This is a genomic window from Enterobacter cloacae complex sp. 2024EL-00214, assembly GCF_043945575.1.
In the GTDB taxonomy this organism is placed as follows: domain Bacteria; phylum Pseudomonadota; class Gammaproteobacteria; order Enterobacterales; family Enterobacteriaceae; genus Enterobacter; species Enterobacter cloacae_P.
Map to the genome: position 1 here is coordinate 1 of NZ_JBIMRC010000014.1, position 57,671 is coordinate 57,671.

Annotated in this window: 46 protein-coding genes and 4 pseudogenes (1 of these 50 running past the window's edge); 21 read left to right on the forward strand and 29 right to left on the reverse strand. The window is 49.9% G+C overall.

From position 1 onward, the window contains the following. Window positions 1-1,467, reverse strand: a 1,467-nt coding sequence (locus tag ACHHZ6_RS15835) for an Ig-like domain-containing protein (RefSeq protein WP_395122641.1), incomplete at its 3' end; no start/stop codon positions are given. A gap of 290 nt (window positions 1,468-1,757) precedes the next feature. Between ACHHZ6_RS15835 and ACHHZ6_RS15840 the strand changes: the two genes are divergently transcribed. Genes ACHHZ6_RS15840 through ACHHZ6_RS15855 form a run of 4 tightly spaced genes read left to right on the forward strand, consistent with a single transcriptional unit; the run spans window position 1,758 to window position 7,488 of the window. Then, window positions 1,758-4,040 carry a type I secretion system permease/ATPase gene (locus ACHHZ6_RS15840; RefSeq protein WP_395122642.1) on the forward strand — a complete coding sequence of 761 codons (2,283 nt, stop codon included), beginning with the start codon at window positions 1,758-1,760 and terminating at the stop codon, window positions 4,038-4,040. After that, window positions 4,037-5,272: an HlyD family type I secretion periplasmic adaptor subunit gene (locus ACHHZ6_RS15845; protein ID WP_182918356.1), complete on the forward strand. Its 1,236-nt coding sequence runs from the start codon at window positions 4,037-4,039 to the stop codon at window positions 5,270-5,272. The genes ACHHZ6_RS15840 and ACHHZ6_RS15845 overlap by 4 nt, the downstream gene beginning before the upstream one ends. 6 nt (window positions 5,273-5,278) lie before the next feature. After that, window positions 5,279-6,739, forward strand: coding sequence for a TolC family protein (locus ACHHZ6_RS15850; RefSeq protein ID WP_395122644.1), 1,461 nt, complete (start codon window positions 5,279-5,281; stop codon window positions 6,737-6,739). 50 nt (window positions 6,740-6,789) lie between these two features. Continuing rightward, complete coding sequence (locus ACHHZ6_RS15855; protein WP_182918358.1) at window positions 6,790-7,488, forward strand: response regulator transcription factor; 699 nt, start codon at window positions 6,790-6,792, stop codon at window positions 7,486-7,488. A gap of 56 nt (window positions 7,489-7,544) precedes the next feature. Here the strand turns inward: ACHHZ6_RS15855 and ACHHZ6_RS15860 are convergent, their stop codons facing one another. Then, a complete protein-coding gene (locus ACHHZ6_RS15860; protein ID WP_395122645.1) occupies window positions 7,545-10,490 on the reverse strand; it encodes a transporter substrate-binding domain-containing protein in 2,946 nt (981 codons plus the stop codon). 468 nt (window positions 10,491-10,958) lie between these two features. Here ACHHZ6_RS15860 and ACHHZ6_RS15865 point away from each other — a divergent pair, with 468 nt between their 5' ends. The 4 genes and pseudogenes from ACHHZ6_RS15865 to ACHHZ6_RS15880 all read left to right on the forward strand — a co-directional run bounded on the left by ACHHZ6_RS15865 (window position 10,959) and on the right by ACHHZ6_RS15880 (window position 17,729). Beyond that, window positions 10,959-12,233, forward strand: a complete 1,275-nt coding sequence (locus tag ACHHZ6_RS15865; RefSeq protein WP_395122647.1) for a tetratricopeptide repeat protein — start codon at window positions 10,959-10,961, stop codon at window positions 12,231-12,233. 262 nt (window positions 12,234-12,495) lie between these two features. Further along, complete coding sequence (locus ACHHZ6_RS15870; RefSeq protein WP_395122648.1) at window positions 12,496-15,993, forward strand: response regulator; 3,498 nt, start codon at window positions 12,496-12,498, stop codon at window positions 15,991-15,993. Between the two features lie 126 nt (window positions 15,994-16,119). After that, window positions 16,120-16,271, forward strand: a pseudogene (locus ACHHZ6_RS15875) (LysE family translocator); the annotation flags it as partial. A gap of 378 nt (window positions 16,272-16,649) precedes the next feature. After that, window positions 16,650-17,729, forward strand: a complete 1,080-nt coding sequence (locus ACHHZ6_RS15880; RefSeq protein ID WP_196391310.1) for a YcjF family protein — start codon at window positions 16,650-16,652, stop codon at window positions 17,727-17,729. 61 nt (window positions 17,730-17,790) lie between these two features. Here ACHHZ6_RS15880 and arsC read toward each other — a convergent pair whose 3' ends face one another. The 6 genes from arsC to ACHHZ6_RS15910 all read right to left on the reverse strand — a co-directional run bounded on the left by arsC (window position 17,791) and on the right by ACHHZ6_RS15910 (window position 24,542). After that, entirely contained in the window at window positions 17,791-18,216 is a 426-nt protein-coding gene (gene arsC, locus ACHHZ6_RS15885) for a glutaredoxin-dependent arsenate reductase (protein WP_182271420.1), read from the reverse strand. Window positions 18,217-18,228: 12 nt separating this feature from the next. After that, a complete protein-coding gene (arsB, locus tag ACHHZ6_RS15890; RefSeq protein WP_182918362.1) occupies window positions 18,229-19,518 on the reverse strand; it encodes an arsenite efflux transporter membrane subunit ArsB in 1,290 nt (429 codons plus the stop codon). 47 nt (window positions 19,519-19,565) lie between these two features. Beyond that, complete coding sequence (gene arsA, locus ACHHZ6_RS15895; protein WP_182918363.1) at window positions 19,566-21,317, reverse strand: arsenite efflux transporter ATPase subunit ArsA; 1,752 nt, start codon at window positions 21,315-21,317, stop codon at window positions 19,566-19,568. Between the two features lie 17 nt (window positions 21,318-21,334). Next, complete coding sequence (gene arsD / locus ACHHZ6_RS15900) at window positions 21,335-21,697, reverse strand: arsenite efflux transporter metallochaperone ArsD (protein ID WP_182271423.1); 363 nt, start codon at window positions 21,695-21,697, stop codon at window positions 21,335-21,337. A gap of 48 nt (window positions 21,698-21,745) precedes the next feature. Continuing rightward, on the reverse strand, window positions 21,746-22,096 hold the full coding sequence (gene arsR, locus ACHHZ6_RS15905; protein ID WP_196391311.1) for an As(III)-sensing metalloregulatory transcriptional repressor ArsR: 351 nt from the start codon (window positions 22,094-22,096) through the stop codon (window positions 21,746-21,748). 148 nt (window positions 22,097-22,244) lie between these two features. Beyond that, the gene (locus tag ACHHZ6_RS15910; protein WP_196391312.1) at window positions 22,245-24,542 is read right to left on the reverse strand and encodes a heavy metal translocating P-type ATPase; all 2,298 of its coding nucleotides are present in this window, start codon (window positions 24,540-24,542) and stop codon (window positions 22,245-22,247) included. 181 nt (window positions 24,543-24,723) lie between these two features. Between ACHHZ6_RS15910 and ACHHZ6_RS15915 the strand changes: the two genes are divergently transcribed. Beyond that, entirely contained in the window at window positions 24,724-25,413 is a 690-nt protein-coding gene (locus ACHHZ6_RS15915) for a VIT1/CCC1 transporter family protein (protein WP_395122652.1), read from the forward strand. A gap of 822 nt (window positions 25,414-26,235) precedes the next feature. Here the strand turns inward: ACHHZ6_RS15915 and ACHHZ6_RS15920 are convergent. The 5 genes and pseudogenes from ACHHZ6_RS15920 to ACHHZ6_RS15940 all read right to left on the reverse strand — a co-directional run. Continuing rightward, window positions 26,236-26,822, reverse strand: a pseudogene (locus tag ACHHZ6_RS15920) (IS3 family transposase); the annotation flags it as partial. Window positions 26,823-26,935: 113 nt separating this feature from the next. Further along, window positions 26,936-27,484 (reverse strand): GNAT family N-acetyltransferase, encoded by a 549-nt coding sequence (locus tag ACHHZ6_RS15925; protein WP_395122653.1) that lies wholly within the window; start codon window positions 27,482-27,484, stop codon window positions 26,936-26,938. A 14-nt stretch (window positions 27,485-27,498) separates the two neighbouring features. Then, window positions 27,499-27,810, reverse strand: a pseudogene (locus ACHHZ6_RS15930) (helix-turn-helix domain-containing protein); the annotation flags it as partial. Between the two features lie 9 nt (window positions 27,811-27,819). Then, window positions 27,820-30,882: an efflux RND transporter permease subunit gene (locus ACHHZ6_RS15935; RefSeq protein ID WP_395122655.1), complete on the reverse strand. Its 3,063-nt coding sequence runs from the start codon at window positions 30,880-30,882 to the stop codon at window positions 27,820-27,822. Continuing rightward, a complete protein-coding gene (locus ACHHZ6_RS15940; RefSeq protein WP_395122656.1) occupies window positions 30,879-31,988 on the reverse strand; it encodes an efflux RND transporter periplasmic adaptor subunit in 1,110 nt (369 codons plus the stop codon). The genes ACHHZ6_RS15935 and ACHHZ6_RS15940 overlap by 4 nt, the downstream gene beginning before the upstream one ends. Window positions 31,989-32,216: 228 nt before the next feature. Here ACHHZ6_RS15940 and ACHHZ6_RS15945 point away from each other — a divergent pair, with 228 nt between their 5' ends. Together ACHHZ6_RS15945 and ACHHZ6_RS15950 are read left to right on the forward strand one after the other, a co-directional pair. Next, window positions 32,217-33,635 carry an efflux transporter outer membrane subunit gene (locus ACHHZ6_RS15945; protein ID WP_395122658.1) on the forward strand — a complete coding sequence of 473 codons (1,419 nt, stop codon included), beginning with the start codon at window positions 32,217-32,219 and terminating at the stop codon, window positions 33,633-33,635. A 27-nt stretch (window positions 33,636-33,662) separates the two neighbouring features. Then, window positions 33,663-34,553, forward strand: a complete 891-nt coding sequence (locus ACHHZ6_RS15950; protein WP_395122660.1) for a Mig-14 family protein — start codon at window positions 33,663-33,665, stop codon at window positions 34,551-34,553. An 11-nt stretch (window positions 34,554-34,564) separates the two neighbouring features. Here ACHHZ6_RS15950 and ACHHZ6_RS15955 read toward each other — a convergent pair whose 3' ends face one another. The 3 genes from ACHHZ6_RS15955 to ACHHZ6_RS15965 all read right to left on the reverse strand — a co-directional run bounded on the left by ACHHZ6_RS15955 (window position 34,565) and on the right by ACHHZ6_RS15965 (window position 36,687). Further along, a complete protein-coding gene (locus ACHHZ6_RS15955; RefSeq protein WP_395122662.1) occupies window positions 34,565-34,729 on the reverse strand; it encodes a hypothetical protein in 165 nt (54 codons plus the stop codon). A 72-nt stretch (window positions 34,730-34,801) separates the two neighbouring features. Further along, window positions 34,802-36,004, reverse strand: a complete 1,203-nt coding sequence (locus ACHHZ6_RS15960; RefSeq protein ID WP_395122664.1) for a sensor histidine kinase — start codon at window positions 36,002-36,004, stop codon at window positions 34,802-34,804. Then, complete coding sequence (locus ACHHZ6_RS15965) at window positions 36,001-36,687, reverse strand: response regulator (protein WP_395122666.1); 687 nt, start codon at window positions 36,685-36,687, stop codon at window positions 36,001-36,003. Before ACHHZ6_RS15965 ends, ACHHZ6_RS15960 begins: the two co-directional genes overlap by 4 nt. A 103-nt stretch (window positions 36,688-36,790) precedes the next feature. On the opposite strand from ACHHZ6_RS15965, the gene ACHHZ6_RS15970 reads away from it, so the two are divergent. Further along, complete coding sequence (locus ACHHZ6_RS15970; protein ID WP_395122667.1) at window positions 36,791-37,567, forward strand: MipA/OmpV family protein; 777 nt, start codon at window positions 36,791-36,793, stop codon at window positions 37,565-37,567. Window positions 37,568-38,170: 603 nt separating this feature from the next. Here ACHHZ6_RS15970 and ACHHZ6_RS15975 read toward each other — a convergent pair. Next, a pseudogene (locus tag ACHHZ6_RS15975) lies at window positions 38,171-38,392 on the reverse strand (IS3 family transposase); the annotation flags it as partial. Then, window positions 38,392-39,291: a LysR family transcriptional regulator gene (locus ACHHZ6_RS15980; protein ID WP_230857863.1), complete on the reverse strand. Its 900-nt coding sequence runs from the start codon at window positions 39,289-39,291 to the stop codon at window positions 38,392-38,394. The gene ACHHZ6_RS15980 and the pseudogene ACHHZ6_RS15975, both read right to left, overlap by 1 nt. 129 nt (window positions 39,292-39,420) lie before the next feature. On the opposite strand from ACHHZ6_RS15980, the gene ACHHZ6_RS15985 reads away from it, so the two are divergent. Together ACHHZ6_RS15985 and ACHHZ6_RS15990 are read left to right on the forward strand one after the other, a co-directional pair. Continuing rightward, window positions 39,421-40,968, forward strand: coding sequence for a BCCT family transporter (locus ACHHZ6_RS15985; protein WP_196391314.1), 1,548 nt, complete (start codon window positions 39,421-39,423; stop codon window positions 40,966-40,968). Then, complete coding sequence (locus ACHHZ6_RS15990; RefSeq protein ID WP_196391315.1) at window positions 40,965-42,095, forward strand: mandelate racemase/muconate lactonizing enzyme family protein; 1,131 nt, start codon at window positions 40,965-40,967, stop codon at window positions 42,093-42,095. The genes ACHHZ6_RS15985 and ACHHZ6_RS15990 overlap by 4 nt, the downstream gene beginning before the upstream one ends. Before the next feature lie 152 nt (window positions 42,096-42,247). On the opposite strand, the gene ACHHZ6_RS15995 is transcribed toward ACHHZ6_RS15990, so the two are convergent. Genes ACHHZ6_RS15995 through ACHHZ6_RS16015 form a run of 5 tightly spaced genes read right to left on the reverse strand, consistent with a single transcriptional unit; the run spans window position 42,248 to window position 46,375 of the window. Next, complete coding sequence (locus ACHHZ6_RS15995) at window positions 42,248-43,459, reverse strand: MFS transporter (protein WP_196391316.1); 1,212 nt, start codon at window positions 43,457-43,459, stop codon at window positions 42,248-42,250. A gap of 4 nt (window positions 43,460-43,463) precedes the next feature. Beyond that, window positions 43,464-44,471 (reverse strand): alcohol dehydrogenase catalytic domain-containing protein, encoded by a 1,008-nt coding sequence (locus tag ACHHZ6_RS16000; protein ID WP_196391377.1) that lies wholly within the window; start codon window positions 44,469-44,471, stop codon window positions 43,464-43,466. A gap of 42 nt (window positions 44,472-44,513) precedes the next feature. Then, the gene (locus ACHHZ6_RS16005) at window positions 44,514-45,032 is read right to left on the reverse strand and encodes a carboxymuconolactone decarboxylase family protein (RefSeq protein ID WP_395122670.1); all 519 of its coding nucleotides are present in this window, start codon (window positions 45,030-45,032) and stop codon (window positions 44,514-44,516) included. A gap of 38 nt (window positions 45,033-45,070) precedes the next feature. Next, entirely contained in the window at window positions 45,071-45,553 is a 483-nt protein-coding gene (locus ACHHZ6_RS16010; RefSeq protein ID WP_196391318.1) for an OsmC family protein, read from the reverse strand. 45 nt (window positions 45,554-45,598) lie between these two features. Then, on the reverse strand, window positions 45,599-46,375 hold the full coding sequence (locus tag ACHHZ6_RS16015) for an SDR family NAD(P)-dependent oxidoreductase (protein WP_196391319.1): 777 nt from the start codon (window positions 46,373-46,375) through the stop codon (window positions 45,599-45,601). 176 nt (window positions 46,376-46,551) lie between these two features. On the opposite strand from ACHHZ6_RS16015, the gene ACHHZ6_RS16020 reads away from it, so the two are divergent. The 5 genes from ACHHZ6_RS16020 to ACHHZ6_RS16040 all read left to right on the forward strand — a co-directional run bounded on the left by ACHHZ6_RS16020 (window position 46,552) and on the right by ACHHZ6_RS16040 (window position 50,120). Then, window positions 46,552-47,466, forward strand: coding sequence for a LysR substrate-binding domain-containing protein (locus ACHHZ6_RS16020; RefSeq protein ID WP_196391320.1), 915 nt, complete (start codon window positions 46,552-46,554; stop codon window positions 47,464-47,466). A 194-nt stretch (window positions 47,467-47,660) separates the two neighbouring features. After that, the gene (locus tag ACHHZ6_RS16025; protein WP_196391321.1) at window positions 47,661-47,942 is read left to right on the forward strand and encodes a hypothetical protein; all 282 of its coding nucleotides are present in this window, start codon (window positions 47,661-47,663) and stop codon (window positions 47,940-47,942) included. A 33-nt stretch (window positions 47,943-47,975) separates the two neighbouring features. Beyond that, a complete protein-coding gene (locus ACHHZ6_RS16030; protein ID WP_196391322.1) occupies window positions 47,976-48,320 on the forward strand; it encodes a carboxymuconolactone decarboxylase family protein in 345 nt (114 codons plus the stop codon). Between the two features lie 46 nt (window positions 48,321-48,366). After that, on the forward strand, window positions 48,367-49,047 hold the full coding sequence (locus tag ACHHZ6_RS16035) for a cupin domain-containing protein (protein WP_395122728.1): 681 nt from the start codon (window positions 48,367-48,369) through the stop codon (window positions 49,045-49,047). Beyond that, window positions 49,044-50,120, forward strand: a complete 1,077-nt coding sequence (locus ACHHZ6_RS16040; RefSeq protein WP_196391323.1) for an FAD-dependent oxidoreductase — start codon at window positions 49,044-49,046, stop codon at window positions 50,118-50,120. Before ACHHZ6_RS16035 ends, ACHHZ6_RS16040 begins: the two co-directional genes overlap by 4 nt. Window positions 50,121-50,213: 93 nt before the next feature. Here the strand turns inward: ACHHZ6_RS16040 and ACHHZ6_RS16045 are convergent, their stop codons facing one another. Further along, entirely contained in the window at window positions 50,214-50,336 is a 123-nt protein-coding gene (locus tag ACHHZ6_RS16045) for a hypothetical protein (RefSeq protein ID WP_395122730.1), read from the reverse strand. 142 nt (window positions 50,337-50,478) lie between these two features. Then, a complete protein-coding gene (locus ACHHZ6_RS16050; protein ID WP_395122674.1) occupies window positions 50,479-52,089 on the reverse strand; it encodes a mechanosensitive ion channel family protein in 1,611 nt (536 codons plus the stop codon). A gap of 234 nt (window positions 52,090-52,323) precedes the next feature. Between ACHHZ6_RS16050 and ACHHZ6_RS16055 the strand changes: the two genes are divergently transcribed. Both ACHHZ6_RS16055 and ACHHZ6_RS16060 read left to right on the forward strand, forming a co-directional pair. Continuing rightward, window positions 52,324-52,611 (forward strand): VF530 family DNA-binding protein, encoded by a 288-nt coding sequence (locus tag ACHHZ6_RS16055; RefSeq protein ID WP_182271452.1) that lies wholly within the window; start codon window positions 52,324-52,326, stop codon window positions 52,609-52,611. 7 nt (window positions 52,612-52,618) lie between these two features. Continuing rightward, window positions 52,619-53,911 carry a glycoside hydrolase family 10 protein gene (locus ACHHZ6_RS16060; RefSeq protein WP_395122676.1) on the forward strand — a complete coding sequence of 431 codons (1,293 nt, stop codon included), beginning with the start codon at window positions 52,619-52,621 and terminating at the stop codon, window positions 53,909-53,911. Between the two features lie 45 nt (window positions 53,912-53,956). Here ACHHZ6_RS16060 and dsbG read toward each other — a convergent pair whose 3' ends face one another. The 4 genes in view from dsbG to ACHHZ6_RS16080 are tightly spaced (at most 47 nt apart) and all read right to left on the reverse strand, a layout consistent with a single transcriptional unit that may run on beyond the window. Then, window positions 53,957-54,715, reverse strand: a complete 759-nt coding sequence (dsbG, locus tag ACHHZ6_RS16065; RefSeq protein WP_182918417.1) for a thiol:disulfide interchange protein DsbG — start codon at window positions 54,713-54,715, stop codon at window positions 53,957-53,959. Between the two features lie 41 nt (window positions 54,716-54,756). Next, entirely contained in the window at window positions 54,757-55,368 is a 612-nt protein-coding gene (locus ACHHZ6_RS16070) for a DsbA family protein (RefSeq protein WP_182918418.1), read from the reverse strand. A gap of 7 nt (window positions 55,369-55,375) precedes the next feature. Beyond that, a complete protein-coding gene (locus ACHHZ6_RS16075; protein WP_395122677.1) occupies window positions 55,376-57,397 on the reverse strand; it encodes a protein-disulfide reductase DsbD family protein in 2,022 nt (673 codons plus the stop codon). Between the two features lie 47 nt (window positions 57,398-57,444). Beyond that, window positions 57,445-57,671, reverse strand: the 3' portion of a protein-coding gene (locus ACHHZ6_RS16080) for a hypothetical protein (protein WP_182271457.1). It continues 145 nt past the right edge of the window; only the last 227 of its 372 coding nucleotides appear in the window; the start codon falls outside the window, past its right edge — the gene reads right to left on this strand; it ends in the stop codon at window positions 57,445-57,447.

Consider the following 57,671-nt stretch of genomic DNA (forward strand, 5'->3'; position numbering starts at 1 on the left):
GTCGTCGGTAATCTCAATAGCGCCAGGGGCATCGGGGGGAGTGATGTCGTAATCCACAGTGACAGGGTCACTTTTCGCACCCACATTACCCGCCGGATCGCGGAAGCCGACCTGCAGGTTATGATCGCCTTCCGACGGCAGGGTTATCTCTGCACGCCAGTTGCCGCTGGCATCCACCACCGTGGAGCCAGTCAGTTTATCGCCGTCATAGAGAAGTACCGTATCGCCCGGTTCACCTTTACCGCTCAGGTGCAACGGGTTGGTGTTGGTCACGCCACCAGCGGAGAGATCCCTGGCGTTGTCGTCGGTAATCTCAATAGCGCCAGGGGCATCGGGGGGAGTGATGTCGTAATCCACAGTGACAGGGTCACTTTTCGCACCCACATTACCCGCCGGATCGCGGAAGCCGACCTGCAGGTTATGATCGTCTTCCGACGGCAGGGTTATCTCTGCACGCCAGTTGCCGCTGGCATCCACCACCGTGGAGGCAGTCAGTTTATCGCCGTCATAGAGAAGTACCGTATCGCCCGGTTCACCTTTACCGCTCAGCTGTAGCGGATTGGTGTTGGTCACGCCACCAGCGGAGAGATCCTTATCGTTGCCGTCGGTAATGCTGATATTGACGGGTTTATCCGGCGGTGTCAGATCGACAGTAAAATTCAGTGAGGGGCTTTTGGCGCTCTGCTTACCTCTCGCCAGCGCTGCAAACTGGAAATCGTGTTTACCCTCTGGCAGTGCGACCTCAGGTTGCCAGTACCACTTTCCTTCGGAGTTAACCGTCGCGCTCCCGACCAGCCTGCCATTATCGTACACCTGGATCAGGCTTCCGGGGGTTCCACTGCCGTTGAGAACGGGGAGGGCATCATCTGTGCTCACACCGGGTACCAGCGCACCAGTAATGATCCCCACGTTGTCTGTCGCCTGTATATCTGAGGGAACTGTCGGTACAGGCGTGTTCTGACTACTGCTTCCTCCATTCAGCGCGGCAACAATACCCGTCAACAACCCCACCGCCGCAACGGCACCCGCGGCCATCATCCCGTGTGAAAGCTCGCTGGACGTGACGTCCGTCAGGGCCAGAGTTCCACTCTGACTGAGATGCAGTGCATCATTACCGCCTTCTTTCAGCAACAGGAAGGCTTCTTTGTCGGAGTCACTGCTCTCATAACGGTGATAACTGCCATCTTGCGCCATGCCGTACAGCATGCCCTGCTGTGTATAAAAGTCTTCAATGATAATTTCCGCAGTATCATCCTCCTCCTGCGTAAATATCATCAAATCGTCGCCATCGCGTTTTACAACAATATTTTCTGGTGCAGGTTCATTTGTGCCGCGAACCAGCAAAAATTTTCCGCCTTTAAGTGATTTTACCCGTACCGGTGCGCCCTCGGCCTGTACCGGGAGTTCCGCGATACGTACGATATTGTCGCCATCAATGACGAGTAAGTTGATTTTTGAAGTATCCATAATATGTCTCAGGTTCTGATTTGTTGCAGATATAGGCTTTTTCATCAGTAGCCATTATCAGTTGTGGGCTTCATTAATCTCCGAGACCTGTCTCGAATTACCCCCTGAGTTTCCCTTTGATTTCTTCCGTGAGATCAACCTGTTTCGTGACGAAAAATAACCCATCCCATTGAGACAGGTCTCATTAATTTAAGACCGTTCCGCGTGACAGAATATTCTTAATTTAAACCAATAAATCAATTTAATTCATTGATTTAAACGCAATTAACCAATCAAGGAAAACGCGAAGTATGGAATCCTCAACTGCACATTTACAGGAGGAACAGCTGCTCGCCGCCGCTCGCGATAACCGACAAAGTGATGACTCTCTGCTCAGAAGTATTGCCTGGGTGTGTGAGCATTACCGTCTCGGTAAAAGCGATGACGTTTTGCTGGCGGGTCTGCCTGTCGAACAACTCCTCACTCCCTCTTTAGCGCTTGATGCGCTTAAAAATGCCGGTATGACCGGAGGGCTCATCAGGCGTAATAGCGCAGAACTGCCGGAACAGATCTTCCCGGTGATTCTGTTGCGTAAGGGGGCTGGCGGGATGGTACTGCTGGCACGTGAGCGTCGTAAAAATGCCGAAGACAAATGGGATCTGTTCTATTCCCTGATCCTGCCAGATGTCTCCGATGAGCCGGTTGAACTTAACCATGAAGCGCTGAACGAGCTGTATGTTGGCTACGCGATCGCGGCTAAACCGACTGCGCGTATTGACAGCCGGGTTAGCGATATCGCGCCGCCACAGCCGAAAGGGCACTGGTTGTTCAGCACGCTGTGGCGCTATCGCCGCTACTATCGCAGCGCGGCGCTGGCGTCGGTGCTGGTGAACGTGCTCGCATTGGCAACCGTGTTCTTTACCATGAACGTTTATGACCGCGTTATCCCTAACCAGGCGTTTACCACGCTCTGGTCACTGGCGATTGGCGTACTGGTGGCGATGATTTTTGAAGCCATCACCCGTAGCGTACGTGCTCACCTGCTGGATACCGCAGGAAAAAAAGCGGATCTGATTGTGGGTAGCGTGCTGTTTCGTCAGGCGCTGGCCGTCAAAATGGAGCATAAGCCAGCCTCTTCAGGATCTTTTGCCAACCAGCTACGCGAATTCGAATCCGTGCGTGACTTCGTCTCGTCCGCTACGCTTGCGACCATTGCTGACCTGCCGTTCGTGCTGCTGTTTATCGGCATTATCTTTGCCATCGGCGGCCCGCTGGCCATTGTCCCGCTGCTGATGCTGCCGATGATCCTGCTGGTCAGTATGGCCATTCAATGGCCACTGGCGAAAGTGATGAAAGCCAGTTTGCAGGAAGCATCGCTGAAGCAGGGCGTGCTGATTGAATCCATCGAAGGGATGGAAACGCTGAAATCTGTGGGTGGCGAGGCCTGGATGCAGAGCCGGTGGCAGAAGTTCAGCGCCATGCAATCGTCCAGCTCGGCTGCGTCTAAGCACTACTCTACGCTGGCAATGAATTCGGTGAGTTTTCTGCAACAGCTGCAGACGGTAATGCTGATTGTCACCGGCGTGTATCTGATTGACGCCGGTAGTCTGACGCAAGGTGCGTTAATCGGTACGGTTATGCTGGCTGGACGCGTCACCGCGCCATTAAGCCAGGTCGTCGGTTTAGCCGTGCGTTATCAGCAGGCTAAAGCCGCGCTGACCTCGCTTAACAAGCTGATGGAGAACCCAACCGATCGCAGCAGTGAAATCGACTATATCAAACAGCCAGAACTGAACGGCGATATCCAGCTTAAAGGCGTTACCTTCTCCTATCCGGCACCGCCTATGCAGCCGAACCCGGACATTCTGAAAGACGTGAACCTCACGATAAAACCGGGCGAGCGCGTGGCGATTGTCGGGAAAATTGGCAGCGGAAAATCCACTCTGCTACGTATCATCGCGCGTCTTTACACGCCGGTTAAAGGGCAGCTTTTTAGCAGCGGTCTGGATGTGAATCAAATTGAGCCGTCCGACTGGCGGAACAACGTGGGATTTGTGGGGCAGGATGCGCGTCTGTTTTACGGCACATTGCGCGAAAACATCATGATTGGTCGTCAGAATGCCACTTCCGATGAGTTTCTCAAGGTACTGCGTTTAACCGGTCTGGATCACATTGCAGCGCGTCACCCGCGGGGAATTCACATGCCTGTGGGCGAGCAGGGTAACAGTTTATCCGGCGGCCAGCGCCAGCTGGTATCACTGGCGCGGACGCTGTTGGCACGTCCTAACTTGCTGCTACTGGACGAGCCTACCAGCGCGATGGATGCGCAGACCGAAGCCCTGTTCCTGCAACACCTGAAAATTGCGACCGCCGGACACACGCTGGTTGTTGTCACTCATCGCCCGTCGTTGCTGGCACTGGTGGACAGGATGGTGATTATTGAGGACGGCAAAATTGTCGCGGATGGTCCGAAACAGCAGATTCTGGCTGCGCTCAACGGCTCGCCAACGGCGCAGCCAGAGCAAACGCCTGCTAATGACAGTACGTCAGCGCAAGCTGTGCCAGTAAAAGAGCAGGCGGAGGCCAGTGCATGAAATGTTTAAAAAAGAACGAAAACAAACCGCTTTCAGCGCGTGATGCTGTCTGGATGAGCGATATCCAGGAGGCGCTATTTTCCCAGACCACACCTAAATCGCGCCTGGTGTTATGGCTGATTCTGGCGGTGTTCGTGGGTTTCTTAACCTGGGCGCATTTTGCCAAAGTGGAAGAGATCACCAAAGGTGATGCGAAGATCGTCTCGAAGAGTCGCGAGCAGATTATCCAGAGCCTTGAGGGCGGGATACTCGAAGAGTTGAATGTCCGTGAGGGCGACATTGTGGAACCGGGGCAAATACTGCTGAAAATCGATCCGACGCGTGCGCAATCAAGTTACCTGGAGACGCTGCGTAAGGTTGTGGCACTGGAAGCGACCGTTAACCGTCTGCGTGCGGAAGCGTACGGTCTGCCGCTGACGTTTAGCGACCGCGTGAAACAGTATCCTTCTGAGGTGGAACTGGAAACCCGCGCCTACAACAGCCGTAAGCAAGCGCTGGAAGAGGGGGTCGCTTCGCTTGAGAAGAGCTATCGTCTGGCGCAGAACGAAATTGTCATGTCTGAGCCGCTGGCGGCGCGCGGATTGCTTTCTGAAGTTGAGTTGCTGCGTATGCGTCGTCAGGCAAACGATCTGCAATCGCAGATTGTGGAGCGCCGCAACCGCTACCAGGCGGATGCCAATACCGACCTGATCCGCCAGGAGCTGGATCTGGTACAGGCTGAAGAGAGTCTGACCGGTCGCGAAGATATTGTGAACCGTACGACCATTACGGCACTGGTAAAAGGCACGGTGAAAAACGTGCGGGTCACCACCATTGGCGGGGTTATTCAGCCCGGTGAACACATCATGGAGATCGTGCCGCTGGAAGATCAGCTGCTGGTGGAAGGGAAGATCAAACCGTCTGACGTAGCCTTCCTGCATGCGGGGTTACCTGCGATGGTGAAAATTACCGCCTACGATTTTGCAATCTACGGTGGTCTGAAGGGGCAGGTTTCTCTCGTTAGCCCGGATACTTTAAAAGATGACGCTAAAGCCGCGGCGGGTCGCCCTGACGACACGTATTACCGGGTAATGGTATTGACCGACAGCAGCACGCTTAAAGCCGGTGACAAGGCTCTGCCGATTATTCCAGGCATGATTGCTACGGTGGAAATTCGCACGGGCGAAAAAACCATTCTTGATTATCTGCTGAAACCCATTTTTAAAGCGAAAGAAGCTTTCCGAGAGCGTTAATTTACTATGAAGAATTATTCTCCTGTACAGCGTCGCCTGGCGGCGACGCTGACGGTACTCTCTTGCCTGATGTCAGGGAAAAGTGCCGCCAGTAATGAGGGGCTGTTAGCCTTTCAGCCTGCGACCCCGGTGGTTAAATCCGGCATGGTGATGGCCTCCACCCCTCCTGCGCCAGTCGCTCCACGGATGGCGCAGGAAAATGCGGTGCTCAACAAGACCAAAGACGTTGACCGTCAGGCCGCCCGAGCGCCTGGCGAGAATGACATCCGCATGCTGTTCAATGATGCCGTCAATACCGCGCTGAGTATGAGCCCTGAGGTTCGCGGTGCACAGTTCAATACCGCGGCGGCACAGGCTAACGTCGATGAAGCGAAAGGCCAGCGCTGGCCGCAGGTGGATGTTGGGACGCGTTCAAAAAGCGTCCAGTTTGGTGGCGGAGAACGTGGCTATAGCGACAGTCGCCCGGCAGTGACCGTGAATGTAGCAACCACATTGCTCGATTTTGGTCGTACCAGCAACACCATTAAAAGCCGTGAAGCGCTGCATCAGGCCGCGAAAGAGAATACGGGCGCACAGGCGGAAAATATTGCCTGGCAGGTCAGTAGTGCGCTAATTGAGCTGAGTAAACAGCACCAGATCATCGCGCTCAGCCAAAAGTACGTGGCGCGTATGAACGAACTGGTTGAAATGCTGGACGGTATTGTGAAGGTTGACCAGGGGCGTCGCAGTGAGTTAACGCAGGCCAGAGGACGTTTATTACAGGCACAATCTTCTCTGGATACTGCCGTATCACGTGCGCGTGATACGGAAATTATCCTGAACCGCCTGCTGGGAGATACCCGCGTTCCCCTGCCGAAAGCGCCGGTGTGGAACCTGAAACCGGGAGAGCTGAATAAGCAGTTATCCGCGATTGAAAGTCATCCCACCATTCGACAGGCACAGGCAGAAACCGCATCAGCGCTGGCGGATGCGGAAGCAGCACGTTCTGCCGCTTACCCGACCGTGACATGGAACGTTGGGAAAAGTACCGGGCGCGATGAGCTGGGGCGTGAACAGGCATGGGAAACCAATGTCAACTTAAGCTGGCCGATTTTCCGGGGCGGTTCACAACGGGCCGCTGAGCTTTCTGCCGCACGCCGTGCAGATGCCAGCAGAGAAGCTATCGAACAGCAATCCCGCGATCTGGATAACCGGGTGCGCGCGGCCGATCAGGATGCCCATAGCATGCTGGAGCGTGCTGAGCTGTACCATGACTTATCGATTGAATCCGATCGCATTCGCCATGATTTCTTCGATCAATGGTATCACCTTGGACGACGTACTCTGCTGGATGTGCTGAGCGCAGAAAGTGACTTTTACGGCAACCAGGTAGCGGAAGTGACCAACCGTTTTGATGGCTATTCAGCTATTTTTCGTAGCTATGCCGGTTCCGGTACACTATTGTTATGGTTACGAAATAATAAATAGTTAAGTCTTTTTTAAGATGGCTCACACTGCAGGCATAAAAGAGAATATGTATGAATCCGTTTTCAGGTAAAAAAATATACGTCGCCTTACTCGACGATCACCCGATTGTCCGTAAGGGGATGGAGATTATATTTAGCCAGGAACCTGATTTCGAACTAAAAGGCAGCTTTGCCAGTCGTATCGAACTCATGAATTTCTTACGCAACAATCGTGTTGATGTGTTGGTTCTTGACTATCTGCTTGGTGATGAAGAGATCGACGGTTTACCGATGATCAAACAGCTCATGAGCAACTTCCCGTGGCTGAAAATTCTGCTTTCATCCACACTGGAAAATACGGCGATTGTGCGCATGGCATTAAAAATCGGCGTGCGGGGGCATGTTGGTAAAAGCCGCGATTTATCCGAGGTGGTTAATGCGGCGCGTCAGGTCGCGGCGGGGCGCATCTCTCTGTCAGAAAGTATGGAGAAAGAGTTCTACCTGATTTCAGAGCCTTGTGCAGGCCCGAAAACGGGGCCAGACGGTGACAATGAACCGCAGGTGATTGATGGCATCGGTCGTCTGGATCAGCTGTCACCCAAGGAGCTTGAAGTGCTGCGCCTGTTTACCGGGGGAATGTCTGTCTTACAGATTTCAGAGAAGTTCCAGCGTAGCCGTAAGACGGTAAGCGGGCAGAAGAAGTCGGCCATGAAAAAACTGGGCGTGAAAACGGACTCCGAACTGTTTCTTTGGCACGACCAACTGCTTTAATGCCTTCACTCATTCCTTTATCAGGAGCCTTTTACAGGCTCCTTTTTTTATCTCAGTTATACCGTTTCGCCCGATGCTTCGTGTCTGACTGGGTGAATATTTCGCAGTGCAGCCGCAAGATGATTGATTGAGCAGGGCTTAAACAGGCAGTCATTCATACCCGCCTGTAAACAACGCTCCGTAATCTCATGCATGGCATTCGCGGTAAAACCGATAATCCAGGCAGACGCGCTGTTTTGTTCACGCTCACGCTTGCGAATCAACTGTGTAAGCTGATAGCCATTCATGCCGGGCATGTTACAGTCGGTAATGATCACATCGATATCTGCTTTTTCCCAGATAGCCAGCGCCTCATGTCCCGCCGACGCAAGGTAAGCCTGCTGTCCTAACCAGGCTAACTGTTTAGCCAGCAGGATCCGGTTAGCAGGGTTATCGTCCACCACCAGGATCTTCAGGGCGGGAATTTTGTCCTCGTCTTCATGCTGCCGGACATCGGCAACGGCCGCCGTTTTCACTTTCGGCAACGTAAAGGTTGCTCTCACAGTGGTACCTACGTTTTTCTCACTGCTCAGCGTGAGCGTACCGCCCATGCTTTCGCAAATGGTCCGACTGATATAGAGCCCCAGCCCAGTTCCTGCACGGCGGTTTTCTGCCTGGCTAAACGGCCTGAACAAGGCCGCCTGCTGGCTGGCGTCAATCCCGACGCCGCTGTCCTGGACATCGATAATATAGTGGACGCTGTCATTGTCCGGGCCTTCAGACTGTTGAAGCGTCAGTGATACGCTGCCGATGTCGGTAAACTTAATGGCGTTACTTAACAGGTTCGACAGAACCTGTTTAATGCGTAATGGGTCGGCATAGACATCTGTCAGCGGTTCCGTCGGGAATGTTCGGGTTAGCTCGATATTTTTCTCGATGGCAACGCCCTGGAAAACCCGCATCATATTGTTAATCAGGGTGCCGGGGTTGGTGGCTTCGGGATTGAAATCGAGATGCCCACCCTCAATACGGGAAATGTCCAGAATATCGCCAATTAAACCCACCAGTCCTTCCGCTGATTCATAAGCCACTTCCAGCGCCTGAATATCTTGCTCACCGCGACGTCCTTTTTTCAGCACAATATCCAGCATGCCAATAATTGCATTCATTGGCGTGCGGATTTCATGACTCATGGTTGACAGGAAAACAGATTTCGCCCGGTTAGAATCTTCCGCCCTGTCTTTGGCTTCCCTGAGTTCGACCAGGAGTGTTTCACGCTCGGTGATGACCTCACGCAATTGCACAAGCTGCGTGTTCATCTGACGGCGAAGTGCCGCTTTACGCGCGATTTGTCGGTTCAGGTAGAGAGCCCATCCCAGCGCCAGAATAATCAATACGGCGCTGAAGATTGCGGTGGCGATCAATACTTCCCGGTAGCGATACCAGAAACTGTCGACAACCACCAGTTCGTTTGGCCTCCAGCGGTTGGCCAGATTTTCCAGTTCAATAGGGGGAATGCTCAGTAAAATTTTATCCAGAATGCCCTGAAGCTCCGGGTTGGCCAGCCCTACACCGAAGGAGACCCAGACGGGGGCATCGCCCACAATGGACACCACTTTGAGCTTGTCCTGAAAGTTGGAGACGATCTGATAGTCCGTCATGATCAGAATACCCACGGCGGCGTCCGCTTTCCCCTCAAGAACGGTGGAAAGCAGCTGTGATTCATTACCCACATGAACAATTTCAATTTCCGGGTAACGCTGACGCACCATACTCTCCACGCCAATGTTTTTTACCATTGCCAGCCGCTTGCCACGCAGGTCTGCCAGCATATGAATGTCGTGACGATTTGCCGCTGTTGCCAGGGAAAAGGCACTGCGCAGATAGGGGCGGGTGAAGAGTATTTTGTTTTTACGCGCCTCACTTGGTGTTATCGATGCGAGCATATCCGCGCTTGACTCGTTGACCTTCTGAATCAATTCCTCTGTGGTACTGCCCGTTTCAAAACGGAACTGCAAACCTGTTCTGAGTGACACAACGGAAAACAGATCGGCGGCAATACCGCGCAGAACACCTTTATTATCAATAAATGAGACCGGGGCTGCATTGTCCTGACTGTAGATCAGGACGTTAACGACTGGGTGTTTTTTGATCCACTCTTTCTCTTGCCCGGTAAAGGAAAGGGATTTTGACCCCTGTGCGAGATCGATACGGTCAGGCTGCCAGAGACGATAAAGCTCCTGTTTTTCATCTTCTGGCACAGCCCTGATTGCGGCATTAATCAGTTTGAGGAGTTGCGGATTTTTTTGGCTAACAGCAAACCCCACTTCGCGACTGGCCAGTCGTGATAATCGCTCGACATGAATGTTGTTCAGGTAGTTTCGGCTGAGCGAGTAGCTGTTGCCCAGGTAAACCCGTGACTGACCAAATGCCACCGCGCTGAGTGCTTCCTGATAACTATCAAACAGGCGAAAACGGGCGTTAGGGTAGGTAGCTTTAGCCTGTGACAGGGGGAGATAGTCCCTCGGCATCGCGACGTCGGTGTCATGCAGATCTTCTGCCAGTGCTGCAGTATCGCTATCATTGAGGCCCAGCACCGGTTTATCACTGGCATAAGGTAAGGAAAAGGCAAAGGTTTCGTTATCCGGGAATGCTGCGACAGAAGGGATCAGATCAATATCGCCGCGTGCCAGCGCCTGCCATGCCTCTTCGGAGGAGCTGAACACCTTCACGTTAACCGGCAGGTTGAGCTGCCAGGCGACCAACCCCGTATAATCGGCACTCAAGCCTTCATACTCATTGCGAATGTTACGCATGCCAAAAGGTGGCACATCATAATGGGTCACACCCACATTCAACTGCCGTTGTTGTTTGATAAACGCGGCTTGATCGGGGGTGAGAGATAAGCGCTGCAGGCTCTGGACAGACGTTCTCATCAGGATCTTATATTCATCGCCTATCGCTGAAGGCATTGAAAGCGAGAGTAAAACCAGCAGCAAAAAATGGCGAAAATAGTGACGCATATCTCTTTAACTGACTCCTGCAGACGAAGTGACCAGGGGGATTCATTACCCGTGCATCTGGTGTGCTGTGAGTGAAACATAACAAAACAACCGTTATGAGTTACCCCATAACTTACTGTATAGCTGATGAAAAGACATCCTTCATAGAGGATTTCAACCATTCCGTGGCCGGATCCTGCCGAGGCAATACATTATTGATGTGCGCGCATGATGACGAAACCAGCGGGAAATTGTTATAAGACCTGACTTGGTTGTTTTTGTAATGAAATAACAATGTCGTTGAAAAATTTAATGATTATTATTTGTTTACTGCGAAAACACCCCTTAAGTGAAATTCAAAAGGGCTGAATACGCACTTTCCCTTCCTGCCATCGTGCGGGAATATCGAGACGGGTCTTATCGTGAGCAATCAGAAACAGTGAAAAAATTGACTTAATTTTTTCTGATTAATTAATTGAACGGATTATTATGCGCCCAGCGTCTCAACGTCGACCCGTAAACCACGCCGCGATAAACCAGCAATTTAATTCACTGGCGGAAATATATCGCCAGTCTATGGCAACGGGGGATTATGCCCGGGCCTCGCTCTGCTGTGAAAAAGCCTTGTCCGTATTGCCAAAAAATATGTCTGTGCAGAGTGACTATGCCCTGAGCCTGATGCGCCAGGGAAAGCACGATCGGGCGTATAAGGTGTACCGAAAAATATACCAGTCGCCGCAGCGGCATGAAGCCTCTGAAACCTGGCTGGATGGTTTTGCCGAACTGTGTGGGCACATGGGAAAAACCCAGGAGATGCATCTCTATGGGCTTGAATCGCTGACGTTGTCCGATCAACGCTTTGGTCATGGAAAATGTTGGCCGCTACCTTCAACGCCACCGCGCCCGTTTGATACCATGCAGCGGGAAAAGAACATTATCGCCTTCAGCCTGTACGGTGACCAGCCGCGCTACTGCGAAACGCTGATTAAAAATATTGAAACCGCAAAATCACTGTTTCCTGGCTGGTGCTGCCGTGTGTATCTGGATAATTCCGTGCCTCAGCATGTCTGGCAACGTCTGCAAGGGGCAGGGGCTCAACTGGTCGACATGAGTCATGAAAAAGGTATCTATCCCACATTATGGCGATTTCTGGTGATGGACGACCCGACGGTTGAGCGCTTTTTAGTTCGCGATGCCGACTCGCTGCTCTCTGAGCGCGAGCAGGTCTGTGTAGAGGCGTGGCTCTGTTCGCCCTGGTACTTTCACCATATGCGTGACTATTTTACCCATACCGAGCTTTTACTGGCCGGGATGTGGGCAGGTTGCGGTGGTATATTCCCGAATGTTGCAGGAATGATGCGTGATTTTGTTGCGCAATATCAGGGCAATGCCCGCTTCACAGACCAGTATTTCCTGAAGGCGGTGTTGTGGTCTACTGTGCGGCAAAGTCTTCTTAGCCATGATGATATTTTTGGTTTTCATCATGCCGAGCCCTGGCCTGCGCATCCACCCGTTCGCTGGAAGGCAGAACATTTCCATGTGGGGAGCAACGCCGGGTTTACGGTAATGGCGGGGCCCAGCCAGAAACAGGACGGGGAAAAACAGGTTGTGTTACTGAAAATGGACGGTAATGCCTGGCGCTATACGGCTCCCGTGCGGCAGGGGCAGTGGAAGCTGCCGGTCCCTTTTTTCCTTGCTGATAGATTTCGTCTTGGTGATGTAAAGGTTGAGATGGTCAACGACGATGACCGTCGCGGAATGTAATGTTGGCGGCCTGCATTCCTGCCTGAACCACATGAAGGGGAATTTTTACCGGGACGAAACAGGCGCGACAATAAGTCCGGTCTTATACTGTCTGGGTCTTGTCTGCCCCGGAGGCTTCTCAGCAGAACAAGACAAAGCTTACTCAGGGTAAGCCGGGTCATCGGTATAATTTTATTTTCCAGCATGTTTTATTCAGGGAACGACTCTTACGATGCGTTTTTTATCAGCCCGGTTAATTAGTTTTCTTTTTACCTTGTGTTGTATGTGGCAACTGCACGCCCAGCCACTGGAACTGCAACGTCGTGCTCAGGTTAACGCACCACATGTCCAGTTTAGTGAGGCCGCGCAACGATGGCTGGATAACCATTCGACGCTGAATGTGGGGGTTTGGGGACAAGAACAGCCGCCGCTAAGCGAAGGGATGGGGCACGGCGTCTTTGGCGGTATTGCCGCTGATTACCTGGCACTGCTGGAAGACAGTCTGAAGGTAAAAATTAAGCTGCATTACTACGAACACAGTAGTGAGGCATTACTGGCATTGCAGCGTCAGGAAATTCAGATGGTGGCAATCTGGAATCCGGCGCTGTGGCCAAGCCCGGATCTGCAAGCTTCACCACCGTGGTTACTGGATAAAGCGGTTCTGATGACCCAGAAAACGCCGGGGGAAACGCCTGTTGATCTGCGCAATAAAGTGATTGGGGTGGTCTCGGGAAGCCAGGCCAGCACGGCGCTGCAACGTCAGTACCCGGAGAGTACGCTGCGTTTTCAGTCATGGTATACCACCGCCATCAGTGCGCTAGCCTTTAAACAAATCGATGCGCTGTGGATTAACCGGGCCAGTGCGGAATATCTTACGCAATACCATCAGGTCAGAGACCTGAGCTGGACGTTCAGCCCGACGATACCTAATCTGAACATGAGTTTTGGCATCGACCGACAGCTCCCGTTGCTGGCGGAATCCATCGATACCGTATTTAAACATGTGTCCTTAGCCAGCCGTTTGCGCATTGCGACCAGTTGGGGTCTGAACCGTAGCTTTGTCATCACCACGAATCCACTGGGGTTAGATCCCAGGGAGGAAAGCTGGCTTCGCGAGCACGGACAAATTCAGGTCATTATTGACCGTCGTCAAAGGCCAGTCTCGTTTGTCAGTGAGGGGGAACCCCAGGGGCTGGTGGTCGACTTGCTTAATCAGTTTAACGATCAATACGGCATTCGCTTTTCGATCCTGAGCGTTGAAAACGATACCGAATTTCTGGCAATGAAGCGCGCTCATCCTGACGCGCTTTTTGTTGAACAGGTTGTCGATACGCCGCAGCAGACCAAAAGCGGTGCGGCCAAAACGCCCCCTTTACTGACCACGCCAGCCGTGGTGGTGATGGATCAGGGCATCAAGCGCCCGAGTGATTTTTCACAGCTGAAAGGTGAGAAAATTGCCATTCAGGCGAACGACCCGCTGTTGCCCTGGCTGGAAACCTGGTATCCCACCATTAAACTGGTGAAAGTCCCTCATATGGACGATGCCCTTGAACGGTTAAAGCGCGGTGAAGTACGTGGGGTGATTGCACCGCAGTTCATTGCCAGCTACCTCGTGACTCTCCACCACCCAACCCGTTTTCATCTGGCGGTAACCCTTCCTGTGACACCTGTCGACCTGGTGTTGTCAGCGCAGACGGAAAGCAGCCAGCCGATTAATATCATGAACAAAGCGCTGGCCGATATGCAGCCACGCGCACTGATGCAGATGGCGGGTGACTGGCGTCAGGCGGCGCTAGAAAACAGTGAAATCTGGAATAAAAGCACGTTAGTGAACTCGCTGCTATGGAGCATATTGCTATTGCTGGTTGTGGTGGGCTGTTGGCTGTGGATCCAGTATTTACGCCGTGCATTACGCCGCGGCACTGTCTGGCAGCAGAAGCTGGCAGAGCAGCTGAAATTTACGCAATCGTTAATTGACGCTTCACCTGTTGCGCTTTATGTCCGCGATCGACAGGGGAATTTACTGCGTTATAACCAGGCCTGGAGCGATACCATCGGTCTGTCAGGACAGGATCTGATAGGTTTGCCGATCACCGCCATTGATACGATTGAACCTTCGGAGTTAGCGGTGATCGAAAGCCGGTACCGCCAGGCGCTCCAGGATGGCCAGCCGCAGAACTGGTCCGCCAGATTTCAGATTGATGAGCAACCGCGATACTTACAGGGTTGGGTTGTGCCGTGGCATGACGGTCAGGGAGAGATTGGTGGGTTAATTGGCGGCTGGCTGGATATCACAGAAAAAGAGCTGTTGATTGCCCAACTTTCTGAAACAAAAAGTAATCTGGAACAGGCTATTGCCAGCAAAAACGCCTTCATGCTGAGCATGGGGCATGAAGTTCGCACGCCGCTCAACGTGATTACGGGGTTGCTGGAACTGGAACTTCAGGCGCTGGACGAACGCCAGGAGCGCAATGAGAATCTGAATCTTATTTGGGAGTCATCCCTTAGTTTGCTCTCGCTAATCGGCGACATGTTTGATGTTTTCCGTGCTGATAACCCGCAACTACTTGGTTTAACGCGCAGCACGAATCTGCCGCAGCTGATCCACAGCACGGTAGCACTCTATCGCCAGCAGGCTGAAGCTAAAGGCATTAGCCTGAACGTGTTGATTGAGCTTTCAGCGCAGCGCTACGATACCGACCCGCTGTTAATTATCCGCATCCTCTCCAGCCTCCTGCGTAATGCCATCAAACACGCTGACGGCGACGCAATTGATGTCGAGGTGTACGAGGGAAGCAGTGACCCACGCGTTGAAAGTGTCCGGCTGGTGATTGAGGTGTGCGATCGGGGGAGGGGCATTTCTGAACAAACGCAGGCACAGATCATCGAACGCACGAACAATGTGACGCTCAAATCAGAGTGGACCGACACCGGTTTTAGCTTACCCGCTTGTCTGCATATGGCGCGTGCCGCAGGAGCCGAAGTGCGTATTGAAAGCGAGCCACACGAAGGGTGCGTGGTGAGTTTCCTCTTTGACGCTACGCCATCCGCAAAAATTACCCTGCATCACCCGACGCCGGACAGCCTTGCCAGCCTGCACATTCTGGTGGTGGATGATTATCCTCCCGCGCGTCAGACTTTACAGCAGCGGCTTGAGGCGTGGGGACATCGCGTCTCTTTAGCCACGCAGGGTGAAGAGGCACTGGCAATGTGGAAAGCGCAGCCTGAGGGCTATTCCGCCATTATTACGGACTGTACTATGCCGGTGATGGATGGTTACGAACTGACCCGGCAGATCCGCCAGCATGAACAACGGGAAGGGTACCGGGCGATCCCCATTTTTGGTTTAACTGCCATGAGTGGTACAGAAGCGGCGGCATGCTGTATTGATGCCGGGATGAATGAATATCTGGAAAAACCGCTTATGCCGCAAAAATTGCAGGAAATCCTGGAGCGGTATTTCGCCAGTCCCCGAAAAGCTGAAGTTGTCGCTGACGATAAAACACGTCAGCTTCAGCTCGAAATGATAAAGGTGAATAACCAGGACGCCGACCAGCTTAAGCTGCGACTTGGACAGCGAGATCGCGATAAGGTTGGCCGCATGGCACACCGGATTAACGGCGGTGCGCGGATGATGCATTTTATGTCGCTGAAAGAGACATGTGAGGCGCTGGAAGTTGCCTGCAACAATGCGCAGGGCTGGGACACGATTGAGCCGCTGGTCGAACGTGTGCTGGAAGAGATGGAGCAGTTTAATGAGTGGCTGGCACATCAGGAGTGAGGCGTCAGCATAAAGGCTAATTTCTGCGCGGTTATGCGCGCAGAAAACCTTTGTCAAAGTTAAATTCAGATGCCCGGGGTAGGGCAAAGTTGAAATGGCCGCCATTATGGAAGAGACGCATCCTACATGATTGGTACGCTGTGGTCGCTGACACTCATTACTGCTATCCGCTATGCTTCCGTGGTTTGAAAAGGCCTACTATGGTGAAATGGATGGACTGCTTCACTGGGTGCTTATTTCTATTATTTGCCGCAAAATTGGCGATGAGTCGAAGATAATAATACAGGGGCAAACGCCCCTGTATTATTTCATACCACAGAAGTTATTCTCTCTACGGCAGTGTCTTCAACGCATCAACCATTACCTGTATAACGAGGAATATTGGGGTAAACCGGGTCCGGTTTATTGGTATGAAGTCCTCGATGAAACATTCTTCTGACAGTTAACTAAATTTACCTGTAACTCATTGTAAATGAGTCCGAACAAAGCAATACTGATCCCTCTAAAAATTCATGACAGACCAGCCGCCTTGTTGCGGAATGGTCTGTCAGGATCCGGTGGTAACTTAAGGCAAATTAATGCCTGAGAATGTCATTCATTCCCAGGCACCTCTCTGCTGCCTGACGGCCGGACTCCATTTCATAATGGGAAACATAATGGATAATATCGAAGATATCGTAAAGGACGCTATTCAGAAGGCCACCTCGGAGCGGGGCAATATTTCAATACTGATTGCTGGCCGTTCTGGGGTAGGAAAGAGCACGTTGATCAACGCGGTTTTCCAGCAAAAGATGGCCGAAACAGGCCAGGGTAAGCCGGTAACTCAAAATACGCGTGAGATTACGAAGGAAGGTGTACCTCTCACAATTTTTGATACCCGAGGTCTGGAAATGTCCGAGTTCCAGGAGACCCATGCTGATCTTGAAAGACTGATAAAAGAGCGTTCATCTGACAGGGACTCAAATCGCCATATTCATGTCGCATGGCTCTGTATACAAGAGGATGGGCGCAGGGTTGAACAGGCTGAAATTGATTTGCACAATATGTTGGCTCGCCATATGCCGGTGATTTCCGTGGTAACCAAGGCGAGAAGTGATAATGGTTTTAAAAACGAAGTTCAGCGTTTGCTTCCGGAATCCAGAAACGTCATTCGTGTTCGGGCTATTCAGGAAGAGATGGATGATGGTTACATCATCAAAGCAATGGGATTAGAAAGTCTTATTGAACTGACATCAGAGGTTATTCCCGAGGGAAAGCGTAGAGCATTGGCGGCAGCGCAAAGAGCCAATATCAACTACAGGAAGACGCAGTCACATAAAATTGTGGTGGCTTCAGCAACGGCTGCTGCCGCGGCAGGCGCGAGTCCAATACCCTTTTCCGACGCAGCCATCCTTGCACCTATTCAGGTCACGATGATTGCGGGCATTACCTCAGTATTTGGCCTTGAGCTTTCGAAGGGAACTCTTACCACACTGGTGGCATCTGCTATTGGGGTTGGTGGTGCGACATTTTTAGGCCGTACTGTTGTTGTTAATATCCTGAAGTGTTTCCCAGGAGTAGGAACAGTTGCTGGTGGGGCAATATCAGCAGCTACAGCCAGCGCAATCACTGTTGGTCTGGGAGAAGCCTACATTGCCGTGCTGGCTGAAATTTTTACTAAAGATCCTGATGCAGAGCCAACAGCAACGGAAATCGGCGAAAAGCTTAAAGAGAAAATGAAAAAGATAGGTTCATGACCGCTTAGAAGATTGAGTATCTATGCAGGTTAGCATAAGGGGGCAATCGCCCCCTTCATTTTTATTTCAGTCTCTTGCCGGTATCATCAACAACTTTCTCGCCATCTTCCTTTGCGAAAGCCCCTTTCTGTGCATCTGGGAGGATATCCAGCACCACTTCGGAAGGGCGGCACAGACGCGAGCCCAACGGTGTCACCACAATCGGACGGTTAATCAGGATCGGATGCTGCAGCATAAAGTCGATTAGCTGATCGTCAGTAAATTTATCTTCCGCGAGTCCCAGCTCTTCATAGGGCTCAACATTTTTACGTAGCAGTGCCCGTACAGTGATCCCCATATCGGCAATGAGTTTAACCAGTTCATCGCGTGACGGTGGGTTCTCAAGGTAATGAATTACCGTTGGTTCAGTACCACTGTTGCGGATCATCTCCAGCGTGTTACGCGACGTACCGCAGGCCGGGTTGTGATAAATAGTGATGTTGCTCATATCTGTATCTCATTACAAAGTGAAAGAGAGACGTAGCGCCAGTGCGACCAGCGTTACAAACAGCACAGGCAGAGTCATGATAATTCCGGTGCGGAAATAATAGCCCCAGGTGATCGTCATATTCTTCTGTGAAAGTACATGCAGCCAGAGCAGTGTTGCCAGGCTACCAATAGGGGTGATTTTCGGGCCCAGGTCGCAGCCAATCACGTTGGCATAAACCATCGCTTCTTTGATAACGCCAGTTGCCGTGCTGCCATCAATCGAGAGTGCGCCAACCAGCACGGTAGGCATGTTGTTCATGATGGAAGACAGGAACGCCGTCAGGAAGCCAGTACCCAACGTCGCGGTCCAAAGCCCTTTATCCGCCAACATGTTCAGCACACCTGAGAGGTATTCGGTTAGCCCGGCGTTCCGCAGCCCATAAACCACCAGATACATCCCCAGTGAGAAGATAACGATCTGCCAGGGGGCACCATGCAGCACTTTGCCGGTGTTAATGGCATGACCCCGTTTCGCCACGGCAAACAGAATTACCGCCCCAACTGCCGCAATTGCGCTAACGGGAATACCGAGCGGCTCGAGGACGAAGAAACCAACCAGCAGAAGAATCAAAACAATCCAGCCAGTGCGGAATGTAGCCGGATCTTTAATTGCTTTTGCCGGTGTCTTAAGGAGCGCCAGATCGTAAGCCTGTGGGATATCCTTGCGGAAGAACAGATGCAGCATAGCAAGCGTGGCAACAATGGCGGCAATATCAACCGGAACCATTACCGACGCATATTTGGTGAATCCCAGACCAAAGAAATCCGCTGAAACGATATTCACCAGGTTCGACACGATAAGCGGCAGGCTGGCAGTATCGGCAATAAACCCGGCAGCCATAACGAATGCCAGTGTCGTGCTTTTACTGAAGCCTAATGCCAGCAGCATGGCAATAACGATGGGTGTCAGAATTAACGCCGCGCCATCGTTGGCAAATAATGCAGCCACCGCAGCACCGAGCAAAACAATATAGGTAAACAGCAGGCGGCCACGACCATTTCCCCAACGGGAAACGTGCAATGCAGCCCATTCGAAAAAGCCGGATTCATCGAGCAGCAGGCTGATAATAATCACGGCAATAAACGTTGCCGTCGCGTTCCAGACGATATTCCACACCACCGGGATATCACTTAAATGTACAACGCCAGAAATCAACGCCAGTCCCGCACCCAGCATTGCACTCCAGCCGATCCCTAATCCCTTCGGTTGCCAGATAACCAACACAATGGTCAGGACAAAAATAGCACCTGCCAGTAACATACATCCTCCTGACAGGGCGGCAGAGCCGCCCTGTATATACAAAAAAATTAACTCGTCAGCTCTCTGAGTTTTTTGATACCGGCAGGCTCAGACGCCAGTACCGGAACGAGCGCTATACGGTCAGCGTGCTGTTGCTTAACGGCCTCAATCTGAGGCTGTTCCTGCCGGGCGCGCAGGCAAAGCAACGGAGAACGCGTATCCGCAATGGAAAGGCAGTTATTGATAATCCAGCCCCACGGATGGATCCCCGCTCTTTCGAGATCGGCCTGCAGGTTCGCCGCTTCCAGCACCGGTGTGGTTTCTGGCAGCGTAACCAGTAGCACTTTGGTTCTGTCCGGGTCCTGAAGCTGCATCATTGGGGTAGTAAAATGACCTTTATTCCCCATTTTTTTAGCAATCTCGCGGTGATAGGCCCCGGTTGCGTCCAGCAACAACAACGTGTGCCCCGTGGGAGCCGTATCCATCACCACAAACCGCTTACCGGCTTCGCGGATCACGCGGGAGAAGGCCTGGAACACGGCAATTTCTTCGGTGCAGGGGGAACGTAAATCTTCTTCCAGCAGGCGTTTCCCCGCGTCGTCCAGGTCTTTCCCCTTCGTCTCAAGAACATGCTGGCGATAGCGTTCGGTTTCATCGTGGGGGTTGATCCTGCTGACCTGCAGGTTATTCAGGCAGCCGTTTAGCGTGGTACTGAGATGCGCGGCAGGATCTGAGGTTGTGAGATGCACATCGAACCCCATATCCGCCAGCCTGACGGCGATAGCAGCAGCCATCGTGGTTTTACCGACGCCACCTTTGCCCATCAGCATAATCAGGCCGTGTCCATCGCGGGCGATTTCATCAACCAGGTCAGAGAGTGACGGATTTTCAGGTCGGTAAGCTATGTTTTGTTCAGGGCGTGAATAAGCCTCAGAACGGACATCAAGCAGTCCTTTTAATGCGGACACGCCAACCATGTTCACCGGCTGCAGGAACAGAGTATCTGTCGGCAATTCTGATACACCAGCGGGAAGATTTGCCAGCGTCTCCTGTTCCCGTTGCCATATCGCAGCCGCTAATACGTCATGTTCTGCTTCGGCTGCAGGTAAAACACCATTAATAATCAGATACTGGTTTTTCAGGCCAATCGTAGCCAGCTCTTCATGGGTGCGGGCGACTTCCTGCAGCGTTGATTTTTGCAGCCGTGCAACCAAAACAAGCCGGGTACGTTCAGGATCTGATAACGCCTCAACCGCATGAGCGTACTGCTCACGTTGCTTTTCCAGCCCAGCCATCGGGCCGAGGCAGGAAGCACCGTCCGGGTTACTTTCAATAAAGTTACTCCAGGCTCCGGGAAGCTGGAGGAGGCGGATAGTGTGGCCCGTTGGTGCAGTATCAAAAATGATGTGATCAAAACGCGTCAGCAGAGAAGCGTCCGTCAATAAGCCAGTGAATTCATCGAACGCCGCAATCTCAGTGGTGCATGCTCCCGAAAGCTGCTCGCTGATACTGTTAACAACATCCTCGGGCAGAAGACCCTTGACAGGATCAACGATTCTGGCCCGATATTGCTGGGCGGCTTCTTGCGGGTCGATCTCCAGTGCGGAAAGTCCGGGAACTGCAGTCACAGGGTGAATAGTATTACCGATAGTCTGATCAAATACCTGGCCGACATTGGAGGCAGGATCGGTACTGACCAACAACACACGCTGACCTTGTTCTGCCAGGCGGATAGCCGTCGCACACGAAATGGAGGTTTTGCCCACTCCTCCCTTACCGGTAAAAAACAGGTAAGGTGGGATATTCTGTAAGAATTTCATATGTCCTCCTGACATACTCAACAACAGGAAGTATTACCACCACAGCAACGGGTGGGAGCCAGACCTACTTTCTCCAGCGGAATGCCAAACCAGCGAGCCAGCTCAGCACGTTTTGGGTATCGCCCAGCCATCACCGTTTCACCGTCCAGCAACAGCAGCGGAAGACCTTCTGCACCAGATGCTTCGAGGAATGCTTTCGCTTTCTCGTTCTGAACGAAGCTCATAGGTTGCTGTGCCAGGTTGTATCGTTCAACCTGCACGCCGCGTTCTTTCAGCCACTGGACATCAGCAGAGAAATCCACCAGAACCTGATCGACATCGGAACCACATACACCGGTACTGCAGCACATTGCCGGGTCAAACACCGTTAACATTTTCATTCTGAATACCTCACATTCGAAAAATCACATATGTTCAGGCAAATTTTTTTAGATACAAATAGCTATACCGCTACCAGAGCAGTTTGCCGATGCCAGCTTACGGGCGATGGCCTGTACGTCGTCCTGTTGGCTTAACCAGGCTTGCTCAATCACCTGAGCAGCCCAGGAAGGAATATGCGGGGATAGGCGGTAGTGAACCCATTTGCCCTGTTTACGATCCAGTAATAAACCGCTTTCACGTAGCATTGCCAGGTGGCGGGAGATCTTGGGTTGTGACTGATCCAGCGCCGTGCAGAGATCGCACACGCACAGCTCTCCCATTTCTCTGAGTAGTAGGACGATACTCAAACGAGTTTCATCGGACAAGTTTTTGAAAAGCTGCAGGGCTGTCAGAGACATTATTCCTCCTTCTTATTTAGGTCCATGGTACACGTCAGCATCATAAAATCAATAACACATACGATAATTCGAATATATAAATATAGTGGGCATTACCGACAATTCCATGCCTTTCGGTCAGCGTTGTACCGCATCGGAAGTGGGGAGGCTAATTCTGAAGACCGCTAAATAATTCTTCTTCCTGAGCAAAATGCAATCTCAGAATTGCTTCAAGGCCATAAAGACACTGCTGAATATCCTGAACAGTACCTGGAGAGCCGTCTGTGCTTTGTAGAAGGATGCTCAACTGGCCCAGTTTTCTGACAAGCAGATAAATCTCCTGGTGACTTCTGCTCATCGCAGCCAGCGGGTCATCACCGGCCAGCATCAATGTCATGGTGGGGTACAGTCCCTGTTCATCCTGCTGCTCATGAGCAAGTATATCCTGGGTCAGTTGATCATGGAGTGTCTTCATGAGCGTTCGTCGTTCTTCCGGACTTGCCTGGGGTAACAGTGTTGCAACCTCAGTCAAACGCTGGAGTAATGGCTGCAACCGGTGGTGTTCATTGCGCAATGCAGCAACCTGCTCTGCACTCATTGTCCTGTCCGCCGGGCGAGTTATCCCACTCGCAAGAACCCGTAATGCCGACATAATGGCAAGCAGATCAATGAACTCCTGCAAGAGGGCACCTTCAAAGGGGAGAAGCAGACCCAGCGCGGCAAAGACCATAGCAACACAGCACAGCCCCATACCGAGCCAGACACTTTGTCTGGCAATACGAATTGACAGCCTGGCGATGACTTTGGCCTCAGCCAGCCGGTCTAAACGGTCTGTCAGTAGCACAACATCTGCACTTTCTGCTGCGGCAGCCGTACCTCTTGCCCCCATTGCAACACCGACATCCGCAGCCGCCAGAGCAGGGGCATCATTCACCCCATCACCAACCATCATCGTGCAGTGAGCGGATGACGCTTTTGAGACGTACTTCAGTTTCATTTCAGGAGTCAATTCTGCCAGTACCTGATCTACACCGAGGCCGGTGCCAATACTTTCCGCCACCTCCTGCTTGTCACCTGTCAGCATGACGATCTCGTGAACGCCTGATTTGCGCAACATGCGCAAAGCCCGGGGGGTTTCAAGTCGCAACTGATCAGAAAATAACAACCAGCCGACCAGTTCCGAATTAACTGCAATCGCAACTACCGTCGAGTTCTCAATTAACAGGCGCTGGCGGGCAGACTCCAGCCAGTTGCCCGCGTGTGACTGGCTCAGGACAAAATCCAGTGTCCCAATACATACCTGTTGTCCGTTCACCTTTCCCGTTAACCCGGCCCCAGCCACTTCCTGTACTGACTCTGGCATCGGTAATGATCCAAGTCCTTGCTCTTGTGCAGCCTGCAAAATAGCACTGGCAATAACATGGCAGGAAAGTTGGTCCATGCTGGCTGCCAGTTTGAGCAAATCAGGTTGTGTGAACTGGGGGGAGAAACTGTGAATCGACATCAGTTTTGCCATACCGCCAGTCAGAGTGCCGGTCTTGTCAAAAAACAAATAATCAGCCCGGGCAAGTTGTTCCAGCGCAGAGCTGCCTTTGATCAAAATTCCCCGCTTTGCGCAACGAGAAATACCGGATACCAGTGCCACCGGCACCGCCAGGAGGAGGGGACAAGGCGTTGCAACAACCAGAACGGCCAGTGCGCGTAATGGATCATGGCTCACCATCCCGGCCAGCCAGGCAACGCCAAGGGTGAAAGGGATGAACCAGGCAGCATAACGATCAGCGAGTCTGACCGCGGGCGCACGTGCCTGGCCTGCTTGTTCAACCACACTGATGATACCCTGAAGTGTGCTGTCTTTAGCGGCACGGGCAGCGTGCATTTTCAGTGCGTCACCGGCATTAATTGTACCACTTAACAGTAATTCACCGGTTTGTCTGGTGACCGGCAACGATTCCCCGGTAATAGAGGATTCGTTCAGCACTGCGCTCACACTCACCAACGGGCCATCTACTGGAATGGTTTCCCCCAGCTTAACCAGAAGCAAGTAACCAGGTTGAATGGATTCAACGGGAATAACCTGGATGCCATTCTCAGTCAGTCGGTTGGCAAAACGGGGTACCCTGGAAAGTAGCGCAACCATTTCACGTTCTGCGCGACCCCGGGCGTAGTTTTCTAAAAATCGGCCTGAAGCCGTCATGGCGGCAATCACGGCCGCAGTGGCCGGTTCATCCATCCACAGAGCCCCGGACATTGAAAGAATGGCGAGTAAATCTACCCCAAACTTATGACTTAATAATGACTTAACCACTTCATAAGTTAACAAAAGTAAAGAAGGGATAGTCGAAATGATTAATATAACGGCGGTATTCTGTCCCCACGTAGTATCCTGATTGACGATGTATAGCGTCAACGCCAGTAGGGGGAAAATTAGCAGCATAATATCGAGTAAGAACCGGCTGTTTTTCATGGTTTTTTCCTCCAGTATTATGCGCCTGGGGCGGTTAAAAGTGGATCATATGAACCATTAACCGTTATCTGGTTTGGTATTGTCTCCTGAATAAACAGACATGTATCTTTTAATTTAAACGATGAACGTTATCTTATTCACATATCTACCAACAAAGCGAACGTAACAGGAAAACAGGAACATGCATCTTGAACGACACAGTATTGAAAGCGTTGGATGGTTAAGGGCTGCCGTGCTGGGGGCAAATGACGGTATTGTGTCGACAGCGAGCCTTGTCCTTGGCGTCGCGTCGGCAAATACCGGTCCCTCAGGTGTTTTACTGGCGGGGGTTGCCGGCCTGGTTGCGGGGGCGATGTCGATGGCGACAGGGGAATATGTTTCAGTTTCATCACAGGCGGATACAGAAAACGCAGCTCTGGAACAGGAACAAAAGGAACTGGAAGCAGATTATCAGGGAGAGGTGCGGGAGCTTACGTCATTGTATATACAACGTGGAGTGGAGCCGGTACTTGCTCACCAGGTTGCAGAGCAGTTAATGGTGAAGGATGCACTGGATGCTCATGCCCGGGAAGAGCTCGGGTTGACAGGTACGAATTCTGCGCGGCCTCTACAGGCAGCTCTCTTTTCAGCACTGAGTTTTTCTGCCGGCGCGGTGTTGCCTTTATTCGTTGCCTGGTTATCACCACCAACGCTGGTTTCTTTGTTTATTATTCTGTCCACTCTTTGTTCGCTGGCTGCACTTGGTTATATATCTTCGGTTGTAAGCAAAGCCTCTCCTGTAAGGGCGATCGTCAGAATTACGTTCTGGAGTACTATGGCAATGGCTTTGTCGATGGGGGTTGGCCATCTTGCCGGACAAGCGCTGCTTTAAAATGCCGTTTTAATTCTCAGAAATAATAGTAGGGAAGAGCCGTTCCGTTAAGCCGGAGCTTTTCCTGTTATATATCGTTGATGAATGGAGTAATGAGCGAGCATCTTTACCCAGAGAAATGATAATAAAGCAGGATAAGGAATTTCGGGATATGCCTGTCAGGATGACAGAGATCCGTCGGAAACCGAGTGCGCACAAAAATAAGAGGAATTCCTGGCACGGTGCGGACTAAAGCAACGTTATCAGATCCACTATGAACCAGGAGTGGGCATGCCTCAGCAAAGTGCAGGTGAATTTCCTGTGTAACTGGAGCATGCACGCCGTGAACGCGATGCCTGGAAAACTGGAAAAACAGTTGTCAGGTGGTCAGCCTGATTATCAGATGGCAAGTGTGATGGTATCAGCGCTGGAAAAGGTCTTTCAGAGGTCATCAACGACCAGACCAAGTATGACCACAAAACACCAGATTTCACCTGAATCTATGTTAGTGCGCATAATGTATATTATGTTAAATATCCTACAGCACCCAATAACTTCATCTTCGACAGTTGCTTCTTCACAAATCAACACGTTACGAATTCATGACAGGCATCCCTTTTCTTGCCTTATGTTCATTATACATTTACTTCATATCCATTGTGAATGTAAGGACAATCATGTACTCACTCATGCAGCTTCGTGTTGCTCGCAAGCGTCAGTGGATTTTGATGGACACGGTCACCTGTCTGCCATTGTTGATCCCACTCCGCTATCACATAGATATTAAGTGAGCAATTACGCAGACGCTCAAACTCGTTGCAAGTTTGAATCGCCACGGATAATCTAGACACTTCCGAGCCGTTGATAATACTGGTTTTCATATTCTGTCGGTGACATATGATTGCTCGAACCATGCCGACGCTTACTGTTATAAAACATTTCGATGTAATCAAAAATATCGCTGCGGGCTTCTTCCCGCGTTCCGTAGATCTTTTTCTTTATCCGTTCGCGTTTCAGCAACTATCCGGAGCATCCGGATTGAACTGTCGCTGGAGCCTGTTGGGCGATACGATACTGGCCTCGCCTTTGCGTGCCCGCGGGCTCCGGTACCCGACCTGAGCCTTTATCCCGGCACGATTCATCAGTCGCCAGACTCTGTTCACTCCGCACTGTTGCCCGCTATCCCGCAAGTCCAGATGGATCTTGCGATAACCATAAACGCAACCGGACTCCAGCCAGAACTGTTTGATCTGTCCCGTCAGTCTCAGATCTACCTGGTGGCGCTGAGAATACGGTTGCTTAAACCAGGCGTAAAAGCCACTGGGATGAACATCCAGCACCCTGCAGAGCAGACGAACAGGCCAGCAACGGGAGTTGTCACGAATAAAGGCGTACCTCAGTCGGACAGCTTTGCGAAGTACTGACCTGTTCCCCGTTGATTAATACATCCCGATGTTAGTAATGTCTTCATAAGCCACATGAGGACATCCCCATGAAGAAGCGTTGCGACCTTAAGGGGAATATAGACAATTCCCCCTGATGATTACACACTGATGTAAAATGTCATTTTTTCGTAATGGTCGTTAAGGAGAGTCATCTCTGATGTGACGACAAAACCCGACTTCTGATACAGTTTTTTCAGATAAGTTTTTTTTGTGTCAGCCAGAAGGGTTACCTTCTTTACCCTCTTCCTTCTGGCCTCTGCGGTTACCTGGTCAATCAGCAGACTGGCTATTCCGTGCCCTCTGTATTCAGGCAGAACAGCCAGTGAATCGATATATATTTCATCGGGCTCTGACTCATTTTCCATTTCAGGCTTTTGTCCGGTTAATGAACTGAATCCAGATTCGTCTTCACCGCTAAACCAGAGAATACAGCCTGCTATTTTTTCCTTATCCCTTGCAACAAATATATTTCTGTAGCTAAAGTAAACATCATCTCTTTCAAAGTTTAACTGGTATTCAGTCAGAGCATCGTTGATATTATCCTTGCCCGAAAGAGTCAGCACTGCATCTTTATCTGCCAGCGATATGAGCCTTACCACCTCTGCGGCATCGGTTTTACTTGCTTTATCTGTAATAATTTCTTTCATTCTAAAACACCCTATTAACAATTATTTTTATTTTGTTCTTGATATTTATCCGGGTGCGGCGAAGCAGTATTACTGCATGCAAGCACCCGGTAACCTGTAGGCCGTGATACTGAAAATAACCCGGCAAGGTCACTGATTGAGTACTGTACTGTTTCATGCATCCGGCATAATTCCTTTTGTTGTTTATCAGAAAGCTTTGGCTGTTTTCCCCGCAATTTCCCCTTTGTCCTGGCGATGACCATACCTTCGCGGGTACGCAGACGTATCAGGTCACCTTCAAATCCCGCGAAGGTCGCCAGCACGTTGAGAAACGTTTTGCCATCGGGTCATCCATGTTAATGCCCTTTCTGATGTTTCCTGTGCTCAAACTCAAGCAGGTAGCTCAGCAATGCTGGAAGAAGAGTGAGTGTGAAAAACGTTGCAGCAACCAGTCCTCCGATGATGGCAAACGCCATCGGCCCCCAGAAAACCTGTCTCGCGATAGGAATCATGCCAAATATTGCTGCGCAGGCTGTGAGCATAATCGGCCTTGCCCGATGCAGGGCGGCATTACGAATGGAATCGATATTGCTCAATCCTGACTTCAGATTTTCATCCACTTCAGCAATCAGGATGATGGCATTACGGATGATCATACCGCTCAGTGCAATGACGCCCAGTAAGGCCACAAATCCTAATGGCGTTCCTGTCGGCAGGAGTGCACCCACAACACCGATAAAACCAAACGGTGCCATTAGTGTAGCAAGAACAACGCGCGAATAACTCTGCAGCTGTACCATCATCACACCAAGCATAATAATGACAGTGACAGGAAGAACCGACATCAGTGAATCATTCCCCTTGTCTGACTCTTCAGACGCACCGCTGACAGTAACGGAATAACCGGCAGGAAGCTTTTGTTTGAATCCCTCTATGGCAGGTGTCAGGTCATTGACCACGCTGTCCACATTGTGTCCGTTACTCACATCCCCCTGCACAGTAACGGAAGCCTCACGATTACGACGTTGAATCATCGGGTTTTTAAGACCCCAGGTGAAAGAGGCCACCTGTGATAGAGGTATCTTAGCTCCATTAGAGTTTGTGATCAGTGTACCTTCCATGCCGGATAAATTGTTCCTGTCCGCCTCACTACCCTGAAGTACAACATCCGTGCGGCGATTCTGTTCACGAAGTTCAGTCACCGGTAAACCGGTATAAAACATATTCAGGGCATTGGATATTTGCTCTGCCGTCAGTCCGGTCATACTTGCTGAAACCTGATTAACATTCACAGTAACTGAGCGCTGTGGATCCCCTGCGGTCAGATTCAGTCCGGTAACACGCGGATCCTTAGCCATCATTGCTGATAACTGACGGGCATAAATACGAGTCTGATTGAAATCAGGGCCGCTGACCCTGTATTTCAACGGCCATCCAACAGGTGGACCCAGTTCCAGAGGCGAGATACGTGTCACTATATCGCTGAAACGGTCATGCAGAATCGCCGATAACTTTGTTTGCAGCGCGTTACGTGCTTCCAGGTCTTTTGCCACGACAACCAACTGGGCAATATTCTCGGCATCTGACATAAGGTCCATAGGAAGATAAAAACGGACGGCACCAGTGCCGATATAGCTGGAATATTGTTTCACATCGTCTTCTTTGTTAAGGATTTCCTCAAGACGGTGAGTTTCCCTTTCCGTTAGCTGCTGGGTGCTGTTCTCCGGTAGTGTCAGACTTATAAGAAGTTCCGGACGGTCAGAAGCTGGGAAGAATTCGCTTTTCATCCACTGGCTACTCCAGACGGATAAACCCAGCAATACCATTGACGAGACTGTAACGGCCAGACGGTGTTTTAGCGTGAACTCTATGATGGCCTCATAAGCGTGTGACAATCTTCCCTTGTTTTCATCATGAGGACGAACCTTTGCTCCGGAAAGAAGCCAGACACCACTAAGCGGCGAGAAAAGGACTGCAACAACCCATGAGCTGATCAGTGAAATAAAGATCACCGCGAACAAGGAGTAACAGTATTCTCCTGCCATCGACTTTGCGAACCCAACGGGGATAAAACCTGCAATCATCACCAGTGTTCCGGTAAGCATAGGAAATGCCGTTTTGACGAAGGCACTTGATGCAGCCTTCCGTAAGGGTTCTCCTTTCTCAAGATGAGATATCATGGACTCAATCGTGATCATTGCATCATCTACCAGTAATCCAAGTGCGATGATCAATGCTCCCAGAGATATACGCTGGAGCCCGATTCCGGTCAGTTCCATACCTGTAAATGTAAGTGCCAGCACAATGGGTATCGCAACAGCGACAACCAGTCCAGCACGTAAACCAAGTGATACGAATGACACAGCCAGAACGATGACAATTGCCTCGATAAGTACATGAAGAAAGCCGTCAACGGCCTCATCTACAATGGCTGGCTGGTTTGCAATCTTTGTTATGTGTATACCGTGAGGAAGACCAGATTTGATTTTTTCCAGTTGCAGGTCGAGATCATAACCAAACTGCAGCATATTCCCACCCGGTAACATTGCGACGGCAATCCCCATCGCTGGCTGCCCATTAACATGGAATCCTGGAGAAGGTGTTCCCTCCCGTGTTCTCTCAATACGGACAATATCGGTCAGGGTAACCGTCCGGCCGCCGGCAGTAAGACGAGTATGTTTCAGAGTTTCTTCTGTCATCTGAACCCCGGTAACATCAACACTTATACGATCGTTCATTGTCCGTAACGTTCCGGATGGAGTTACGGCATTGTTGTGTCTGATTGCAGCAATGATGTCATCAGGTGATATGCCCATTGATGCTATCTGGCGCGCTGAGAAGCTCAGCACGACCTGTTCAGTCTGAATGCCTATCTGGATGGTTTTTCCGATATCTTTAACATTTCGGAGCTGGCGCTGGATGTTATCAACCATATCCCGCGTTTCGGTAGGAGTAAAACCGTCAGCAGTAATCCCAAAAATCGTGCCGTAAGTCGCATCATATTCATCATTAACGGCAGGGGTGGTGACGTGCTCAGGAAGCAGTGCAGTAATATCCTGCATTTTCTTCCTCAACTGCTGCCAGACAGGCTTAACCTGCTCAGGCGGCGTATCATCACGCAGGCTTAGCGTAACTTCGGTAGAGCCATTTTTTGTCTGGCTTTCTACACTGTCAAACCACGGTAGTTCCTGAACGGATTTCTCAATAGGATCAGTTACAAGACTGACCATTTCTTCCGGTGTTGCTCCAGGCCATTGCGCGCTGATTACAGCAGTTTTGATAGTGAATGCGGGATCTTCATCACGTGACAGTAAGGTGAAAGAAAAATATCCACCTACCATTATGATAAGCAGCAGGAAGCTGACAAGTTGTTGGTGTGCTATTGCCCATGACGAGAGATTAAACTTACCTGTTTTCATTTCGTTACTCCGGGTACAACAGCCACTTTTTCGCCATTTTCCAGCGTATTAGTACCTGCCGATACAATGCGTTCCCCCAAAGCCAGGCCACCGGACACCCAGGCTTTGTCTGAGGTATAACGTTCGATCACAACAGGACGTAATTCAAGATTGCTTGTTCCTGGTTTAACAACAAAAACAGCAGGCTGGTTGCCTGAACGCGTGAGGGATGATGCCGGTACCGGGAAATACAATTTGTCTTTGTCTAAGGTCTTCAACCCGACTGTTACACTACGGCCAAATATAGTTGTAGCATTTGTCGTTTCCAAAGTAGCCCGCACCAGGCTAGCACGTGTGACGTCATCCAATTTGGGAGAGATATAGCGAATGCGTGCTTCACAATTTCCCTCCTCTGCATTGACCAACACAATATCACCAGTATGTAGACGGGAACTAGTCTGGACAGGAACGCTAAACTGAACTTCCACAGTATCAGAAGCAATTTTAATGACGTCCTGGCCGGTCGCAACATTTTGGCCTATAGACGGTATATAGAGCGTAATCACACCATCAAAAGGAGATGTCAGAGTACTGAAACCTGATTCGTTTAGTGCACCTGATTTTTGTGCCTGTGCCCGGATTTTTCGGGCAGTCAGTGTCGCCATCGATGCCTTGGCGTCCTCCAGTTGTGCGCGCGAAGCCGTACCAATGGTATAAAGCTTTTGTATCCTCTCCAGCTCCTGTCTGCCTTTATGTTCAGCCGCCAGCGCTTCCTGATACTCCGCAAGCGTTGCCGCCATATCCTCTTTACTTTGCGAACCGGAAAGCGTAGCAACAACCTGTCCCTGTTTTACTCTGCTCCCCACATCCACAGGACGGGTGGCGAGTCTGCCATCGAGACGGAACTGCAAACTCACTTCAGCCGCAGGCTCAATAATGCCTGTCCATAAAGTGGCTGGGAGATGCTGTTGCGATGCAATCCAGGTGCGGACCAGACGTGGTTGAGACGCTTTATGTTCAGCTTCATCACATCCGGCGAGGGCTATAGCAATGCAAACTAACAGCACTGTCGGAAACCGTCTTAAGAACGGGTGACGACTTTTGGATAAGTTATTTAGGTATGCCATTACGGGGGTCTCTATAAATTGCATACCCGCATCTAACCGCATAAAGGACAAGGAACATTTCAGGAATTATCAAGAAATGGACAATTACCACACATTTACCAAAAAAATATAGGCGTATTGCATCTCCCTTGTATTGCCCTTGATTGTTCATTGACAGAGTTCGGGATAATTGTCCTGGCGGGCGCAACTGGATGTCTGCAGAACACTTAACAGGCAACAGGAGTAAGAATGGTGTTTCCGGTATCGATAAAGCTTCATGTGTCAGCCATTACGGTTATGACCTCTTTACTACTTTCAGGCTGCACGATGATGCCAGCATATCAGAGACCTGAAACCTCCTTGCCATTATCCTGGTCATATAAAGATACTTCCACTGAGGGTGTGAGTACACCAGCATTCACCGGACTATTTTTTAAAGACAGTAAGCTGCAGCAACTGATCAAACTAACTATCGATAACAACAAAGACCTTGAGCTCTCCGCACTAAACCTGAAAAAGTCAGGTGTGCAGCACGGTGTGGAAAAATTATCCTGGTTGCCCACAGTCAGTCTGACGGCAGGAAAAACCGCTGCTCACGAGCCTGCTGGTATCTTTGATACCGTTGATACCGGTTCGGTAACGTATCATCAATACGACGTTAAACTGGTCTCCGCCTCTTGGGAAGTGGACTTTTGGGGCCGTTTACAAAGTCTCAGGGAAGCATCCCTCAATGAATATCTTGCTGCGGATGCTTCAGCAAGAGCCCTGAAGCTCAGTCTTATTGAGCAGGTGGTCAATTCCTATCTGATATATATCACAGAACAGGAAAACATCAGTATTGCCCGCCAGAAGTTGGCCAATATTCTGCAACTCCAACACATGCAACAACAGGCATTTGATGCCGGAGATCTGACTAAAAATGCAGTGATGGATACCGATAGCGCAGTCAACAATGCACAATCAGAACTGAACCAAACAGAGTTACAGGCTCAGCAGGATTTAAACTCGCTCCAGTTGCTTGTTGGTGCCCCGTTACCGGACTCTCTGTTAAATGTATCACCTGAGCATGACTGGGTTTTTCCGTTAGTTAAAGCAGGAACACCGTCGGAGGTTCTGCTTAAACGTCCTGATATTATTGCCGCAGAGTACCAACTGAAAGCGGCTAATGCCAATATAGGTGCGGCAAGAGCGGCATTCTTCCCATCGATTTCAATTACCGCTGAAGGCGGATCATCCACGGCTGATATGGGGAAATTACTTTCGGGTGGCACCGCCAACTGGAGCTTTGTACCCACGATCAATCTTCCTCTTTTCGACGGTGGTAAGAATCAGGCTCACCTCAGTCTGTCCAGGATTAATGAGAAAATTGAAGTCGTCAATTATCAGAAAGTAATACAACAGGCGTTCAGGGATGCATCCGATGCTCTCGCCGGACAGGCATCACTGAACAAGCAAACTATCCAGACCTCCCATATCTTTGATACTGTCAAAGAACAATACCGAATGGCAGTAGTAACGCGTAACGCTGGTCAGATAAGTAACGCAACTTTACTGCAAAAAAACAATGAGCTGCTTGAAGTACGTAAACAAAATGCTAATGCACGTCTCAAATATCTTATTCAGGGAGTGAAGTTATTTACCGTTCTGGGCGGGGATGATTCAATTTAAACAATTAATACATATCAGGTTATTATAATGAGTCTGAAGCATTCAATATCAGGGTGGAAACCCTGCAGTTATGACGTATATGCTGAAACATACAATAAATTTGGTGGCAGCATTAATATGCACCCTCAAATTGTTGAATTTTTCATGAAGAAAGGTCAGCGGGAGTTTTCTTTCTGGCAATATTGCTCTGACGGTGAAGTCTCAGCCGCTTACTTTACTGTCGATAATAAAGAGGTGGGATTGAATGTCTGGCGGGAATATCCGGTGTCATTCGATGAAGTTATGCTGCCGGTATCGACAGAACAGAAAATTTGGCTACCTGATAAGACTAACCGTTTGTCCGCACGTCACCGCGGCAACATCCGTAATTCAACATTTTTCTACAGATCGAAACGCAGAATATGTCGTGTTAAAACTTCGTTCTCAGGTAAAACCATCAAAAAACGAAACGGAGAACTAAGAAAGTTTTTGGGCATGGGTGGGAAATGTTACCGCCTGTCAGATATGTCGCCCAGGGAAATAGCTTGTCTGTATGTACGATTGTTTAAACTGAGGTTTGCTGACACGGTACGCTGCTATGATGAAAACAAAATAGAAGAGTTGTTATCCTCTGTACCCCACTTGATTTTTGGCAACGTATTGTTCTACGCCGATACACCTTGCGCTATCGATCTGGTACTCAGTGCGAGCAGTAACAATATGGTGTATCTTGACGTACCCAATGGTGGTGTTGACCCCAGATATTCAGCATTCAGTCCCGGTAGTATGCTGATGTGGGCTAATATCTCTGATGCTCTCAAATTGTGCACCACACAGGAAAAGGAAATGATGTTTTCTATAGGGCTGTATGAAAAAGAATGGGACTATAAATTAAGATGGGCTGATACCGAAAAGACGGGAAAGGTTATATGCCTTTAATAGACAATAATCTACTCTCTGGTTTGTTTTTTTGAATCATAGTTTAACTTTGAATCCCAAAGAATAATAATGACAACCTGAATAAAAAAACCTAAAACTGCGCCTGCTATTATGTAGGCGTTTTGTTCATCTATTTTATGAAATGCATAACTGACGCAATCCAGAAATAACCACATGGTAAACTCCCGTTTACCATGTATTTAATCAGAGAATTATCAAGATTGTGTTGGCCAGGCGTGAAGGATTAGTCAACAGGCCAAAATATTAAGGCTTCTCAAAGTTACCCTAAATGCCAACCCACCTTTCGCATTTTTCTCTACCTCCAACCGTCCCCCATGAGCGTCACATATTGCTCGCGCAATAGAAAGCCCCAAACCGGAACCGCCGGAATGCCTTGAGCGGGAAACCTCCTCGCGAACAAAAGGTGTAAAGATATCGTCAAGCAGATCATCCGGTACGGCGGGTCCTTTGTCCCTGAAAATAACCGAAACGGTTTCTGGGGTGGCTTCGTAACTGATATCAAGCTCGCCTCCTTCAGCCGCATAACGCAGCGCGTTATCCATCAGTATCAGGAAAACCTGCCCTAAGCGATAGGGGTCGGCCATACCGCTAACCATTATGTTCTGGTTGTGTTTGATAGAGACGCCCGCTTTCTCTGCAAAAGGTGCAATCCAGGCAATTTTTTCCCTGATAATCTCATTCAGATGAGAAGGCATGATGTTCAGATTTAACTGACCGGCGTCGGCAAGTTTCAGCAAATGCAGGTCTTCAACCAGTCGGTTCAGTTCGCTAAGCTGCTGCATGACCATTTTCAGCTGAGTTTCGCTGGGCTCAAAAACACCATCAATCATGCCCTGGAGTCTTCCCGTAGCCGCAGTCAACGGAGAACGAAGCTCATGGGCCATGGCAACATGTGATTTCTTAAGATCCTTTTCATAACGCTCAAGCTGCATCGACATCCCATTAAAATTTTCGCTAAGACTGCGTAACTCCAGAGGGAGATTATCCGTGATTTTTACTGTTGCTCCGAAGCGACCCTGAGCAACAGATTTAGCTGCATTGGCAAGTGCGCTTATCTGCTTAGACAGAGGGCGTGCTGTTCGCAGCGTCAGTGTGAAAATGACGGGTATGACGACAAGTACAAGTACAGCCAGAATTAGCCAATCGGTGATCCCTAACTCCGGTTTCCAGTACTCCACGCCATACCATTGATCGATGATCGCGTGATAACGGTTGATATTTAGTTCTGGATTTTTAATCAATTCAGCGAACTCTGCCCTGACCTCAACAGGCATCATGTACTCGTGCCACTTATTATCGATGTAAAAACGCAGCCACATGCAGAAAGAAATCAGGACTATGCTGCCGACGACCAGCGAAATAACCTTGCGGCAAATCCAGTTCCATAAGGAACTGTTTTCTCTTTTCGGTACACGCGATTTTATGTTCATGAGTTAGTGAACCTGTAACCTATGCCCCTGACATTAATCAGAAGATCTGTCTGACCCGCAGCTTCGAGCTTTTTACGCAAATTATAGATATGGGTATCAACCACCCTCTCAAGAGCATCGCTTTCCGGTAGGCAGGCTTCCAGTAATGCCTGTCGCGTGAAGGCTTTAGAGGGCGATTTCAGGAATGTCATCAGTAATGCCAGTTCCGTTGGTGTCAGCTCAAGTGGTTGAGGGGATTCACCCTCTTTTTCCACGACCACTATCATGGAGTCCATATCGGCTTTTATATTTCTGAACTGGAGGTTATCTCCACTACGCTGCACAGTGTAGCGGCGCAGGATAGCATGAACACGTGCGACGACTTCCCCAGGATTATAGGGTTTAACCACATAGTCATCGGCACCATAACGCAGCGCACTAATTTTATCCGCCCCATCACTGATGGCGGTGATCATGATCACCGGAATTTCACTGCGCCGTCGCACCGCAAGCAAGATATCAGTACCACTCATAGATGGCAGCATAACATCAAGGAGAATGATATCGGGCTTCCAGCTGAAGACCAGATCCAAACCGCGTTGTCCGTCACTGGCAATCGATGTATGGAACTGATCTCTTTTAAGATATGCCTCAAGCACATTCGCGGCATCCAGATCGTCTTCAATGATTAAAACACGTTTCACATAAGCACCTTGATTAAACCTTGATAAACTCTTGCGGAGTTATTGATTATTTTTGGGCATACTTCTGAACCTGTTAAGAATTATAATTCATTCTTGGAGTTTTATGAAGAAATTAAATACGATCCTGTCGGCAGTTTTTTTACTGCCGTTGGCAACCAACGCTGCCTCTGACGTAAATAAATCAGAGGTAACTGTTGGCATAGGAACACAGTACGGCCCCCAATATATGGGGTCTGATAAGTATAATGTGACGGCCGCACCTTATTTTGAATGGGCTAACGGAACCTGGTTCATGAATTCAGAAAAAGGTGTAGGGATTACATATTCCTTCGAGAATGGTTTTTATCTGGGGCAAGCACTAGGATATACATGGGGGCGAAAAGATGATGATGGTTCATGGTTGCAGGATGGTTCCAAACATCTAAAAGGAATGGGTAGTATAAAAACGGCATTAAATTCGACAACGACGCTGGGTTGGTGGATGACCCCTTGGATAGGATTTGAAGGCAATGCTATTGCTCCGCTGACTGAAAGCCATGGGGTGCTTTACAATATTGGCCTAAATGTTGTGTTGTATAATAATGTAAGAGATACACTGATCATCAGTACCGTTTGTAATTATGGCGATGCGCGGTACAATAATACTTGGTTTGGTGTGAATGAAAAGCAAAGTGCAAACACTGGATTTAAAGAGTTCAACTCAGAAGGAGGGTTAACAAGCATCGATTACGGTATCAACTGGCAACACACCTTTGATGACAGCTGGTCAGGTTATGCAGACCTGCGTTATACAACGCTGGCAAACCATGTAAATCACAGTCCAATCGTTGCAAAAGACGACTATCTGACTTTCACTGTTGGTGCATTCTATACGTTCTGATAATACAATCACCCTCCCGTCAATTAATGGCGGGTTTTTAATTATCATCTCAGTTATAAGTCACACAATAAAAAGCAGAAAGTATCGACAAAACCTTCATACTATCTTGATGGTTTTTTGATACTTAACCTGTACATTCATGGCTTTAGCGTAGCCAGGAAATGACAATGCTCAAGCAAAGATACAAGTTAATTGAACAGATGTTTGCCGATCTCAGCCTTGAATGCCGTGCACTGAATGACGTTATCGAAAAATCACCTTTTATCTGTTAGTTCATGAAGTGATCTATGTAGCCAGTAGGGTTGCTAATCTAAATATTGATTTGAAACAATATGATACTGAGTTTTTTCTCATGAACTGAATTTCCGCACAACATAAGTTAAATTGAATATAGTACCTAATAACTTCATATTTGACAGCTACCTCTTCACAAATCAACACGTTATGAATTCATGACAGGCATCCCTTTTCTTGCCTAATGTTCATAATACAGTTACTTCATATCCATGCAGCCTCGTGTCGCTCACAAGCGTCTGTGGATTTTGATGGACACAGTCACCTGTCTGCCATTGTTGATCCCACTCCACTATCACATAGATAAACCGGTACCCATCCGTTCTTCAGACTCCTGAAGAAGCACTCCATTGGATTATTATCCCGGCAGTTTCCACGCTGGCTCATACCCTACCTTATCCTGTATCGCCACAGTAATTGCCAGCCCGTATAATGGCTGCCCTGATCGCTGTGGAACATCACTCCCACGGGCTTACCGCGAGTTTCCCATGCCATTTCTAGCGCTTTCATGGTAAGTCTGCTCGGAGAACTTATCTCTGTTGATTCAGGGTGAAATCATTGACAAAATCAATAAACATACGTGCCTGTTCAGATAATTTATGATTTTTTCTTGTCAGAATATAATATGCCTTATGGTGGCGTACTTTTAATTCTGGTAAAGGCAGAATCAAAAACCCTGAATCCAGATATTCGCGAACAAGAGTATAACCACACAATGCTACACCTACTCCGGATATAGCGAGCTGCATTAGAATGTTTGATTCCCCCACAATATGCCCACGATTCAGATTAATGTCTTTGCAGGGATGATATTTTAGCCAGTAGCGCCAGTCAGAATAATCTCTTTCATGTAGAATTTGGACCCTGCTAAGATCCTCTATGGAAGCAATTTTGTTTTGCTGCATAAAGGCTGGTGAGCACACAGGATAATAATCAAGCCCTGAAAGATATTGTGCATCAAACCCCGGCCACACCCCTTCCCCCCACTTTATCGCAAGTTCGGTTCCGACTGAAAAATCAAGATGATGTGTTGTCAGAGTCTGGCGAAAAATAATATCCCTGTGCCTGGAAAGAAAAAAGGGAAGCTCAGGGGAAAGTATTACTCTGTTCCAGACTGGCTCGGTTTCAATCACCAGATTTTTGTTTGTGACACCCTGGTTATAAATCTCAAGGACATCCAGTATCTCATCGAATGGAGACTGGATCTGATCCAATATCATTCTTCCTGCATCAGTTAACTCGACTTTTTTTGAATTTCTAAAGAAAAGTTGTGTTTTCATTAAATTTTCAAGCTTCGCTATACGTTGACTGATAGCTGACTGAGTGAGGCTTAGATCACGTGCTGCATATGTAAAACTACCATGTTCAACAACACTCTTGAAGGCAAGAAGCCATGATAGTTGTGGGATTCGTGTAATTTTTGTGTCCATAACATACCTATGAATTAGCATACGTAATGCATCTATAAGGAAAAAGGCGTTGTGCGTATGTCTCCAACTCCATTTAATGATAACTGAAAACAGTAGTACCCTGCTGAACTGAATCGGATGGAAGATACTATGAACATGAATGCTAAGTCCACACCGGAAAAGAGTCCTCCCGTCAGAAATGACGTGTTCCTTATCTCAATAAGTATAATAGTTGTTATAAGTACAATTATTCTTCTCATGCTATATCCCACATCTTCACAAAAGATGGCTGAAAATCTTTTTAACGGATTAACAACTTCGATTGGATCTTTAGTTCAACTACTTGGTTTTGCCTGTGTCATCATGGCATTACTGATTGCTTGCAGTCGATACGGAACTATTAAACTGGGTGAGGGAAATCCTGAATACTCTAATATTAGCTGGATTTTCATGTTCATTTGTGCTGGACTCGGTTCAGCAACAATGTACTGGGCTTTTATGGAGTGGGCTTACTATTATAATTCACCAGGTCTTAACATTACACCAGAAAGTAAGGAGGCACTGCGCTCCAGTTTGTCTTATGTGTTTTTTCACTGGGGATTAACCCCGTGGTCCATTTATGCTATTGCATCATTGGCAATGGCTTATCATTTTTATATTAACAAATCTAAAGGTCTAAATTTATCTTCTCTTATATCATCAATAACTGGTATCTCTAACAAAGGCCCAATGGGAAAAATTATCGACCTGATATTCCTGTTCTCTACCTTTGGCGGGCTGGTTTTGACCACAACAATTACTGTAGGTACTGTTTCTGTCGGGCTTTCAAGCATTTTCGGTTTTGAGAACACGTTTGGTCTGAAGTTAATTCTTCTCGCGATAATTACGCTGACTTTCTCACTGAGTTCATACATTGGCATTGACGGTGGTATGCAAAAACTGGCGAAAGCCGCATGTGGCATGACGCTATTATTTGGTGTTGTTGTTTTATTTTTTGGTAAAACGACATTCATTATTGACAATTTTGTCAATACACTTGGTCTGACATTAACCAATTTCGTCCATATGAGTCTGTTCACGGACCCTATTGACCAAGGCACTTTTAACAAGGATTGGACTGTATTTTACTGGCTGTACTGGATCACATACACACCAGGAGTTTCTATATTCATCACTCGCGTTTCCAAAGGGAGAACTGTCAGGGAATTAATCCTGGGTCTAATCCTCGGAGGATGTGCCGGATGTTGGTTCTTCTTTGGTAGTCTGAGTGGTTTCGCAATTGATTTATTTAATACGTCAGTGGTTAACGCACCAGAATTACTGAAATCTGCTTCGGGTCAAATTGCTGTCAGTGAACTTCTTTCCAAACTACCTTTGGGCACCATTTTTTCTCTGTTCTACTTCCTGCTGATGTTGGTATTCCTTGCTTCACACCTTGATGCAACCGCTTATACCGTAGCTGCCGTCAGCACGAAAGGATTACAACAAGGGCAAGATCCTAAAAGAGAGTTAAGGGTGTTCTGGTGCATAATGTTAGGGTTAATTCCTTTGGCAATGCTATATATAAACGCTTCTCTTTCCACTTTAAAAACAGCTGTAACTCTGACTGCTGCGCCATTCATTGTCATTCTGACTATATGTGCTTATGGCTTAATAAAATGGTTCAAAAATCATTTTACTGAACAGGATCAAAAATGAAAATTATCGATGTTAACGTCATTTGGTTACGAGTGCCAAAATTAAATCAGGCCTGCGAATGGGGTGAGGATGCGGTTATTGTCAAAATAACAACTGATGAGGGGATCACAGGCTATGGCGAGTCAGACAGTTCGCCTCTGGTCGTAAAATCATTTATCGAAACCCCCTCTTCGCATTCCACCTGTCGTGGACTAAGAGAAATTCTTGTGGGCAGGGACCCTTTAGAAATAACACGGTTATGGGATGAAATGTTCACTGGTAGTGAATATATGGGACGCAGGGGTGCAGGTATACATGCCATCAGCGCCGTTGATATTGCTTTGTGGGATATTGCAGGTCAGTTTTATGGCGTTCCGGTTCACACCTTACTTGGCGGGAAATACCGGGAGCACATTGATGCTTATGGTACATTCATCCCTTCAGACAACGATGATGAGAGTTGTGCCAAAGCTCTCAGTCTGATCAGTCAGGGTTTCCGCAGCATAAAATTTGGTGGTAATAAATTCGGTATTGATCCAGCAAAAGATTACGAAACGGTGCGGCGCATACGTGAAGTGGTTGGTGATGGGATAGATATAGAACTGGATCTTGTTGGGCTGTGGAGAAATTTTTCATATACTCAGAAAAGGTATGAAATGCTTAAGGATTTCAATATCAACTGGATAGAAGAACCCGTTCCCTCTGACAGCCTGAAATGTTACCGTCGGCTTTCTGAAACCCTGCCAGTAAAAATCACAGGAGGCGAGGCATTAACCAGTTATGCAGAATTTAAACAATTTATTGAGGAAGCAAATCCTGCTATTGTGCAGCCGGACATCACCCGGTGTGGTGGTATTACAGAGATGAAACGGATTAACCAGTTAGCTGAATCCAACGGCGTCAGTCTTGTTCCACACGGTTTCAGCACAGGAATCCTGTTGCATGCAACAATACATTTTCTTGCATCGACGAGGTTTGGGGATTTAATTGAATACTCGCAAAGTGAGAGTCCTATCTATAAGTATCTGGTGAAAAATAAAATACCGGTAAAAGATGGAAAAGTAGCTGTTCCTGATTTGCCCGGCCTGGGATTGCAACTGGATAATGATTTTATAAAAGAGTACAGCGTTGTAGATTTCTATAAATAAAAAAACCGATAAGCAGAGCTACTTCTGCTTATCGTCATCTTTCATAAAGAGTATATTCATCACGCTAGGAAAAATAACATAGGTGTCTGTTGAACCCGTGGCGATTCTGCCTCCCTTTGGGCTTTAACACAATTAAACGTCTATAGCAGGGGTTAATAATTTTTCTCGCCCACCGCGTGTTTATTAATGTTTAATTCTCTGATGATACCCAGAAATGCTACACCTACAGGGATCAGTGAACCCCATAGCACAGCATTCCAGCCATAGTGATTAAGGAGAACACCCGAAGAGAATGATCCAATGATCATCACACCAAATACAACGAAATCGTTCAGAGACTGTACCTGTGTCTTTTCTTCTGGACGGTGATAGTCAATGATTTTCGCGGAGGCACCGGTAAAGCCAAAATTCCAGCCAAGTCCCAGTAAAATCAGCGACAGCCAGTAGTGGAACACATCTGCTCCGCTGAGTCCCGCAAATACAGCTCCTGCAGTGATAAGCAAACCTGCCGCCGCGATACGCATAGCACCGAAACGGCTTATCAACCTGCCGGTAAAAAATCCCGGTCCATACATCGCGATCACGTGCCACTGAATTCCCAAATTGGACGCTTGCTGAGAGATACCGTGCATATGCATTGAAAGCGGCGCAGCCGTCATCAGAAAATTCATCACCATGTAGGTTACGGCACCGCTGAACACAGTCCAGATAAAACCAGGCTGGCGGACAATCTCGCGCAGAGGACGTCCACCTGCTTTTGCAGTTGCGGCAGGTTCCGCAGCTTTTACCCCCCGGAGTATCACGGCGGAGAGAATAGCCACAAGTGCCTGACCGATAAAAGTGGCAGCGAAGGTATAAGGCGGCCAGAGATCCATTGTCTCTGTTACCAGCATCGGTCCAATTACACCAGCTACTACACCGCCGCCCATCACTAGTGATAGCGCCCGTGCCCGGTGTGCTGGTGCGACGACGTCGGTGGCGGCAAAGCGGAAGCTGAGCGCTACGGCTGCATACGCACCTCCAAGAAAGGCGGCAATGCAGAACAGAATAAACGAGCTAACCACAACAGCCAGAGCCGCAGTCAGGCCAGTAATAATGCCCGCCCCGGTGCCGACCATAAATGCAGCTTTACGTCCCCGTTTTCGCGCCAGTGCACCCAACGGCAGGATGCAGGCGGTCATCCCCAGCACAAACATGGTGATGGGGAGTGTGGCCAGCGAACTGCTGGGTGCGATAGCATTACCGACTATGGCACCGGTAGCATAGAAGACTACGGAGTTAGCACCGGCCAGAGCCTGCGCGGCAGACAGGCGAATAATATTCTTATTTTGCTCTGCAATTGGCAGAGTGTTTTCTGCGGTCATCTGGTCAGACATCCTGGTTCATTGTGAGTACAATCCGGTAGCGTGCCAGTCCCTGCCTAAGTCTGTTGAGTGCTTCATTGGCCTGCTCAAACGGCATCTGCTCTGTGACGGGAAGAATCTGAAAAAGTTGGCTGAAGCGTAATGCACGCTCGGTTTGCGCAGGAGTGCTGACGAAAGATCCTGTCAGGGCCCGTTCTCCACCAATCATCATCCCCGGCATAATCTGCAGAGGTGTGCGTCCGGTCCCCAGCAATATCGCTTTCCCCTGTGGAGCCAGGGCTGGCAACAGCGCTGAAATAGCTTCAGAATCCGGAGCGGTGGCCAGAATAACGTTTACTCGACCAAAGGTTTTCAGGCGTTCCGCTACGTTTTCTGAGAGTGCATTAATGTAGTGATGCGCTCCCAACTCAATGGCAGCACGTTCTTTTTCACCGCCACGCGCAATCACAATGACCTCATAACCCATTTTACGGGCGTACTGAATCGCCATATGGCCTAAGCCGCCAGCACCCAGAATGGCCACCCTGTCACCCGCTTTGGTACCGGAATAGCGCAGTGCGTTGAAAGTGGCTGTTCCCGCGCAAAGGATCGGTGCTGCGTCAACGGATGACAACTCAGAAGGAATGTTTATCAGTGCCGTATGGCGGATAACCACGTATTCGGCGTATCCTCCGTCACAGCTGAGGCCCGGTGACAGTTGGTTTTCACAGAGGTGAAAAAGCCCGTCCCGACAGGGGCTACAGTACTGACAGTAACCGCCCAGTCGACCTACGCCTACCCGCTGCTCGGCATGCCAGATATCAGGTACCGCATCGCCTTTACGCGTAATACGCCCCACAATTTCATGTCCCGGAATACGCGGAGGTTGGCCGTCCGGCGCTGTCTTCTCTATATCCCGGAGATCCGCACCGCATACGCCACAGGCCTCAATTTTAATGAGGACCTCATCCGCCGCCGGCACTGGCAACGACCTTACCACAATCTCAAGTACACCCGGAGACGTGACCTGCATAGCTCGAAAAGTTTTTTTCACGATATCACCTGAGAAATAATTTTAGATTGCGAGGGCAACGAGGAAACGCGACACCATATTGTAAGCAGCTACGGTTGCGACGGCTTCGACGGTCTCATTTTCACCCAGCAGACGTTTCAGCCCTTCGATAATTTCTGCATCCACGATCACCCTTTGCGTGGACTGGTCGGTCAGTCTGATGAGAAGGGTTTCTGTTTCATTAAACAGTGATGAAACAGAGGTAAGCTCAAGCGCAGTCGCCTTTTCAGCTGTTCCGCCGGCATCAAGATAGGCAGGGTAATGCACATTCCATTCAAATTCTGCTCTGTTAAGCCACGCGACGCGCAGCATGATTAACTCCCTGTATTCAAGGCTCAGTGAAAATTCCTTGCGAACCCGTACCATCAGCTCGTTCCAGCCAGTGGCCAGAGGAAAACTTTTTAGCAGAATGCGATCTATTCCAATCAGTTCTGCACTTGGGCGGCGGGCTTTAATTGCATTGAGAAGATCCTCGTCAACCGGATCGCCATCCTTCCAGGGGGTAACTCTTGGTGTAGTCATCGTGTTGTCTCCAGGATAAACATATTGTCCAGACCGCGTCAGATAAGAATTAAATCACCCTCTATCGTCATGTTCTGAGCCAGTAACCACCGGTTAATGGAGGCATTAATTACCTGCTGATGGACGCATTCGAATTGATGGGCCGTTCCCTCCCCGCTGACATGAATGACATACTTCAGTCTGCCTGGAGAGGCTTCTGGCGTTTTTTCACAGACCTGGGATATCCCTGTCAGGAGCTCTCCACTGGTCCGGATTTCAAGGTGAGTAAGCGTGATGCCTGCACAGCTGGCCTCCTGAACAAAGGCGGCCGTGATGCAGGCGTTAAAGGCTGCCAGCATCAGTTCCTGGGGATTAGGAGCCTGTCCTTCTCCACCCCGCGCGACAGGTTCATCTGAATCGATAACGTGGCTTTGTCTTATCTGCTTGTGTTTGTCACCAGTAAAGGACTGACAAAGCGTGCGGCTTGCCATGCCTCCGCCCCACATCGTCACAAGGTCATAGTTTGCAGTCTGGATTTCCATACATACTCCCGTGCCGCACGTGGTAATCCACGTGCGGCATGGTCATCAAGCGTTACGACCTGCCATTACTCCGCCATCGATATCCCAGATGGCACCGGTGACCCAGCCAGTCTTGTCAGAAAGCAGGAAGGCAACAGTTTCCGCGATATCGACCGGTGTACCTACACGGCCAATCGGATGGAAGCTATCGAAGCTGTTCATTACGCCTTTGACGTCATCTTTCGGAATGAAACCTTCGTAGATCGGGGTGTGGACAACCGCCGGGGAAACCGCGTTTACACGTATACCGTTGCCGCCCAGTTCAATCGCCAGGTTTTTGGTCAGTGCGTGCAGACCGGCTTTCGCCATGGAGTAGGCAGAAGACGGCGTGGCACCGATGGCCTGCTGCGCCCACATGGAGCCGATATTGACGATGGAGCCTTTAATGCTGGCCTCGATCATGTTGCGCACCACGTCGCGCGTAATGAAGAAGGTCGCACGATTGATGTTCATGTACATGTCATAATCAGACATCTCATGTTCGGTGAACGGTTTCGGGAAGAATACCCCCGCAGCATTCACCAGCAGGCTGATGTCTTTATGCTCAGCGTTAATGGTATTCACCACGTGCTGCATCCCTTCTTCTTTCATTAGATCGGCCACAATGATGGATACCTGTCCGTCTGCCGCCAGTGCCTGACGAGCCTGCTCGGCTTTGTCCTGGCGATTACCGACCAGTACCACGCTGCCGCCGTTTTTCAGTACCAGTTTCGCTGTCTCGAAGCCCATTCCGCTTGTACCACCGACCACTAACAGTTTCTTACCGGCAAAAGATGCGTTCATCGCTAACCTCTTAAAAATAATGTGGGTGTCATTAATGAAAAGCACTGCTCTTCATCGTGTGAAACGAGAATGCCATCCTGAAGCCAGGTTGACGACTGAGAAGAAATTGCGATACAGGGAAGAAAATCTTTCCCGCAGAGGTATACTGAAAAAAACAATGAATCAGGATACCTGTAATGCGATCGCTAAACCGACTGAAATGGTTGCACGCCTTTGAAGCCACTGCCCGGCACGGCAGCTTTACCGGCGCGGCCCGGGAGTTAGGCGTAACGCCTGCCGCCGTGGGCCAGCTTGTCCGCTCGCTAGAGGACTGGGTGGGACACCCGCTGCTCCACCGCACCCGTTCGGGGAAGGAGCGTCTTACGCTGGTTGACGAAGCGCAGGTAGCATTGCAGGACATCACCCAGGGACTGGACAAACTAGAAACTGGGTTAAATAAACTGCGCGGACGTCGGACACGCACTGTCGTGGTGGTGACCGCCTCGCAGGTCCTGATGATGAACTGGTTGATGGAGAGGCTGAACCGCTTTTCAGAAATCCATGAGACGATCGACCTGAGGCTTAACGTGACGGAGAAGCTGATGGATGTGTCGCATGGCGAGGCAGATATCGGTATTCGCTGCGGGCAGGGAGACTGGCCAGGGGTAAATAAAACCTGGCTGATGGATGAAGAAGCGGTGATGGTCTGCAGTCCGCATCTGGTGCCAGCGGAGAAAATAACCTGCGCTGAATGGCTCGCCACACAAAAACTGATCCACGATGATACACTCCATCCGGGGGCGAATTTTCCGTCCTGGGATGATGTTCTGAGCGCGGTCGGTGCACCTGAAGCGCTGGAAAGCGGACTGCATATTAACTCTACCTCCGCCGTCATCCTTTCAGCCCTGAGCGGTCGGGGGGTGGCTATTGTGCGTTACGCACTGGTCAAACAACTGATAGAAACTGGTCAGTTGATCCAGTTGCATCCCGATCATCGCTGGCCGCTCACCTGGTCTTACTATCTGGTGACCCCGCAGTTGAATGTCATGCGTGATGAAGTAAAAGTTTTCCACGACTGGCTTGTTCAGGATGTTGTCTCCGATAATACGTGATACTGCTTCTCAGGCATCATGTCCTCACTTCCCAGGCGTGATGCACTCCTTTCCGTAACATTACCGACAAAGAATTTCTTCTCTGCTTCGCAAGATTATCTGATTTGTTGAAATTTACAGGCTTTCTGATAATCCATCCATTGAACGGCAATAGCCCTGTCGGCATTGCCTTACCGTGAGCGAAGGAGAGAACGATGGCTTATCTGCAAATCACCCTTGATATCAGTAATGAAAACCGTATGGCAGCAGCCGGGGTCTACCAGAAATACAAGACTCCGTTTCTGACCACCATCGACGGAGCCACTTCGAAAGAACTGTTGATCCGCGATCAGGACGTGCAGGTTTTGCACGGTTTTGAGACCGCAGCGCAGGCACAAACGTACCTCAACAGCCCGCTTTTCACCCAGGATGTCGTTGCAGGCCTGAAACCTTACCTGAATGGCGCTCCTGACGTGCGTATTTATGACGTTATGTAATAACGATTTCTGAGACAAAAACCGGAGTTTGCAATGTTCTTAAACTGGAATGAATACCGTAGCAACCTGCTTGGCACCGTTGGTAAATTTGCACAACTGCAGCCTGAGTTTATGAAGGGCTTTCAGAAGATGGATGAGGGCGCGTCTGAACACAAGCATCTCGATCCTAAAACCCATGAACTGATCGCGCTGGCTGTTGCAGTCACCACCCGTTGTGATGGCTGTCTGTCCGTACATGTGGATGCAGCGGCTAAAAATGGTGCTACTCGTGAAGAGATCGCCGAAGCGCTTGCCGTTGCGATTAACCTGAACACCGGTGCAGCATTAACCTATACGGCCCGTGCACTGGATGCTTACGACAACCTGCCGAATAAATAAATCTGAAAACGGTACCTTCTAAGGTGCCGTTTACTCACTGACTATGATGTTACTAAACTCTGATTTCTCGCAGCGAGTCATCATTACACCTGATGACTATCACTGGGTCCCCTCCCCGCAGCAGGGTGTTGAACGTGTCATGCTTGACAGGATAGGTCATGAGCAGGCCCGAGCAACCAGCCTTGTCCGATATGCTCCTGCATCTCTGTTTCCCGAACACCGCCACCCCGGCGGCGAAGAAATACTGGTACTGAGCGGAACGTTTACTGAAAACGGGGTGGATTACCCGGCAGGCTGGTACCTGCGCAGCCCGGACGGTTCGTCTCATCAGCCTTCCAGCTGTGACGGTACCACCATTTTCGTCAAGCTGCGCCAGATGTCCGCCGAAGAACGCCAGCCAGTAAGAATCGATACAAAGGATGAAAATAACTGGTACGGCCAGCCGCAACGAAAAATTTGCCCGCTATTCTCAGGCGGATCTGAAACAGCCCTTATTCAAAATCTGGCACCGGGAGAGCGAATCTTCTGCGCGCCACTTGTCGGCGGTGCCGAACTACTGCTTCTGGAGGGTGAACTCAGAACACCGGAAGGTAACTATGAGAAAGGGTGCTGGCTCAGGTTTCCGCCTGGCGAAATGCCCACTCTGATAGCCACTGCCGCTGGCGCACTTTTTTATCTAAAAATGGGGCACCTTAACCCAACCACCCTGACAGGAGTGATGTCATGAGAAGCTGCGTTATTATTGGAGCAGGCGTTAGTGGACTTTACGCCGCTACGCTACTGGAAAAAGCAGACGTAGATTATGTGATTCTGGAATCCCGGGTCAGGACAGGCGGGCGCGTACTGTCGGCTGGGTTTTCAGGACTTCATGTGGATATGGGAGCTACCTGGTTCTGGCCTGACATTCAATCCAATTTCGCGCAGTTAATCACGCGGTTGGGACTGCCCGTCATACCCCAGGGTCGCCCGGGTGATATGCTTTATGAGCGTCAGACCGATACGCCTGCACAACGTTATCCTGCGTATGACACCTCACCGGCATCATTCAGACTGAAGGGGGGAATGCAGGCGCTGACGTCGACACTGAAAAGCCAGATTCCGACCCACAAAATTAAGCTAGATCAGCACGTAAAGTCCATTATTCGCACCGATGAGGGGATACAAGTTCTGGCGAAAACAGAGGTCGGAGCGGAAACCCTTTATTCTGGCGAGCATATTTTTCTTGCCCTGCCGCCCGCACTGGCTGCAAATATTGCGTTCAGCCCGACACTGCCTGACACCCTGATTTCACACTGGCGTAAAACCCCGACATGGATGGCTCCCCATGCAAAATATTCTGCTGTCTACAACACTGACTTTTTGCGGGCTCAAAGGCTTTCAGGTGATGCCAGCAGTAGAACAGGTCCAATGGTTGAAATTCACGATGTGTCCGAACCCAATTCGGGAACAACGGTAATATTTGGTTTTATTGGAGTACCGGCTAAGTCGCGATGGACAGTCAGCGAAGACGTTCTTAAGCTGCTTTGTCGAGAGCAACTGGTGCGTCTGTTTGGTCCGGATGCGGCCGAACCTGAAGCTGAGTTCCTGAAAGACTGGGCGTCTGATCCGTTTACAGCCACAGAATTTGACCTACTGCAGGAGAGTGGACATCCACTACCGGATCAGCCCCCTGGACAGGGAGAATGGGCGGGAAAAATAACGGGGATTGCCAGCGAATGGTCACCGCAGTTTTCAGGCTATCTTGCCGGCGCAATAGACTCTGCATCAGACGGTATTCAGAACTGGCTACAACAGCGATAACCTGTTTAGCCAGTGTGTTACATTCATCGGCTGAACTCATACCATATAGCAGGCTGTCCAGTTATGAGTTTTGAGCCGTATTTACACTCTGGATTATCGCTGCCCAGCCTTTACCAGGAGTATGGTTTGCCTGTTGGTATTAAATTCCCGTGTGATGGTGCTGATACTTTTCCCGGCGTTAATCTGTGCAATCACCGTAAGCTGCTGCTGATTCAGTACTGGAGGGTGTCAAAATCACTTTCCAGCTGCTTTTGCTTGCGTAATACCTGAGTGTATACGCTCAAGCGGACCCCACTTACAGTTAAACGGCAAAAGACAGGTTAGGTCAGTTGTCCTGATTTTTTGGACGCAACGGATATCACTTCTGTTCTGGTTGTCCAGCCGGTGCTGCGTACCAGTTTTCTTCAGCCACGATTACCGTCCCTTCAGGCTGCATCACAAAGTTTGGCGACATAATTTGCACATTAAACTCGTTAAAGACGTCCTGAATAAGGCCGTGCAATTCATTACGAGCCTCGGCGAGCGCTTGCCCGGGTATCAGCTTAACCTGAAGTTCATAAGCGATGTACCAGTCCATCAACGCCAGCTGCCGCACCAGAGGTGGTTGGGAATGGTCGATGCATTTTGCCCGTCTGGCGGCCATTTCCAGCATCGCGTGAACTTGCCGCCAGGGCGTGTCATAGCCAATAGTCACACCAACTGTCAGATTGATCCCCGCATCAGGTTCCTGTGCGCTAAGGTTGGTTATTTTGCCGCTGACGACGACAGCATTGGGTACCGTAACAATATAGTTTTCCCGTGTGAGGATTTTGGTCGCAAGCATGCCAATCTCCGTGACCAGACCTTCATTATCCGCGACCCGTATTACGTCCCCTTTTCGTAACGCGCGGGAGTAGATTAACACCAGCCCGCTCATGGCATGGTTCATCACCCCTGCTGACCCCAACGTCAGCATCAGGCCAAAGAATACGCTGATACCTTTAAAAGCCAGTGAATTTGCACCCGGCAAAAACGGATATGCCGCAGATAAGGCAAACAACCACACGCCGACAGAAATCAGCTTGCGAGTGGCACCTACGGTTTCGGGATGGATACCTGGAAGCTGCAATCCCCCTACTTCTACTTGATTTAACAAGATTTTAAGGAGTTTAAGTATAACCGCGGTAATAAGGAAAATAATCAAAACAATCATGAGCCCCGGCAGCGCAGAGGCAATAGAAAACGCAATATCTCGTAAAACGCGCACTGCCCAGTCGCCCAATGATGTCCCCCAGACGCGCGTCCAGGGGAACAAACTGAATGCCCAGCGCAACCAGAGATATAACCCCAGGGCACCGGACAAAAACATTAACAGGGCATACAACCGGGTCTCAATCGCGCCAACAAACTTACGCCAACGTTGAGGAATTATGCTGCGGCTTTCCAGAATGCGGTGACGGTAAAAACGTCGCACCCAGCGCCAGGAACGCCAGGCACCGTACCAGAAAAGAACCAGTGCCAGAAAACCCGCGATAGTTTTCACGGCGGATAACGCAATCCAGCCGCTATTATATTGCTCGTGAAGTGCCGTTCGTTGAGCCTCCAGACGCGTCAACACACGCTGGGCGGCCTGATCAAGCGTAAGATCGTCACCTTCATCAAGGTCTGCTTGTGTAAGCAACATAACAGGCTTGCCGTTCATGACAATCAAGCGACCCGGCTGGTTGTAACGAGTGACCGGTATAATTTTCAGCGGTTCGCGTACATCCTGCTCAGTGAAATGTCGCAGCGTATTGCGAATGCGTAATACGCGTTCTTCTGGCGTTGTGAGGCCAAATTTCGCCTGAAGCATAACAACAGGTTGGTGGAAGATATAAACCGTTCGGGCCCGCTCCTGTTCAGTCGGCTCCAGGCGTGGTTCTGCGGCAACCGTGATAAACGATAATACTGACAGCAAACACGACAATAAAGCGAGCTGGATTTTGTTCATTTCCACCGCCTGAAACGCAAAATTATTGTGACTTTTCAACGATCACGAGATAAGCGAAGTTCTGTTATTTAGAATAGACCAGCCTTTTACTTCTGCAATATCACTCACAAACGGAGCTGAGTCACTGTGCGGCAATTACCCGCCAGTCAGGACAATGATTGCCCCTTTTCCACCTTTCTTGTACCCTTTCATCGTTCAACCTAACCCCACGAAAAATGAGACAACCGGACGCCTATGACTGCACATATTTCTAAAGATCCTTTGCATGGCGTAACGCTGGAAATGCAGGTAAATGCCCTGGTTGCACGATATGGCTGGAGCGAGTTGGGCAACCGTATCAAAATTAACTGTTTCAGAAACGATCCCAGCGTTAAATCGAGTTTAAAATTTCTGCGCCGAACGCCCTGGGCGCGTGCGGAAGTTGAAGCGCTGTATCTTGATTCTCTCAGTGATAACACCACCGAAGAACCGGATGTTCCCGACTTTAATCCCTGGACTCATAGTCGAATCACAAAGAGCTAATACGTAAATGTCGCTACACGTAAAACGGATAGGTGCGTTTGTTGGCTGCGCACTTTTACTTGCTAGTTGCACCTCAAAACCACCAAAGTCTCTCGTCACTCCGCCCCCGTCGGTGAATCAACCTTCCCGACAGACAAATAAACCGATGCGTGGGATCTGGCTGGCAACCGTCTCCCGTCTTGACTGGCCGCCGGTCACATCAGTGAATGCCAGCAGTGCTGAACTCCGTATCAGCCAGCAAAAACAGGCGCTGAAAGACAAACTCGATAAACTGAAAAGCCTCGGTATCAACACCGTGTTTTTCCAGGTGAAACCTGACAGTACAGCGCTCTGGTCGTCAAAAATTTTGCCCTGGTCAGATATGCTGACGGGTAACATCGGCGAATATCCGGGTTACGATCCACTGCAGTTTATGCTGGATGAAGCGCACAAGCGCGGCATGAAAGTGCACGCCTGGTTTAATCCCTACCGGGTATCGACCAACACCCGGCCGTCAACCATTGCGGAGCTGAACCGGACATCGTCATTGCACCCTTCCAGTGTCTATGTGCAGCACCCGGAGTGGGTGCGTATTTCTGGCGATCGTTTTGTCCTCGACCCGGGCATTCCGGAAGTGCGTGACTGGATAACCCAGATTGTCAGCGAGGTTGTTAAGCAATACCCGATAGACGGCGTGCAGTTTGACGACTATTTCTATTCCGAAACACCTGGTTCAACCCTGAACGATACTCAAACGTTTAAACACTATGGCCAGGGATTCGCCTCTAAAGCGGACTGGCGTCGGCACAATACACAACAGCTGATTGTGCAGGTTTCCAGTGCTATCAAACAGCTGAAGCCTGATGTTGAGTTTGGTGTCAGCCCGGCTGGCGTATGGCGTAACCGCTCTTTTGACCCGGCAGGCTCAGATACGCGAGGAGCCGCTGCGTATGATGAATCCTATGCCGATACACGTCAGTGGGTACAACAGGGATTGCTGGATTACATTGCGCCACAAATTTACTGGCCTTTCTCCCGCAGCGCCGCGCGTTATGACGTGCTGACCAGATGGTGGGCTGATGTGGTAAAACCAACCCATACCCGTCTTTATATCGGCATTGCGTTCTATAAAGTGGGTGAACCGTCCAAAAATGAGCCGGACTGGATGGTGAATGGCGGTGTGCCGGAGTTGAAAAAACAGCTCGATCTGAATGACTCTCTGCCCGGCGTAAACGGTACTATCCTGTTCCGGGAAGATTATCTTAACCAGCCCCAGACTCAGGACGCGGTTAGCTATCTCAGAGATCGCTGGGGAAGTTAACGCATTAAAAATCAGGCAGAAGCGCCCTGCTTCTGCCTGATTTTATTATGGTTTAGGCCCAAACATTTCCTCGAGTTGCTTCTCATCTGGCATGCCCACCACCTGCTGAAGCTCGTTTTGTGCATTCAGATAATAAATTGCCGGGGTGGCATTTGCGCCCAGACTGTCCATTAACTGTTGGTGCTGCTGTAACACAGCCACGTTCTCACGTGAGGCTCCGCCCGCAGGTTTAGGCAATGTTTTCCCGCCAGAAAGCTCGTACTCTCTCCAGGCAGAAACTGGATCTTTTGCATTCAGGATCGCGGAGGCGTTACGGCCACTGTTGGGATTAAGAAACGCCACCAGCAGCGTATTTAACTGAACCTTACCCGCCTTCACCCACGGCTGCGCCTCGGCCCAAAAGGCCTTACAATACGGACAGAATGGATCGGCAAAGACGAACACTTTACGCGGTGCTGTATCCGCCCCCTCTTTCAGCGGATGCGCTGCATTGAGCTGTTTCCACATTTCCCGCCCCAGCGGCGCGTAGATCTCTTTCTGGAAATACGCATCGCTAAGGTTTTTACCTTTTTCATCATACAGATAGCCTGAAATTACATGCTTTCCATCCGGTGTTAAAAAGAGCGTAACGCCCATGTCCTGATATTGCCCAAGCCAGGCGGGCGCTCCACCTGGCGCATCGATTTTCTTAATGATCTTAATGTTTTGCTGTTCACTGAACGTCTTCACAACATCAGGAATGGCCTCAGCGGCTTGAGCCAGCCCTGACGTCACCAGCAGCGAAATTAACAGTAATTTTTTCATTGTCCTCTCCGGGATAATCGGGGGCTAGCCGCCCCCTCAATTCAACTTTTTTTCAGCGCGTCACTGACCATTTCATCGAACTGTTCAAAAGGAACCCAGCCGGGAAGCAGCCCCTCGCCAATCAGCGTTGCCGGCGTTCCCTGAATACCCAGTTTTTCGGCAATGAGCAGGCTGCGTTTGATCGTCATCAGGCTCTCGGCATCAGGCGTTGTCACACTGACCCCCGCCCGCTTTTTGGCCTCCTGAATACTGGCATCATCGTGGTATCCCTTTTTTGCCATCAGGATATCGTTAAATTTCATAAATTGTTCAGGATGTGAACGCCAGACGGTCAGGGCGTCACGTGCAGAGGTCACCGAACTTTCTGACCGGTAAGGCAGAAACTTAAAGACCACCGCCACATCCGGATATTTCTCGACGATCCTCTCAAGATAAGGATCGAATTTTTTACAGTACGGGCAGTTGTAGTCCGTGAACACCACCAGCGTTAACTTTGGATTTTTAGCCCCAATACGCGGTGAATTGGGATCGTTAAACAGGAAATCGTAAACGATCTTCTGGGCGCGTTGTTCCTGTTCCGGTGTCTGTACCTCTGCGGCCACCATCTGAGTAGACACAAAGAGGAACATCAGCGTAATCATGATTTTCTTCATAGCACATTTAACCTTTAGCGTTGTCCAGGGTCGTCAGAACGGTGTTTTTATCAAGCAATGGAGAGAAAATTTCTCCATCAGCCAGGCCGGGGCCATAGACCTCATTAAACGGAATGGCGTAGCGATTGCGTTTTCCGAGGAAATCCGCGATCGCCGTCGATGGCTTACTCCAGTCTCCACGTAGCGCAACCACATCCGGCTGGCTGAGTGCCGCGATGACTTCAGGCTGATTCAATACCCGATGCTCATTGACCTTACAGGTGACACACCAGTCGGCAGAGATATCCACGAAGACGCGTTTCCCCTGCGCAACAGCATTCTGGATAGCCTCCTCGCTTAATGGTTGCCACGGGATCGCCTGAACCTCAGTTTGCGTGTCGGGTACCGGTGTGGTCAGCAACCCGCGCAACTGATAACCCCCTAAAACAGACAACGCGATCACCACGAACCAGAACAGTGGCGAGGTTCTTTGCCCTGCTATGGCGTACGCTACGATCGCGATGACAATCAGTATCAACATAATGATGTGGCTGAGCGCTTCTCCCAGATGCAGATTGAGTAGCGTCACCAGCCAGAGACTGGATACCAGCATCATAAGACCGAGAACGATCTTCAGCGTATTCATCCAGCGTCCCGGTTTGGGAAGCAGCATGGCCGTTTCAGGGATCAACGCAACAAACAGCCACGGTAAACTCATTCCCAGGCCGAGCGTCAGAAAAATAAGCCACAGTTCCTGTAACGGTGCGCCCAGCGCAAACGCCACTGCCGTACCGAGAAACGGTGCAGAACACGGTGTCGCGAGCAGAGTGGCAAACATACCTTCACAGAAACTGCCGGTAAGCCCCGCGCCCCCCGTTGTGGCCAGCCGCCCCATCGCCGCAGAAGGCAGCAACATTTCAAAGACCCCGAACAGATTGAGCGCAAAAAGGAATGTCACCGCCACCATCAGGCCGATAAACCACGGGCTCTGGAACTGAATGCCCCATCCCAGCGAGGCTCCGGTTAATTTAAGGGCGGAAACCATCACGGCCAGCAGCACAAAGGAGGTCAGAATACCGGCACTGGTTGCCAGGAAGCGTAATCTGATTTTCCGCTTATCCGAACCGGCATTCAGTACACTGCTGAGCTTCATGCCCATCACCGGTAGTACGCAGGGCATCAGGTTTAGTATCAGCCCGCCGAGCAGCGCGAAGGCCAGCATTTTACTCATCCCAACCGCTGTCGTCTGGCCCGGAGGCTCGTCCCCGACGGTAATCACGGTTTGTTGCGCGTTATCGCCATTGGTCAGTACAAAAGAGAGCGCTTTCCCCTTAAGCGTGGCGGGCTTATCACCCCATTCATCGGTCACCGGCACCGTCACGTGCAGTTGATTACCGTCGTGCCTGATAGCCGGATCGCCAGGAAGAATATCGCCCTCCAGCGGGTCGAAGTAGATCGCTGGTTTTTTCCACTCCCCGTCCGTGGTTCCCGTTATCACCAGATTACCGTCAGACAGCCAGGCAGACAGGTTTGAGGATATTCCCGAATCCCCCGGGATGGCGCGCATTGCACTGTCGAAAGCGCGTTGAAAAGCCTCATCTACCGGGGTGTTGAAATCCAGACGCAGCGTGTAGTCCGTCAACAGGCAGACATTACTACACGTTGAGAGCGTGAGAGTGCCATTCAGCGTATCGGCATCTGTCCCGGTGATGACCATCGGGATAATCACCTTGTCGTGATAACCCTGGGTAGTGAGACCAGAGATATCAAAGCGTGAAGGGACAGGCCAGTACCACGTATCCCGCACCTCTTTTGGCCAGTGGATTTGTGGGGCGACGCCACCCTCGCCCGGCGAGCGCCAGTAGGTTTTCCAGCCGGACTGCAGCTCTACGGTGAGCAAGCCTAAGATACGATCCTGGCCCTTTTCTGCCTGGAAGCGGATCCGGGCGTGATCGTTTTGTGGGGAGGTCAGCCAGCCTGTGTCTGCTGCGTTGGCCATGCCAGTGCAGGACAGCAACAGGAGGATAAATCCCCTGAAGATGTTAAACATGTTTTACTCCGTGAATAGTGAAAATTATCGTGTGATGACGATGTTTTTCATTCACGGAAAACGCAGTTTTTGAGGTGTATTCGTGGTGGAGGAGCCTGAACAGGCTGGGCTCTGTCAACAAATGCCCGCACCTGGGAAAACAGTTGCAGCAATGCGAAGAAGAGAATGATGGCCGGTAGTGCGCCATCGAAGAACAGTGGCTGGGCACAAAGAAGGGAATGCGCACCTAACTGGCAGGGGGATGGACCTGATTGCTCAGCATCAGCGCTTTGAG

Coding starts and splice junctions, on each gene's coding strand:
- ACHHZ6_RS15840 (WP_395122642.1), top strand. CDS start 1,758: ATGGAATCCTCAACTGCACATTTACAGGAGGAACAGCTGCTCGCCGCC.
- ACHHZ6_RS15845 (WP_182918356.1), top strand. CDS start 4,037: ATGAAATGTTTAAAAAAGAACGAAAACAAACCGCTTTCAGCGCGTGAT.
- ACHHZ6_RS15850 (WP_395122644.1), top strand. CDS start 5,279: ATGAAGAATTATTCTCCTGTACAGCGTCGCCTGGCGGCGACGCTGACG.
- ACHHZ6_RS15855 (WP_182918358.1), top strand. CDS start 6,790: ATGAATCCGTTTTCAGGTAAAAAAATATACGTCGCCTTACTCGACGAT.
- ACHHZ6_RS15860 (WP_395122645.1), bottom strand. CDS start 10,490: ATGCGTCACTATTTTCGCCATTTTTTGCTGCTGGTTTTACTCTCGCTT.
- ACHHZ6_RS15865 (WP_395122647.1), top strand. CDS start 10,959: ATGCGCCCAGCGTCTCAACGTCGACCCGTAAACCACGCCGCGATAAAC.
- ACHHZ6_RS15870 (WP_395122648.1), top strand. CDS start 12,496: ATGTGGCAACTGCACGCCCAGCCACTGGAACTGCAACGTCGTGCTCAG.
- ACHHZ6_RS15880 (WP_196391310.1), top strand. CDS start 16,650: ATGGATAATATCGAAGATATCGTAAAGGACGCTATTCAGAAGGCCACC.
- arsC (WP_182271420.1), bottom strand. CDS start 18,216: ATGAGCAACATCACTATTTATCACAACCCGGCCTGCGGTACGTCGCGT.
- arsB (WP_182918362.1), bottom strand. CDS start 19,518: ATGTTACTGGCAGGTGCTATTTTTGTCCTGACCATTGTGTTGGTTATC.
- arsA (WP_182918363.1), bottom strand. CDS start 21,317: ATGAAATTCTTACAGAATATCCCACCTTACCTGTTTTTTACCGGTAAG.
- arsD (WP_182271423.1), bottom strand. CDS start 21,697: ATGAAAATGTTAACGGTGTTTGACCCGGCAATGTGCTGCAGTACCGGT.
- arsR (WP_196391311.1), bottom strand. CDS start 22,096: ATGTCTCTGACAGCCCTGCAGCTTTTCAAAAACTTGTCCGATGAAACT.
- ACHHZ6_RS15910 (WP_196391312.1), bottom strand. CDS start 24,542: ATGAAAAACAGCCGGTTCTTACTCGATATTATGCTGCTAATTTTCCCC.
- ACHHZ6_RS15915 (WP_395122652.1), top strand. CDS start 24,724: ATGCATCTTGAACGACACAGTATTGAAAGCGTTGGATGGTTAAGGGCT.
- ACHHZ6_RS15925 (WP_395122653.1), bottom strand. CDS start 27,484: ATGAAAGAAATTATTACAGATAAAGCAAGTAAAACCGATGCCGCAGAG.
- ACHHZ6_RS15935 (WP_395122655.1), bottom strand. CDS start 30,882: ATGAAAACAGGTAAGTTTAATCTCTCGTCATGGGCAATAGCACACCAA.
- ACHHZ6_RS15940 (WP_395122656.1), bottom strand. CDS start 31,988: ATGGCATACCTAAATAACTTATCCAAAAGTCGTCACCCGTTCTTAAGA.
- ACHHZ6_RS15945 (WP_395122658.1), top strand. CDS start 32,217: ATGGTGTTTCCGGTATCGATAAAGCTTCATGTGTCAGCCATTACGGTT.
- ACHHZ6_RS15950 (WP_395122660.1), top strand. CDS start 33,663: ATGAGTCTGAAGCATTCAATATCAGGGTGGAAACCCTGCAGTTATGAC.
- ACHHZ6_RS15955 (WP_395122662.1), bottom strand. CDS start 34,729: ATGTGGTTATTTCTGGATTGCGTCAGTTATGCATTTCATAAAATAGAT.
- ACHHZ6_RS15960 (WP_395122664.1), bottom strand. CDS start 36,004: ATGAACATAAAATCGCGTGTACCGAAAAGAGAAAACAGTTCCTTATGG.
- ACHHZ6_RS15970 (WP_395122667.1), top strand. CDS start 36,791: ATGAAGAAATTAAATACGATCCTGTCGGCAGTTTTTTTACTGCCGTTG.
- ACHHZ6_RS15980 (WP_230857863.1), bottom strand. CDS start 39,291: ATGGACACAAAAATTACACGAATCCCACAACTATCATGGCTTCTTGCC.
- ACHHZ6_RS15985 (WP_196391314.1), top strand. CDS start 39,421: ATGAACATGAATGCTAAGTCCACACCGGAAAAGAGTCCTCCCGTCAGA.
- ACHHZ6_RS15990 (WP_196391315.1), top strand. CDS start 40,965: ATGAAAATTATCGATGTTAACGTCATTTGGTTACGAGTGCCAAAATTA.
- ACHHZ6_RS15995 (WP_196391316.1), bottom strand. CDS start 43,459: ATGACCGCAGAAAACACTCTGCCAATTGCAGAGCAAAATAAGAATATT.
- ACHHZ6_RS16000 (WP_196391377.1), bottom strand. CDS start 44,471: ATGCAGGTCACGTCTCCGGGTGTACTTGAGATTGTGGTAAGGTCGTTG.
- ACHHZ6_RS16005 (WP_395122670.1), bottom strand. CDS start 45,032: ATGACTACACCAAGAGTTACCCCCTGGAAGGATGGCGATCCGGTTGAC.
- ACHHZ6_RS16010 (WP_196391318.1), bottom strand. CDS start 45,553: ATGGAAATCCAGACTGCAAACTATGACCTTGTGACGATGTGGGGCGGA.
- ACHHZ6_RS16015 (WP_196391319.1), bottom strand. CDS start 46,375: ATGAACGCATCTTTTGCCGGTAAGAAACTGTTAGTGGTCGGTGGTACA.
- ACHHZ6_RS16020 (WP_196391320.1), top strand. CDS start 46,552: ATGCGATCGCTAAACCGACTGAAATGGTTGCACGCCTTTGAAGCCACT.
- ACHHZ6_RS16025 (WP_196391321.1), top strand. CDS start 47,661: ATGGCTTATCTGCAAATCACCCTTGATATCAGTAATGAAAACCGTATG.
- ACHHZ6_RS16030 (WP_196391322.1), top strand. CDS start 47,976: ATGTTCTTAAACTGGAATGAATACCGTAGCAACCTGCTTGGCACCGTT.
- ACHHZ6_RS16035 (WP_395122728.1), top strand. CDS start 48,367: ATGTTACTAAACTCTGATTTCTCGCAGCGAGTCATCATTACACCTGAT.
- ACHHZ6_RS16040 (WP_196391323.1), top strand. CDS start 49,044: ATGAGAAGCTGCGTTATTATTGGAGCAGGCGTTAGTGGACTTTACGCC.
- ACHHZ6_RS16050 (WP_395122674.1), bottom strand. CDS start 52,089: ATGAACAAAATCCAGCTCGCTTTATTGTCGTGTTTGCTGTCAGTATTA.
- ACHHZ6_RS16055 (WP_182271452.1), top strand. CDS start 52,324: ATGACTGCACATATTTCTAAAGATCCTTTGCATGGCGTAACGCTGGAA.
- ACHHZ6_RS16060 (WP_395122676.1), top strand. CDS start 52,619: ATGTCGCTACACGTAAAACGGATAGGTGCGTTTGTTGGCTGCGCACTT.
- dsbG (WP_182918417.1), bottom strand. CDS start 54,715: ATGAAAAAATTACTGTTAATTTCGCTGCTGGTGACGTCAGGGCTGGCT.
- ACHHZ6_RS16070 (WP_182918418.1), bottom strand. CDS start 55,368: ATGAAGAAAATCATGATTACGCTGATGTTCCTCTTTGTGTCTACTCAG.
- ACHHZ6_RS16075 (WP_395122677.1), bottom strand. CDS start 57,397: ATGTTTAACATCTTCAGGGGATTTATCCTCCTGTTGCTGTCCTGCACT.